General features: G+C 65.7%; 56 protein-coding genes (1 of these 56 running past the window's edge). 31 read left to right on the forward strand and 25 right to left on the reverse strand.

Annotation, left to right across the window (positions count from 1 at the left end):
- Nucleotides 1-296 (reverse strand): LLM class flavin-dependent oxidoreductase (locus tag CH268_RS11400; RefSeq protein WP_141215132.1); only part of this gene is annotated, 296 nt, incomplete at its 3' end.
- Nucleotides 297-574: 278 nt separating this feature from the next.
- Here CH268_RS11400 and CH268_RS11405 point away from each other — a divergent pair.
- Genes CH268_RS11405 through CH268_RS11420 form a run of 4 tightly spaced genes read left to right on the forward strand, consistent with a single transcriptional unit; the run spans nucleotide 575 to nucleotide 3,766 of the window.
- The gene (locus tag CH268_RS11405; protein WP_027494854.1) at nucleotides 575-925 is read left to right on the forward strand and encodes a rhodanese-like domain-containing protein; all 351 of its coding nucleotides are present in this window, start codon (nucleotides 575-577) and stop codon (nucleotides 923-925) included.
- Nucleotides 926-2,074 (forward strand): DUF4328 domain-containing protein, encoded by a 1,149-nt coding sequence (locus CH268_RS11410; RefSeq protein ID WP_094664126.1) that lies wholly within the window; start codon nucleotides 926-928, stop codon nucleotides 2,072-2,074.
- Nucleotides 2,071-2,844, forward strand: coding sequence for a glycerophosphodiester phosphodiesterase (locus tag CH268_RS11415; protein WP_094664128.1), 774 nt, complete (start codon nucleotides 2,071-2,073; stop codon nucleotides 2,842-2,844). Before CH268_RS11410 ends, CH268_RS11415 begins: the two co-directional genes overlap by 4 nt.
- A gap of 10 nt (nucleotides 2,845-2,854) precedes the next feature.
- The gene (locus CH268_RS11420) at nucleotides 2,855-3,766 is read left to right on the forward strand and encodes a DUF5926 family protein (protein ID WP_176457920.1); all 912 of its coding nucleotides are present in this window, start codon (nucleotides 2,855-2,857) and stop codon (nucleotides 3,764-3,766) included.
- A 157-nt stretch (nucleotides 3,767-3,923) separates the two neighbouring features.
- Here the strand turns inward: CH268_RS11420 and CH268_RS11425 are convergent, their stop codons facing one another.
- From CH268_RS11425 to CH268_RS28205, 6 genes are all read right to left on the reverse strand, one after another.
- A complete protein-coding gene (locus CH268_RS11425; RefSeq protein ID WP_027494851.1) occupies nucleotides 3,924-4,478 on the reverse strand; it encodes a ferritin in 555 nt (184 codons plus the stop codon).
- A gap of 112 nt (nucleotides 4,479-4,590) precedes the next feature.
- Entirely contained in the window at nucleotides 4,591-5,136 is a 546-nt protein-coding gene (locus CH268_RS11430; RefSeq protein ID WP_032371710.1) for a ferritin, read from the reverse strand.
- 30 nt (nucleotides 5,137-5,166) lie between these two features.
- Entirely contained in the window at nucleotides 5,167-6,417 is a 1,251-nt protein-coding gene (locus CH268_RS11435) for an LCP family protein (protein ID WP_255182371.1), read from the reverse strand.
- Nucleotides 6,418-6,706: 289 nt separating this feature from the next.
- On the reverse strand, nucleotides 6,707-7,516 hold the full coding sequence (locus tag CH268_RS11440; protein ID WP_063216283.1) for a CPBP family intramembrane glutamic endopeptidase: 810 nt from the start codon (nucleotides 7,514-7,516) through the stop codon (nucleotides 6,707-6,709).
- A 35-nt stretch (nucleotides 7,517-7,551) separates the two neighbouring features.
- Nucleotides 7,552-8,322 (reverse strand): DUF2470 domain-containing protein, encoded by a 771-nt coding sequence (locus CH268_RS11445; RefSeq protein WP_032383014.1) that lies wholly within the window; start codon nucleotides 8,320-8,322, stop codon nucleotides 7,552-7,554.
- A 67-nt stretch (nucleotides 8,323-8,389) separates the two neighbouring features.
- Nucleotides 8,390-8,839, reverse strand: a complete 450-nt coding sequence (locus tag CH268_RS28205) for a hypothetical protein (protein ID WP_255182361.1) — start codon at nucleotides 8,837-8,839, stop codon at nucleotides 8,390-8,392.
- On the opposite strand from CH268_RS28205, the gene CH268_RS28210 reads away from it, so the two are divergent.
- Genes CH268_RS28210 through CH268_RS11460 form a run of 3 tightly spaced genes read left to right on the forward strand, consistent with a single transcriptional unit; the run spans nucleotide 8,829 to nucleotide 10,666 of the window.
- Nucleotides 8,829-9,062 carry a hypothetical protein gene (locus CH268_RS28210; protein ID WP_255182362.1) on the forward strand — a complete coding sequence of 78 codons (234 nt, stop codon included), beginning with the start codon at nucleotides 8,829-8,831 and terminating at the stop codon, nucleotides 9,060-9,062. The two genes, CH268_RS28205 and CH268_RS28210, sit on opposite strands and share 11 nt — an antisense overlap.
- A 9-nt stretch (nucleotides 9,063-9,071) precedes the next feature.
- Nucleotides 9,072-10,004: a prephenate dehydratase gene (pheA, locus tag CH268_RS11455; protein ID WP_032385342.1), complete on the forward strand. Its 933-nt coding sequence runs from the start codon at nucleotides 9,072-9,074 to the stop codon at nucleotides 10,002-10,004.
- On the forward strand, nucleotides 10,001-10,666 hold the full coding sequence (locus CH268_RS11460; protein WP_094664130.1) for a histidine phosphatase family protein: 666 nt from the start codon (nucleotides 10,001-10,003) through the stop codon (nucleotides 10,664-10,666). The genes pheA and CH268_RS11460 overlap by 4 nt, the downstream gene beginning before the upstream one ends.
- On the opposite strand, the gene CH268_RS11465 is transcribed toward CH268_RS11460, so the two are convergent.
- The 4 genes from CH268_RS11465 to CH268_RS11480 all read right to left on the reverse strand — a co-directional run bounded on the left by CH268_RS11465 (nucleotide 10,659) and on the right by CH268_RS11480 (nucleotide 13,757).
- The gene (locus CH268_RS11465; RefSeq protein WP_094664132.1) at nucleotides 10,659-11,522 is read right to left on the reverse strand and encodes an ESX secretion-associated protein EspG; all 864 of its coding nucleotides are present in this window, start codon (nucleotides 11,520-11,522) and stop codon (nucleotides 10,659-10,661) included. The two genes, CH268_RS11460 and CH268_RS11465, sit on opposite strands and share 8 nt — an antisense overlap.
- A complete protein-coding gene (locus CH268_RS11470; RefSeq protein WP_094664134.1) occupies nucleotides 11,519-12,724 on the reverse strand; it encodes a PPE domain-containing protein in 1,206 nt (401 codons plus the stop codon). Before CH268_RS11470 ends, CH268_RS11465 begins: the two co-directional genes overlap by 4 nt.
- Before the next feature lie 66 nt (nucleotides 12,725-12,790).
- Nucleotides 12,791-13,102 carry a PE family protein gene (locus CH268_RS11475; RefSeq protein WP_027494842.1) on the reverse strand — a complete coding sequence of 104 codons (312 nt, stop codon included), beginning with the start codon at nucleotides 13,100-13,102 and terminating at the stop codon, nucleotides 12,791-12,793.
- A gap of 88 nt (nucleotides 13,103-13,190) precedes the next feature.
- On the reverse strand, nucleotides 13,191-13,757 hold the full coding sequence (locus CH268_RS11480; protein WP_255182363.1) for a histidine phosphatase family protein: 567 nt from the start codon (nucleotides 13,755-13,757) through the stop codon (nucleotides 13,191-13,193).
- 248 nt (nucleotides 13,758-14,005) lie between these two features.
- Between CH268_RS11480 and CH268_RS11485 the strand changes: the two genes are divergently transcribed.
- Both CH268_RS11485 and CH268_RS11490 read left to right on the forward strand, forming a co-directional pair.
- Entirely contained in the window at nucleotides 14,006-14,200 is a 195-nt protein-coding gene (locus tag CH268_RS11485) for a CbtB domain-containing protein (RefSeq protein ID WP_027494840.1), read from the forward strand.
- Nucleotides 14,191-14,961, forward strand: a complete 771-nt coding sequence (locus tag CH268_RS11490; protein WP_094664136.1) for a CbtA family protein — start codon at nucleotides 14,191-14,193, stop codon at nucleotides 14,959-14,961. The genes CH268_RS11485 and CH268_RS11490 overlap by 10 nt, the downstream gene beginning before the upstream one ends.
- 130 nt (nucleotides 14,962-15,091) lie before the next feature.
- On the opposite strand, the gene CH268_RS11495 is transcribed toward CH268_RS11490, so the two are convergent.
- Nucleotides 15,092-15,424: a metallopeptidase family protein gene (locus CH268_RS11495; RefSeq protein WP_027494838.1), complete on the reverse strand. Its 333-nt coding sequence runs from the start codon at nucleotides 15,422-15,424 to the stop codon at nucleotides 15,092-15,094.
- A gap of 13 nt (nucleotides 15,425-15,437) precedes the next feature.
- Nucleotides 15,438-16,520 carry a septum formation family protein gene (locus CH268_RS11500; protein ID WP_094664138.1) on the reverse strand — a complete coding sequence of 361 codons (1,083 nt, stop codon included), beginning with the start codon at nucleotides 16,518-16,520 and terminating at the stop codon, nucleotides 15,438-15,440.
- Nucleotides 16,521-16,554: 34 nt separating this feature from the next.
- On the opposite strand from CH268_RS11500, the gene CH268_RS11505 reads away from it, so the two are divergent.
- A complete protein-coding gene (locus CH268_RS11505) occupies nucleotides 16,555-16,947 on the forward strand; it encodes an ankyrin repeat domain-containing protein (protein ID WP_094664140.1) in 393 nt (130 codons plus the stop codon).
- Between the two features lie 11 nt (nucleotides 16,948-16,958).
- The gene (gene serS, locus CH268_RS11510) at nucleotides 16,959-18,212 is read left to right on the forward strand and encodes a serine--tRNA ligase (RefSeq protein ID WP_032371704.1); all 1,254 of its coding nucleotides are present in this window, start codon (nucleotides 16,959-16,961) and stop codon (nucleotides 18,210-18,212) included.
- A gap of 7 nt (nucleotides 18,213-18,219) precedes the next feature.
- Here the strand turns inward: serS and CH268_RS11515 are convergent, their stop codons facing one another.
- Nucleotides 18,220-19,107: a hypothetical protein gene (locus CH268_RS11515; protein WP_141215133.1), complete on the reverse strand. Its 888-nt coding sequence runs from the start codon at nucleotides 19,105-19,107 to the stop codon at nucleotides 18,220-18,222.
- Between the two features lie 100 nt (nucleotides 19,108-19,207).
- On the opposite strand from CH268_RS11515, the gene CH268_RS11520 reads away from it, so the two are divergent.
- Both CH268_RS11520 and CH268_RS11525 read left to right on the forward strand, forming a co-directional pair.
- Nucleotides 19,208-19,948, forward strand: coding sequence for a lysophospholipid acyltransferase family protein (locus CH268_RS11520; protein ID WP_032371702.1), 741 nt, complete (start codon nucleotides 19,208-19,210; stop codon nucleotides 19,946-19,948).
- Nucleotides 19,949-19,957: 9 nt separating this feature from the next.
- Nucleotides 19,958-20,443, forward strand: coding sequence for a GNAT family N-acetyltransferase (locus CH268_RS11525; RefSeq protein ID WP_032391171.1), 486 nt, complete (start codon nucleotides 19,958-19,960; stop codon nucleotides 20,441-20,443).
- A gap of 25 nt (nucleotides 20,444-20,468) precedes the next feature.
- Here CH268_RS11525 and CH268_RS11530 read toward each other — a convergent pair whose 3' ends face one another.
- Both CH268_RS11530 and CH268_RS11535 read right to left on the reverse strand, forming a co-directional pair.
- Nucleotides 20,469-21,884 (reverse strand): sensor histidine kinase, encoded by a 1,416-nt coding sequence (locus CH268_RS11530; RefSeq protein WP_255182364.1) that lies wholly within the window; start codon nucleotides 21,882-21,884, stop codon nucleotides 20,469-20,471.
- The gene (locus CH268_RS11535) at nucleotides 21,881-22,564 is read right to left on the reverse strand and encodes a response regulator transcription factor (protein ID WP_072691980.1); all 684 of its coding nucleotides are present in this window, start codon (nucleotides 22,562-22,564) and stop codon (nucleotides 21,881-21,883) included. Before CH268_RS11535 ends, CH268_RS11530 begins: the two co-directional genes overlap by 4 nt.
- A gap of 127 nt (nucleotides 22,565-22,691) precedes the next feature.
- Between CH268_RS11535 and CH268_RS11540 the strand changes: the two genes are divergently transcribed.
- On the forward strand, nucleotides 22,692-23,306 hold the full coding sequence (locus CH268_RS11540) for a hypothetical protein (protein WP_141215134.1): 615 nt from the start codon (nucleotides 22,692-22,694) through the stop codon (nucleotides 23,304-23,306).
- A gap of 79 nt (nucleotides 23,307-23,385) precedes the next feature.
- Here the strand turns inward: CH268_RS11540 and CH268_RS11545 are convergent, their stop codons facing one another.
- The 7 genes from CH268_RS11545 to CH268_RS11575 form a co-directional block, all read right to left on the reverse strand.
- Nucleotides 23,386-24,219, reverse strand: coding sequence for an LLM class F420-dependent oxidoreductase (locus CH268_RS11545; RefSeq protein ID WP_094664148.1), 834 nt, complete (start codon nucleotides 24,217-24,219; stop codon nucleotides 23,386-23,388).
- A 61-nt stretch (nucleotides 24,220-24,280) separates the two neighbouring features.
- A complete protein-coding gene (locus CH268_RS11550) occupies nucleotides 24,281-24,739 on the reverse strand; it encodes a nitroreductase family deazaflavin-dependent oxidoreductase (protein WP_048319308.1) in 459 nt (152 codons plus the stop codon).
- A gap of 391 nt (nucleotides 24,740-25,130) precedes the next feature.
- A complete protein-coding gene (locus CH268_RS11555; RefSeq protein ID WP_094664345.1) occupies nucleotides 25,131-25,724 on the reverse strand; it encodes a DinB family protein in 594 nt (197 codons plus the stop codon).
- A 5-nt stretch (nucleotides 25,725-25,729) separates the two neighbouring features.
- Nucleotides 25,730-26,473, reverse strand: coding sequence for a CPBP family intramembrane glutamic endopeptidase (locus CH268_RS11560; protein WP_032385351.1), 744 nt, complete (start codon nucleotides 26,471-26,473; stop codon nucleotides 25,730-25,732).
- 19 nt (nucleotides 26,474-26,492) lie between these two features.
- Nucleotides 26,493-27,791: a YhgE/Pip domain-containing protein gene (locus tag CH268_RS11565; RefSeq protein ID WP_441346973.1), complete on the reverse strand. Its 1,299-nt coding sequence runs from the start codon at nucleotides 27,789-27,791 to the stop codon at nucleotides 26,493-26,495.
- A 147-nt stretch (nucleotides 27,792-27,938) separates the two neighbouring features.
- Complete coding sequence (msrA, locus tag CH268_RS11570) at nucleotides 27,939-28,451, reverse strand: peptide-methionine (S)-S-oxide reductase MsrA (RefSeq protein WP_027494823.1); 513 nt, start codon at nucleotides 28,449-28,451, stop codon at nucleotides 27,939-27,941.
- Nucleotides 28,452-28,506: 55 nt separating this feature from the next.
- Nucleotides 28,507-29,538 (reverse strand): NADP-dependent oxidoreductase, encoded by a 1,032-nt coding sequence (locus CH268_RS11575; RefSeq protein ID WP_094664152.1) that lies wholly within the window; start codon nucleotides 29,536-29,538, stop codon nucleotides 28,507-28,509.
- Nucleotides 29,539-29,613: 75 nt separating this feature from the next.
- Here CH268_RS11575 and CH268_RS11580 point away from each other — a divergent pair, with 75 nt between their 5' ends.
- A complete protein-coding gene (locus CH268_RS11580; protein WP_027494821.1) occupies nucleotides 29,614-30,450 on the forward strand; it encodes a Cof-type HAD-IIB family hydrolase in 837 nt (278 codons plus the stop codon).
- Between the two features lie 78 nt (nucleotides 30,451-30,528).
- Here the strand turns inward: CH268_RS11580 and CH268_RS11585 are convergent, their stop codons facing one another.
- Nucleotides 30,529-32,715, reverse strand: a complete 2,187-nt coding sequence (locus CH268_RS11585; RefSeq protein WP_094664154.1) for a peptidoglycan recognition protein family protein — start codon at nucleotides 32,713-32,715, stop codon at nucleotides 30,529-30,531.
- Nucleotides 32,716-32,997: 282 nt separating this feature from the next.
- On the opposite strand from CH268_RS11585, the gene cobM reads away from it, so the two are divergent.
- From cobM to CH268_RS11670, 16 genes are all read left to right on the forward strand, one after another.
- Nucleotides 32,998-33,741, forward strand: coding sequence for a precorrin-4 C(11)-methyltransferase (gene cobM, locus CH268_RS11595; protein ID WP_057473083.1), 744 nt, complete (start codon nucleotides 32,998-33,000; stop codon nucleotides 33,739-33,741).
- Nucleotides 33,738-34,487, forward strand: a complete 750-nt coding sequence (gene cobF, locus CH268_RS11600; RefSeq protein ID WP_176457922.1) for a precorrin-6A synthase (deacetylating) — start codon at nucleotides 33,738-33,740, stop codon at nucleotides 34,485-34,487. The genes cobM and cobF overlap by 4 nt, the downstream gene beginning before the upstream one ends.
- Nucleotides 34,488-34,554: 67 nt before the next feature.
- Complete coding sequence (gene glf / locus CH268_RS11605) at nucleotides 34,555-35,784, forward strand: UDP-galactopyranose mutase (protein WP_032366753.1); 1,230 nt, start codon at nucleotides 34,555-34,557, stop codon at nucleotides 35,782-35,784.
- A complete protein-coding gene (locus CH268_RS11610) occupies nucleotides 35,781-37,688 on the forward strand; it encodes a glycosyltransferase (protein ID WP_094664156.1) in 1,908 nt (635 codons plus the stop codon). The genes glf and CH268_RS11610 overlap by 4 nt, the downstream gene beginning before the upstream one ends.
- Nucleotides 37,666-38,202: a phosphatase PAP2 family protein gene (locus CH268_RS11615; protein WP_174557191.1), complete on the forward strand. Its 537-nt coding sequence runs from the start codon at nucleotides 37,666-37,668 to the stop codon at nucleotides 38,200-38,202. The genes CH268_RS11610 and CH268_RS11615 overlap by 23 nt, the downstream gene beginning before the upstream one ends.
- On the forward strand, nucleotides 38,199-39,104 hold the full coding sequence (locus CH268_RS11620) for a decaprenyl-phosphate phosphoribosyltransferase (protein ID WP_027494814.1): 906 nt from the start codon (nucleotides 38,199-38,201) through the stop codon (nucleotides 39,102-39,104). Before CH268_RS11615 ends, CH268_RS11620 begins: the two co-directional genes overlap by 4 nt.
- A complete protein-coding gene (gene zomB / locus CH268_RS11625) occupies nucleotides 39,082-40,947 on the forward strand; it encodes a flagellar motor control protein ZomB (RefSeq protein WP_303396374.1) in 1,866 nt (621 codons plus the stop codon). Before CH268_RS11620 ends, zomB begins: the two co-directional genes overlap by 23 nt.
- Nucleotides 40,948-41,160: 213 nt before the next feature.
- Entirely contained in the window at nucleotides 41,161-42,171 is a 1,011-nt protein-coding gene (locus tag CH268_RS11630) for an alpha/beta hydrolase (RefSeq protein WP_174557192.1), read from the forward strand.
- A 331-nt stretch (nucleotides 42,172-42,502) separates the two neighbouring features.
- Nucleotides 42,503-43,516 (forward strand): alpha/beta hydrolase, encoded by a 1,014-nt coding sequence (locus CH268_RS11635; RefSeq protein WP_027494811.1) that lies wholly within the window; start codon nucleotides 42,503-42,505, stop codon nucleotides 43,514-43,516.
- 219 nt (nucleotides 43,517-43,735) lie between these two features.
- Nucleotides 43,736-45,637 carry an alpha/beta hydrolase-fold protein gene (locus CH268_RS11640; protein WP_094664158.1) on the forward strand — a complete coding sequence of 634 codons (1,902 nt, stop codon included), beginning with the start codon at nucleotides 43,736-43,738 and terminating at the stop codon, nucleotides 45,635-45,637.
- Nucleotides 45,638-45,720: 83 nt separating this feature from the next.
- Nucleotides 45,721-46,272: a DUF732 domain-containing protein gene (locus CH268_RS11645; protein WP_032366756.1), complete on the forward strand. Its 552-nt coding sequence runs from the start codon at nucleotides 45,721-45,723 to the stop codon at nucleotides 46,270-46,272.
- Nucleotides 46,273-46,281: 9 nt separating this feature from the next.
- Nucleotides 46,282-47,235 (forward strand): cutinase family protein, encoded by a 954-nt coding sequence (locus CH268_RS11650; protein WP_027494808.1) that lies wholly within the window; start codon nucleotides 46,282-46,284, stop codon nucleotides 47,233-47,235.
- Between the two features lie 289 nt (nucleotides 47,236-47,524).
- On the forward strand, nucleotides 47,525-48,523 hold the full coding sequence (locus CH268_RS11655) for an LLM class F420-dependent oxidoreductase (RefSeq protein ID WP_027494807.1): 999 nt from the start codon (nucleotides 47,525-47,527) through the stop codon (nucleotides 48,521-48,523).
- Between the two features lie 179 nt (nucleotides 48,524-48,702).
- Nucleotides 48,703-50,601, forward strand: a complete 1,899-nt coding sequence (gene fadD32, locus CH268_RS11660) for a long-chain-fatty-acid--AMP ligase FadD32 (RefSeq protein ID WP_027494806.1) — start codon at nucleotides 48,703-48,705, stop codon at nucleotides 50,599-50,601.
- A gap of 42 nt (nucleotides 50,602-50,643) precedes the next feature.
- Nucleotides 50,644-55,683 carry a polyketide synthase Pks13 gene (pks13, locus tag CH268_RS11665; protein ID WP_094664160.1) on the forward strand — a complete coding sequence of 1,680 codons (5,040 nt, stop codon included), beginning with the start codon at nucleotides 50,644-50,646 and terminating at the stop codon, nucleotides 55,681-55,683.
- 3 nt (nucleotides 55,684-55,686) lie between these two features.
- On the forward strand, nucleotides 55,687-57,231 hold the full coding sequence (locus CH268_RS11670) for an acyl-CoA carboxylase subunit beta (protein WP_027494804.1): 1,545 nt from the start codon (nucleotides 55,687-55,689) through the stop codon (nucleotides 57,229-57,231).
- Between the two features lie 163 nt (nucleotides 57,232-57,394).
- On the opposite strand, the gene CH268_RS11675 is transcribed toward CH268_RS11670, so the two are convergent.
- A protein-coding gene (locus CH268_RS11675; protein WP_094664162.1) for a hypothetical protein crosses the window boundary here: on the reverse strand, nucleotides 57,395-57,671 show its 3' end. 695 nt of this gene lie beyond the right edge of the window; the window shows 277 of its 972 coding nt (coding positions 696-972); its start codon lies off the right edge, out of view — the gene reads right to left on this strand; it ends in the stop codon at nucleotides 57,395-57,397.

The following is a 57,671-nucleotide window of genomic DNA, read 5'->3' on the forward strand; positions in this document are numbered from 1 at the left end:
GCGTCGACCTGCGCGACGCTGATGGCGAGAGGGCCGGGGTAGCGGAATGTGGCGGAGGTGACGAGCGTGCCGAGCCGGATGGTCGACGTCTCACGAGCCAGGCCGGCCAGGGTGATCCACGCGTCGGTGGGGCCGGGCAACCCGTCGCCGCTCATAGCGAGGTAATGGTCGGATCGGAAGAAGGCACCGTAGCCGAATTGCTCCGCGGCTGTGGCGACCCGGAGGAGGTCGTCGTAGGTGGCGCCCTGTTGCGGTTCGGTGAAGACGCGTAGCTCGACCGAGGAGTGAGAAGTCATGTTTGCCAGGGTAATCAGCTTGGATAAACGACCGCAGACAACTGCTGTGTCAAATCACGATCGATCCACAGCCTTCGTTGGTACTCGATACACCGGCATTCAGTTGTGAGGCCGTGACCTGTGGATAGAAACCGGCACGGGCCCCGATTCTGTGCATCAACCTGTGGATATTGTGGATAACTTTTGTGAGCCAAAGTGACGTAGGTCATAGCTGGGGCCGTCCATCGTCAGGCGGGCACGAGTGGCAGTCGCGATCGCACCCGTGACAAGATCGAGAGGTGTCTCACCCCGAGCAGTCGCCCGCCGTCACCGTAGACCGCCTTCCGGTGCCGTTCCCGGAAGCGGCAGTGCTGCTCGACGTCCGAGAAGACGACGAGTGGCAGGCCGGACATGCACCCGGTGCCGTGCACATCCCGATGGGCGACATTCCGTCCAGAGCAGGCGAAATCGACAACCAGTCCGAGATCTACGTCGTCTGCAAAGCCGGCGGGCGCTCGGCTCGGGTCGTCGAATACCTCAATCGCGTGGGCTACGAGGCCATCAACGTCGAGGGCGGGATGCTCGACTGGCATGCCGCCGGTAGGCCGATCCAGCGCGACGACGATTCGGACGAAGCGAGAATCATCTAGATGTCGGCACCGCAGGGGCGCGCACAGGCGTTCCAGGTCTGCGCCCGCTGCAGCACTCGCTGGGCGGTCGGCGCACGGCCGGGAACGTGGTGCCCCCGCTGCCACGGCGTGCTGCTCTCGCCGGTGTCCGCTCGGGCACCGGCACAGGGCCGCCGCAATTTTCGTTGGATTGCGCGGCCTACGTCGTCGAAGAACAAGGCCGTCGGTCCCGCCCGGGCCGCGGCACCGACCCCCACTCCGCGTTACGACTCGACGCCCACCTGGGGGCTGCGCGACACCCCACGCGACCCCGCAGCACACACGCCCGCCGGGCGCGTCGAGCAGTACGCAGCCAACGCGCAGACGTTCGTCTGGATCACGGCGCTGCTGCTCGGGCTGGCGGCGTTCGCCGAGTTGTTTCGCTACGGAATTCTGCTGTACAACCGCACCCGATTGCTGTCGCCGATCACGCTGGCAATTTCCGATGCGCTGGTCTATTTCGCACAGGTCGGCGCGCTCATCGTCGGTCTGCTCGCGCTGATCACGACGTCCTGCTGGCTGATTCGGCAACGCCGGCTGGCCTACGCATCGGTCGGTGCGACCGAGCCGCGGTCGGTGCGATGGATGCTGCTGCTCTCGATGCTGCCTCTGGTTCGGATCGTCATGCCCGGGGTGTACCTGACGGAGATCGTGCGCCTCCGAGCCGAATCCGACGGCGACGTGTACCGCGAGCTCACCTTGATCCGGATCTGGTGGGCCGTCTGGGCGACGAGCAACGCGCTGGTCGTCGTGCAGGTGCTGTGGAGTCTGCGCAACACACTGCAAGCCCGCGCCGACGGCGTTCTGCTCGCCGCCGTCGTGGCGCTCGTGGCCGCAGTTTCCGCGGTGCTGACGCTGGCCGTCATGCGCCGACTCGAGGGCCGCACCCTGCGCGGTTCGGCGCTGTCTCGTCCCACCCGCTGGGTCATCGCACCCAGCGTCGAGCGAAAGACCACGCAGTCCGAGGCCACGCAGTCCGAGACCAAGCAGGCCGAGGCCGAGACCAAGCAGGCCGAGGCCGAGACCGAGCAGAACGAGACCGATACCGAGCAGACCGGGACCGAGCCGGCCGACGCAGCTCGTGCGGACTCCGGGGCCGAGAAGGACGACCGGGCGGTGGCGGTCTCGTGAGCCCGGACCGACGCGGCCCTTTGGTCGTCGCGCACCGAGGAGCATCTGCGGCGAAGAAGGAACACACGCTCGCGGCCTACGATCTCGCGTTGCGGGAGGGAGCGGACGGCGTCGAATGCGATGTCCGGCTCACGAAGGACGGCCGCATCGTGTGCGTGCACGACCGCCGCGTCGACCGAACCTCGAACGGCACCGGAATCGTCAGCGAGATGACCTTCGACGAGCTCGCCCGGTTGAACTACGGCGATGCTGACGAACCCGCCGAACTTCTGACGCTGCACGACCTGATCGCGCTGATTCTGGATTGGACCAGCAAGCCGGTCAAGCTCTTCATCGAAACCAAGCATCCGGTGCGCTACGGCTCGCTGATCGAGGCCTCGGTGTTGGCCGAGCTGCACCACTACGGCATCGGCGCGCCTGCCTCGGCGGATCATTCGCGGGCGGTCATCATGTCTTTCGCGCCCTCGGCCGTGTGGCGAGTGCGCCGCTCGGCACCGATGCTTCCGACGGTCCTCCTCGGCGACAGCTCGCACTATCTGGGCGGCGGAGCAGCGACGACCGTCGGTGCCACCGCGGTCGGTCCGTCGATCCGGGCGTTGCGAGAGCACCCGACGCTCGTCGATCGAGCAGCCGCGTCGGGCCGTGCCAGTTACGTGTGGACGGTCGACGAGAAGGAGGACGTGGACCTGTGCCGCGAACTCGGTGTCGGGTGGATCGCGACCAACCATCCCGGACGAACGCGCGCCTGGCTGGAATCGAAGAACGTGTAGGTTTTCTGGCGTGGGTAAGAGCAAAAGAAACAGCGGACCGAAGCAGGACAGCAACCGGGCGGCCAAGCTCGCACAGCGTGAGGCCGAGCGCGCCAGCCTCGAGTCGGGGACGACGCGGCCGTTCGAGGGCCTGGCTGCAGAATGCGACCTGGTAGCGCTGCGCGAATTCGTGCCGTCGGCCACCGCCACCGCGCCGATCATCTCCGGCGGCCGCACCGTCACTCTGGCAACGGTATTGCCGGGAGCCGTCGCCGCTCTGGTACGTGAAGAGGCGGGCACTGTAGAAGGATTCGTCGGCCTGCAGGTTCAGACGCAGTCGAAAGACGTTGCAGCAGATATCAGTAGCGCGTTCGGCTGGGTCGCCGCCGCCCCCGCAGGTGAGTCGCTCGAAGCCTCGAAGGTGGACGAGAACACCCCCGCATTGACCGATGTCCTCGACCCGTCCGCACTCCTCGAGATCACCGTGCATCAGGATTTCAATTGGTGGATCCCGGAAAGTGCCACTCCCGCAGCCGATGTGGCCGCAACCGTGGAGCGCGCGAATCAGGCGATCATGCCCTCGGCGCGGATCGAGGCCGACGGTGTCGTCGCAGCATGGTGGGTCGATGCCGGCGACAAGGCGCACATCCGGTGGGTTCGCCCGGAGAGCGAGGACGACGTCATGCTCGCCCTCGCACGGTTGCACGCTGCCGGAGACCTGAATCTCGGTGAGGGCTCGCGTTATGCAGGCTCGTTCCGTACGCACGGGTTGCTGGTGCCGGTGTTCGATCTCGATCCGGAGATGCATCCCACCGAATGGGCTGCTCCGACAAAGGAATTCGGGGAGAAGCTGAACGAGGCTCTTGCCGTCGACGCCCCACTCACGGGAGCGCAGCTGCGTTCGCGCGACGGCCTTCGTGGCCGTCAGGTCACCCTGCGCTGAGCAGTCGAGCCCAACCGAGAGGTGCGGCGGCCCGAAAGTTGGTGCACCGAAACGCACGTCGGGTGGCCGTCGGACAAGGGGCTGCTTGTCCGACGACCACCCATATGAGCGCGAGATCTCTCGCGTTACTCGTCGATGCGTGTCGCGTGAAGCGAAATTACAGCGATCCGCCGGCAACGGTGGGTGCGCCTGCATCGGCGACGACGCTGGTGTTCATCTCGCGGGCAACGAACTGCTCGAGGTCGAACAGGTTGTGGCCGGCGCGGTCTGCGATGTTGAGCAAAGTCTTCATGCTGGCAACTTCCTCGACCTGCTCCTTGAGGAACCACTGCATGAACTGCTCGCCGAGGTAGTCGCCCTCTTCGCGGGCGGTGCTCGCCAGAGCGATGATCTGCTCGGTGACCGTCTCTTCCTGTGCCAGTGCGAGGGCGATGGCCTCACGCGGGTCCGTGAACACGGACTTCGACGCGTCGACACCGGTCAATTCGACGGTGATGTCGCGATCGAGGAAGTACTGGACGATCATCATCGCGTGGTTACGCTCTTCGACCGACTGCGCGTAGAAGTGCTTGGCCAGCTGCGGCAGGTCGACATTCGCGAAGTAGACGGCGGTGGCGATGTATTGCTGCGAGGCGTTGAACTCGTTGCGGATCTGGTCGCGAAGAAGTGCGTGGAACTTGGTGTGGTTCGTTTCTTTGATGTCTGCGCTCATGGTGAGGACAATATGCCTGGTCAGAGGGCATTGTCATCCAAGTCGAGCCTTATTGAGGCGAACGTAGCCTAATACAGTGAATCCTAAATGTCCCCTCTGAGCAGGGCGTTAGTTACGCGCTTCCGGCCTCTTTGGGTGCATTGGTGGCGCGGGTCACCGAGCCGAGCTCGCGTGCCACGTACTGCTCGATGTCGAACAGATCCGAACCTGCTCGCCGCACGATGTTGAGGAGGCTCTGCATCGCGGCTACTTCCTCGACCTGTTCGGTGAGGAACCAGTGCATGAATTGCTCCCCGATGTAATCGCCCTCGGCTCTGGCCGCCTGTGCGAGCGCGGTGACCCGATCGGTGACCGCCACCTCCTGCGCCAGCGCCAACTCCACCGGTTCGGCGACCGAATCGAACGCGGTCACCACGTCGTCGATGCCCGACGCGTCCACCTCGAGTCGGTTGTCGATGAGGAACCGAATCATCATCATGGCGTGCCGACGCTCTTCGGCCGACTGGGCGTAGAAGCGGTGCGCCAACTGCGGAAGATCGTTGCGGTCGAACCAGATCGCGATGGCGACGTACTGCTGCGAGGCGGTGAACTCGTACCGAACCTGGGCGCGCAGTAAATCGTGAAACGAGGTGGTGGGCTCATGCGACGGCAATGTCATGATCCACAACGTACCGGCCGCACGCCCCCGTCAGGGGCCGCCGGTCAGCAGATCTGCCGGAATTTCCCGATCCTGAGCGATGGCGTCGAAGAATGCCGGTGCCCTGGTGTCGTCCCACACGAGGACGTTGCCGACATCGGAGTCCTGGAAGCCGCCGACCGGCACGGTCGTCGTCACCGGCCCACCGCGCATTGCCCAGGCCAACCCGGCCAGGTTCCAGATGTGGTCGCCGTCGTCGACACTCAACGACGACGCGGTATCGGACACCAACGGCCACAGTTTCAAAGGATTGAGGAAAGTGGAAGCGCTGGTTGCCTTGTCGAGCAGAGCGGACATGAAGGCCCGCTGGTTGTTCATCCGGTCGAGGTCGGCCAATGCGGTCGCGCGGGATCGCACGAAGCCGAGTGCCTCGGAACCGTCGAGATCCTGACAGCCCGCGGGAATGTTGATGCCCGCCAACGGATCGTCGATCGCGTTCTGCACACACACGTTGACTCCGCCGACGGCGTCGACGATTCCGGCGAAACCACCGAAGCCGATCTCGGCGTAGTGATCGATGTGTACTCCCGTCGCACCCTCGACCGTCTGCACCAGAAGGGACGGCCCGCCGAATGCGAACGCCGCGTTGAGCTTGTCCTCGCCGTTGCCGGGAATCGGCACGTACGAATCGCGGGGCAGGCTGACCATCGTCGTCGCCCCGCCACCCTCGGGGATGTGGATCATGATGATGGTGTCGGTGCGGCTGGGGCCTACTTCTCCGCCGGTTGCGAGAGATGCTTCCTGCTCCGGCGTCAGGCCGGCTCGTGAATCCGATCCCACGAGAAGCCAATTGGTGCCCGGGGTGTCGCCGATCCTGCCGGGGTACGAGGTCAGGGCGTCGACTCGCGTGAGCGAACTGTCGACGTAGTAGACGATGCCGCCGATGCCCAGAACGAGGACGAGCAGGACGATCAGGAAGCGACGGCCCCAGCGCCGACGCTTGCGCGGCTTCGCAACCTTGGGGGGACGTGAATCACGTTGTGGCCGAGCTGGTTCCGGTCGGCGTAAGGCGCGCTGCGGAGAAGCCGGTGGCTGCCTGCGCTCGTCGACGTACGGTTCCGGCTGTTGGCGCGGTGCGTACCCAGTGCGCCCGGCCTCGTCCTCGGCAGCGCGGGAGTACTGGCGCGTCGAGTTCGGGGGAACGGAACCGGTAGGGCCGGGTTCGGGTGCCTGCGACCACGCCTGTTGCGGTGGGACAGGGGCACCGTGGCGGGGAGCGGCCGGGCGGCCGTCGCGCCTGATGAATTCGGTGCCCTCGGGTGCAGGCCCCGGACGGCGAGGGGTCCCTCGCTCCGCGGGAGGTTCCGGGTTGTACCGACGGGGGTTCGGAACCGGCGGCGGACCGGGTCGGTACTGACGTGGTGGCGGCGGTGGCTGTCCAGGGGCCCCACCGGCGCGCCGAGGCGGGGGAGGGGGCTGCTGGCCGGGTGGTCGACGCGGTGGCGGCGGCTGGCTCGGCGGCGGGGTACGCCGATTGGGCGCGCCGTGCCGTCCGTAGCGATCGTCGTCGTTCACGAATCGACTGTACCCATCAGGGCAACCACGCCAGGTGTTCGCGCAGCAGGGCGTAACCGACGAACGCGACGATGTCGATGAGTGCGTGCGCGATCAGCAGTGGCCACAGCCTCCCGGTGCGCTGCCAGTATCGGCCGAACACCAGGCCCATCAGGAAGTTGCCGACGCCGCCGCCCACCCCCTGATAGAAGTGGTAGCTCCCGCGCAGCAGCGAGGAGCACAGCAAGGACTTGTTCTCGCTCAAGCCGAGTCGGCGCAGTCGAGAGATCAGGTAGGCGACGACGATGATCTCCTCGGCACCGGAGTTGGCCAGCGCATACAGAATCAGGGCGGGCACTCGCCACCAGTGGTCGTCGAGCGCGCTGGGTACGACGTTCAGATTGAATCCCAGGGCGTTGCCGACCAGGTAGAGCGCGAGACCCGGCAGCCCGATGAGTGCCGCCAGCCCGACGCCGTGGCCGAGATCGATCTTCAGGCGCGGTTTCGCAAGTCCGATTGCACGCGGTGCCAGATCTGCTCGCCACAGCAGGTACAGCCCCAATGCTCCCCATGCGCACAGGCGCAGGATGCTCAGCAGCTGGAACAGCAGGTCGATGACGCTGAAACTCGATCGCGAGGAGTTCAGTGCGACCGTCTGATCGGACAGCGCTGCGGTCTGCAGGGCATCCTCGATCAGCGAGAGAATGCTGCTCATGCCACTGAGGCCGAACGTCACCAGCAGCACGATCGCGATCTCGACCTTGATGGTCGTGCGTTCGCGCGCATCGGGCGGTGGAGCGGTGCTCTCCGGCGGCGGTGGCGTCAACCAGTTCCTGAAGTCGATCACGGCACGAGTGTGCCCTGTTGTGCCTCGCGGCGGCGTCAGCCCCGGGCGCGCAGACCGTTGAGGAACGGGCAACCGGCGAGAACCCGGAGGGCCCGGCTCAGGGAGATCGTGTCGTCGACGGGCGCGGCGAAGCCCAACCGGACGTCGTTGTCGCCGCACTCGCCCTCGATACGCAGACGAATGCCGTAGCGGTCGATGCCCAGCGGACGGACGCGTCCCTGCCGCAGCGACGGTGGGAGGCGTCGGGACAGTTGCGCGAGGAGGTCGGGATGATCGGAGTCGAGGTGTTCGAGCCAGCTCGTTTCCATCTCCCAGAACGGATCGGGTTCGGCTGCCAGCAGCGAGTCGACGTCGACCGGCTCGGCTCCGGTGCTGTCCGCCACCACCGCGGAGCCGACGATCAGACGCACCAGGGAGGTGGTGTGGCCGACGTCGAGCAGTGCCGCGTGGGGATGCTCGGCGGCCACCGCGCCGGCCATCGGGCGCATCAGCGATTCCGGCACCGGGCGCAATTCTCCGCGCAGCCACACCAGTGACCGCACCGGTTCGCGCAATGCGAGAGGTGCGTGATCGGTGAGCTCGACGACGGCAGGAACGCCGGCGCGGGAGGACTGCCACCTGATCGCGTCGTCGATGGAATCGGTGGGGACGGCCAGAATCATCTCGCCGTTGGGTCGCAGGTGGTGCAGGGACGTCACGACGGGGTCGCTGCCGTCGATCACGAGAGCTGCGCCCTCGGCGCGCATGCAGGCGCTGCGTACGCGCTCGGCGGTGGACGGTCCGGTGGTGGTGGTTGCGCCGAGCATGGGCTCCTCCGATGCGATCGGTACAGTTGAATGGCCAGTAGGTGAGGCATACCTAAGTAATGTGCCCCTAAGTTAGCCGGATGTGGCGGGTATCGCAAGGGCAAGCTGGGACTACCGTGAAGACGTGCCGATTCCGTTGACCCTCGGTGTGCCGCACCGACCAGATCCGAACGCGCTCGTCGGCGGACTGCTGCAGCCGTTCTGCGCCGATGCGCCGGCCGTGCAGGCCGCTCCACGCGCCGCCGAGTACGGCCCGCCCGTCGTGCTGGCCTCGACCCTGCTGACGCTGCCGCCCACCGAGAACCTCGGGCGCATCGTCGTGCGACTCGACATCGACCCGGACGAGCTCCGGGGCTCGAGCGCAGGCAACTACGAAGCCGTTCGATTCGAGGTCGACGCGGTCCCCGAGCATCTCGCCGACGCGCTCGGGTTGCGACTGCCCTCGCCCCTCGTCGTCTTCCCGGTGTTCGACGCGATCGACGTGGCCGAGACCGCGGAGACCATCGTTGCCGCTCATCGGACCCCCGGCATCGGTGTCGGCGACACGGCGAGGCGTATCGCCGACGTGCTCGCCGTCGGCTCTGGCCGCGCCGAATGTCGACGCTCTGCGCAAGCTCATACCCGAGGCCGCCGAGGCCGTGCGGGAGGTACTGCTGGGGGTCGAGATCGCCGACGCTGTCGCCGCCCACGCCCGGCTGGTCGATGTCGGTTTGATCGCTTCGGGGACGTCGACAACGTAACCTCGAGACGTGCCTCGCATCGCTTACTTCGGCCCATCGGGAACGTTCACGGAGATGGCGCTGGCGCAGTTCGAAACGCTCGGCGCATTCGGCGGGGTCGGCCTGAGCGGGGACGTCCAGAGGGTGTCGGCCGCTAGCCCGCCCGCGGCGCTCGAAGCCGTTCGATCCGGTGCCGCCGACGCCGCAGTGGTTCCCATCGAAAGTTCCATCGAGGGGGCCGTGCCGCCGACGCTCGACGCATTGTCCGAAGGACGGCGATTGCAGATCGTCGCCGAGACCGAGATCGAGGTCGCGTTCACCATCGTCGGCGGGCCCGGTGTCACGCTCGACTCGGCCCGCACGATCAGCGCGTACCCCATCGCCCTCAGCCAGGTCCGGCAGTGGTTGCAGGCCACGATGCCCGACGCCGTCGTGCAGTCTGCGACCTCGAATGCCGGTGCAGCAGAAGATGTTGCCGCCGGCGTGGTCGACGCCGCCGTCTCGACACGGTTGGCCGGGGAGCGATTGTCTCTGCCGACGCTGGCCGACGGCATCATCGACGTCGAGGGTGCGCGCACCCGCTTCGTGCTGGTGACTCCGCCGCAGCCGGTGCCCGCCCGTACCGGTGCCGACCGCACCTCGGTGGTGCTGAAGCCGCCGAACGACCCGGGTACGCTGCCGGCAGCGTTGGCGGAGTTCGGAATTCGCAACATCGATCTGACGTTCATCGAATCACGCCCTACCCGTTCGCAATTGGGCACCTACATGTTCTTCGTCGATTGCGCCGGGCATGTGGACGATCCCCTCGTCGCCGAGGCGCTGACCGCGTTCCATCGGAAGATGCCGCTACGTTTCCTCGGATCATGGCCCACAGCAACGACATCGGGAGGTTCGGTGCCGCAACCGATCGACGAGCACGTGCAGTGGTTGTCCGAAATTCGTTCCGGTCGGGGTGATCTGTGATGGGCAAGCTCATTCTCGTTCGGCACGGGCAGACCGTCTCCAACGTCGCGAAGAAGCTGGACACAGCACCGCCGGGAGCCGAACTCACCGAGCTCGGGCACCGACAAGCCGAGGCGTACGCGCAGACGCGGCTGGGTAATCCCCCCGCCGTGTTGGTCTCGTCGATTGCGTTGCGCGCCAAGCAGACTGCGGGCTACGTCGAGCGCGGCACCGGAGTGCCCCTCGTCGTGACCGACGGTATCCAGGAGACGTTCGCCGGAGAGCTGGAAGATCGAGACGATCCCGAGGCGCACCGACTGTTCACCGAAATCTTCTACCGGTGGCATACCGGAGATCTGGATGCGGCCGCGCCGGGGGGCGAGAGCGGGCGCGCAGTGTTGGCGCGCTACGTCCCGGTGCTCGACGGACTGCGTGGACAGTACCTGGGTGACGACACCGCCGGAGACGTCGTCGTCGTGAGCCACGGAGCCGCAATTCGACTGGTCGCGGCGGCCCTCACCGGTGTCGACGGCACCTTCGCCGCCGACAACCATCTCGACAACACCCAGACAATCGAGCTGTTGCCGCTACCCGACGGTGGCTGGGCATGCGCCAAGTGGGGCACATTCCTGCCGCCGTTCGAGGGCAAGGGCAGCGACAAGGCAGACAACCCGATCAGCTGATCGCTGGATTGCCGATCGCTGGGTTCGTGGTCGCTGGGTTGGTGGTCGCTGGGTCCTTGGCCGACGAGATCAGCTCTGTCAGAGCCGCGGTCACCCGGTGATCCGACGCGCCGGTCAACGAGCTCCACGAACGACCGTCCGCGGCGACAGTGGAGGTGGCGACGATCCGTCCGACGCGGGTGTCGAACAGGGCCACCGGACGCCCGGCCCCGCGTCGAGTCCCGTGCCTGCGGGTCACGGCCGTGATCTCGGTCCTGCCCGCGCACGTGGCCATCGCCGCGGCCAGAGTGAGGGCCCGGTCGTCGGCGATTCCGATGCTGCGCAGACGGGAAGCGGTGCCGCCCACGTCGGACGGTGCCGCGTCCAGTGCCTCGGCCAGCAGGTCGGTGGGCGCGTTGATGCTGCCGGGATCGAACGGCGGTGCCGATCCCAGCGACGAGACGAGATCGCGAGCCGGATCCCCGGCGATGACGCGCAGGGTGACGATGTTCTCTCGCCGTATTGCCGACACCGCGATGGTGTCGTCGGATGCGATGCAGATCCGAGTCACGGGAACGGTGTCGCCCTCGAACTGTCGCGCCGAGACGTACCAGCGGGGTTGTTCCAGGACCCGCATCCACTGGCGAACGTCCTCGTGGACCGCGGTGCCATCCCACAGTCCTGCCGCCGCGAGGGCCTGACGGCCGCGGTCGACAGCACGGTCGCGGGCTTTCGCGTCGTCGAAGCGCGGGAAGACGTCGAGCACAACGGGTAGTTCGGCAATCGACAGCTCGTCGACCAGGAAATCCATCTCGTCGACACCGAGTGCGGCACTCGGCAGTGTGTGGCCCACCGGCACGGTTCCCAAGTCGATCACCGGCCGTTCTCACTGGTGTTGTCGAGGGCTGGGTTGTCGAGGGCTGGGTCGGGCAAGGCTGGGTCTGCTCCGATGACCGACGGTGCCACCGTGCGGCCGTCGGCGAAGTGCTCGAACTGTTTCAGGTATTCCGGGGTGTCGTGTTCGTCGTCGTCCTGCGCCCGTGTGCCCGATGCGGGCGCAGCACCGGCACTGGTTCCGCGCTGAGCGAGGCCACCCTCGGCTGCGGTCGGCGCGCCGACCGTGGCGGCAGGACTGCTCTGTACTGCACCCGTGAGTGCCGATCCACCGCCGAGGGGACTCGACGCCGAAGCGGGCATTCCCGGTCCGCCGCCGATGCTGCCGATGCTTCCGCCCAGTCCGCCGTATGCCACCGGACGGGTGGATGCCGGCCCGACGGCGTGAGGTCCCGAACCACCGGGTGCGAAGGAGTGGCCGATGCCGGATCCGGGTCCACTCGGCGGCGGCGTCGAGACCAGGTTCGATGCCGCGGTGGCCACCGTGGACACGCCTGTTCCGGCGATCGAGGTGGCGGCACTGCCGAGCTGCCCGGCTGCGGCTGCGACGCCTGGGTTCTGCGTCGCGGCCATCAGACCGCCGACCGCAGCCTGAACGGGGGACGTCATCAGCGCACCGTTGGCGAATTTGCCGAGACCACTGCCGGACTCGGACACGATGGCGGGCGCATGATCGAACGTCGTCTTCGCGATCAGGTGCGAGGAGACCAGCTCGAATCCCTCCATGACCATGGCTGCGCGGATGTCGAGCAATCGATCTGCGACCTCGGCTGCCTCGTAACTTCCGTTCAGTGCACCGCCGGTCGACGCAGCCGTCACCTTGGCAGCTTGCACGGCACCGATCTCGACGAGCGACGGCATGGTGGCCAGTGCGACGCCGTACGAGGTTCCCGCGGCGGGGGCTTCGATCGACAGTGCCGCCGCCTTCAGTGCGGTGGCTCCGGTCCACGTGGTGAACCGGGCGAGGGCGGCCTGCGCGAGGAGGGCCGACTCACCCTCCCAGCCCGCGGTCAGGGCTGTCGTGATCGCGGCGATGCTCACCGAGGCCTCGGTGAAGGCCGCGGCCACCGAACCCCAGGCCCCGCCTGCAACATGTAGAGGCACCGGTCCGGGCCCCAACAGTCGCGTCGAATTTCCTGTCGCAGTTCGTGGTAGCCACACCACACCTGTCACACCGAGCGTCATTGTCCAGCCCCCATGATGTTCGAGCCCCCGTGTCGTTTTCGAAACCGCTGCCGGTCGATGAGTGCGTCAGATGCCGGCGAGCCCCGGCAGGCCCCCGGCGGTGTCGTCGTCGGTCGCCAGGTAGTCCGCGGCCTGCTTGCGGAGTTCCTCGGCGGCCCGGTGTAGCTCCGAAATACCCTGTGCTGCGGCCGGTCCGAAGGTATCGGCCGCGGTGGCGAAGAAGCGATCGGTCAAGAGCGACACCTCGTCGGTGCCCGGCGGTAACGGCCGAACAGGAAGAGCCGTGGCAGTGACGGCGGCCTGCAATCGGGCAGCGACCGCATCGAGTTCCGAGGCAGCGAGCTGCAGAGCCACCGGATCGACTTTGATGACGGTCATGAGCACGCTCCCTGCGATCGACGAACTGGGCTGTCGGTAGGTAGGACGCCGCCGTGCCCGGATCGGTTCCATCGATGCCGGAAAGAATTCAGAGAGACTTCTGTGCCACCGAATCCATCGTCCACAGCGAGCCTCGGCGATGGATCGAGGTGCGCGTCAACGGTGCGACGTCGACCCGCCAGAACGAGCTGACCGGTGCTGCCAGCACCAGCACGACCGCGGCCCTGATCACCGCGGGTGCGGTCACGGCCAGCGTGCGGCCCGGCGTCGAACCGACCTCGTCGAGCCACGTCCGGACGCGAGCGAACAACGCCTCCAGAGATTCACCGCCCGGCGGTGTGAATGCCGGGTCGCCGAGCCAGGCCATCGCGTCGGCGTCGGGCAGATCGGTCATCTCGAGACCGGACCACCCGCCGTACGCGACGTCGGCCAACGCGGGTTCGACGGCGACGTCGCTGCCGAAGATGTCGGCAGTGGATCGGGACCGCAGCTCCGGGCCGGACACCACTCGGTCCGCACGCGGAAAGTCGGTCACCTCGGCCAGTGCGCGCACACCGGCCTCGTCGAGTGGCTCGTCGGCAGGAAAGCGGCCCGAGCGCATCGCATCGGTCCTGGCGTGGCTCACCAACGTCAGGCGGGTCGCAGGCGCAGTCACCGCGTCATTGTGGCATCGGACGGTGTTCTTCGAGGACAGTGATTGACACAGAGTCGAACGCGGTGCCACAGTGCGCAGGTAAGACGCGATGTACGCAGGTAATCCGGTGAAAATCCGGAACGGTTGCGCCACTGTGATCGACGTCGGGCAGATGTCCGAATTCGAGAGCCAGAAAACTCGTACATCGCATGGCCGTCCCTTCATCTCCGAAGGGACTACGGGACGCACAATCCCAGGAGGACACCCCCATGGCAATACTTCATGCACCCAGCAACACGACGGAATCGGCGGCCCTCGCCGTCATCGTCGCCGCGACGATACTGCTTGCATTCGTTGTGCTCTACCTCGTCGGATTCGACCAGGGCGCGATCTCGCGCAGTGGCATGTACATGCACGAACTCATGCACGACGGCCGCCACCTGCTGGGCCTGCCATGCCACTGACCGGGACATTCGTTCAGTTGCTGGTGCGAGGTCTGCTCGCCGGTCTCGTCGCGGGACTGCTCGCCGGCGGAGTTGCCTTCGTCATCGGTGAGCCGCACGTCGATTCGGCCATCTCCATCGAAGAAGCAGCAGGCGAGGCACACCACGCCGACTCCGATGCGACTGCTGCGCACTCGCACGGCGACGAGGACGCCCTCGTCAGTCGCGACGGGCAACGCGTCGGACTCTTCCTCGCCACTGGACTCGCCGGACTCGCACTCGGCGCGATCTTCGCGTCGGTACTGCACTATGCCCGACGGTTCAGCTCGCTCCCGGGCTCGATCCTCGCGCTCCTCGGAGCCGGGGTCGGATGGCTGGCAATCGAAGCTGTGCCGTTCTTCAAGTATCCGGCCAACCCACCGGCCGTCGGGGACCCGGAGACGATCACCCAGCGCACCTGGCTGTGGTTGGCGTCGGTAATTCTCGGTCTGCTGGCCGTGGGAGTCGCGATCTACGTGGCGAAGGCGGTGGCGTCGCAGTCGTCGGTGGCGGTTCGCGTCGGTGCTCCGACGGTGGCGTTCCTCGTGACCGTCGGTGTGGCCTACGCACTTCTACCGGGTGTGAACGAAGTGGGTTCGGACTTCCCGGCGACCCTGCTGTGGGAATTCCGACTCTCGTCACTGGCCACGCAGGCAACCCTGTGGCTGGCCCTGGGACTGGGATTCGCGTTCCTCACCGACCGCGCGGTGCGACCTGTTCGCCGAGAGGCAGTTGCGGCTTAACCCTGTTTTGCCCGCCCCCCCAGGTTGGGATCAATGCGCCTTTGTTGCAGTCTGACCGACTGAAACCCACATTGATCCCAACCGGGGGTGGCATTACGGGGGTGGGGGTGGCGATCGGGGGCGAGCGCGATCAGCCGAATCCCAGTTGATGCAGGCGTTCGTCGTCGATGCCGAAGTGATGGCCGATTTCGTGCGCGACGGTGATGGCGATTTCGCGTCGGGCCTCGTGTTCGTCGTCGACCATGTCGAGGATCGGTTTGCGGTAGATCGTGATGACGTCGGGCAAGTGGCCGCTGTATTCGTAGCGTTCGGTCAACGCGATTCCCTCGTACAACCCGAGGATGTCCTCGGTGGGGTGCTCCTCCTCGACGAGGACGACCACGTTGTTCATGAAGTCGGTGAGTTCTCGCGGCAGTGTGTCGAGAGCGTCGGACACCGCTTCTTCGAAATCGACGCGGGTCATGTGCGTGGGGATGTCAGCCTCCGGTGGTGATCGGAGCGGCACCGGGCAGTGGGGTCGGGAGGGCGCGGCCGTCGGGGGCTGCGGGCGGCGGCACGGGCGCGGCACCGTTGATGAGGATGTCGCCCTTCGCGCTGCCGACGATGGTCGCGAATCCGCCGGAGTCGAGTTCCTTGCCCACCGAGCAGGTCACCTGACGGCTGCCGGCGAGCCAGCTCGAGACGTCGATGGTGTCCCAGAACAACGTCAGAGTTTTGTCCCGCAGCGCGTTCTCCGAGCCGAGGTATCCGTTGACGGCGTCGGTGCAGGTCTTCTCCAGATATGCGTCCTGGTCGCCTTCCGACGGATGGCCGCCGGGGAATTGCTGCGTGAGGTTGATCACCGAGGCCACCTCGAACGCGTGGGGAGTCGAGCAGTCCACCGGGTCGGCAGGCACGTTCTGGTTGATTCCGATGCACGTGCCCGTCGGCCACACCTTGGACTGGTCCTGGTCGAGGATCGAGCCGGTCATCTCGAGCAGCGCACCGGTGTTCGACGGCATCTGCACACCGCACCGCAGCGTGCGCTCGCCCTTGGCCCATCCGGCCTGGCTGGGGAACATCAGGCCGACGCCGTAGCGGCCGTTCGGGTCGAACTTGGCACCGACGTAGCCGTCGACGGCGGCGTTGCAGTGCTCGTCGCGCAGTTCACCGAAACGAATTGCTCCCGGATACGGCGCGCCGGGGCCGAATTCCATGCCGGGGTAGACACTCATGTCGATGTCGCGGGCCACCTCGAAGCGGTGGGCGTCGGCACACGGCACTTCGGTGAGGTCCTGACGATCGGTCTCGGGATCGTCGGTGGGCGTCCACTGCAGGCACACGCCCGGGTCGGCGGCACCGAAGGACTTCGCGGACACCGGGCCTGCGGTGGCGGGGCCACTGGCCGTCGAATGCGTGGTGATCTTCTCGGGAGTCGAGAATCCGCCGGACAGGAACACCGTTGCCCCCGCAGCCAGGACTGCACCGACGGCCACCATGGCGAGGCCGCGTCGAGCAGTGGTGGCCGAGAGAGTTCTCCGACTCTCGCTCGTCGTGGGGTCTGGTTCTGTAGCGGACATCGCCCTCCATCATGCCCGAGTATGTTCGGTCGACATGAGCGACCCAACGGGTGACGACGACCTCAGTGAGCTGGCCGGTCGACTGTTCGCAATGGCACGTACCGGTGACGCCGTCGGTCTGGCGAGTTACGTCGACGCCGGAGTTCCGGTGAATCTACACAACGAGTCGGGGGACACCCTGCTGATGTTGGCCGCGTATCACGGCCACGCCGATGCGGTACGGGTGCTGGTCGAACGCGGTGCCGATGTGAACAAGGCCAACGACAAGGGCCAGAGCCCACTCGCGGGCGCTGTGTTCAAAGGCGAGGACGACGTGGTGCGGCTGCTCGTCGACGGCGGAGCCGACCCACACGGCGGCCACCCGTCGGCGATCGACGCAGCCACGATGTTCGGACGCGAGGACTACCTGGGCTTGCTCGGCAAGTAAGGTTTGCTCTCGTGATCGACCTGAAATTGCTTCGCGAGAACCCCGACGCAGTGCGCGCCTCGCAGCGCACCCGAGGCGAGGACCCCGCTCTCGTCGACGCTCTTCTGGACGCCGACGCCTCCCGCCGCGCCGCTGTGTTGGCCGGGGATCAGCTGCGCGCCGAGCAGAAGGCGCTGGGCAAGAAGGTCGGCAAGGCTTCGGCCGAGGACCGTCCCGCGCTGCTGGCCGGGGCATCGGAACTGGCCGCGAAGGTCAAGGCGGCCCAGGCAGCCGAGGCCGAGGCCGACGCAGCTCTCGACACTGCTCACCGGGCGATCTCCAACATCGTCGAGGAGGGAACGCCCGCGGGCGGCGAGGACGACTTCGTGCTGCTCGAGACCGTCGGCGACGTCCCTGAGTTCGACTTCGAGCCCAAGGATCACCTGGAACTCGGCGAGTCGCTGAACCTGATCGACATGGAACGCGGAGCCAAGGTGTCGGGCTCACGCTTCTACTTCATGACCGGCTACGGCGCGTTGCTGCAGCAGGGGCTGCTTCAGCTCGCCGCGCAGAAGGCCGTCAAGAACGGGTTCACCATGATGATCCCGCCGGTTCTCGTGCGGCCGGAGATCATGTCGGGAACCGGCTTCCTCGGCGCACACGCAGACGAGATCTACCGCCTCGAAGCCGACGACCTCTACCTCGTCGGAACCTCCGAAGTTGCTCTCGCGGGCTACCACTCGGGCGAGATCATCGACCTGGCCGACGGCCCCAAGCGCTACGCCGGTTGGTCGTCGTGCTTCCGTCGTGAAGCGGGCAGCTACGGCAAGGACACCCGCGGCATCATCCGCGTCCATCAGTTCGACAAGATCGAGATGTTCTCGTACATCAAGCCCGAGGACGCGGCGGCCGAGCATCGGAAGCTGCTGCAGTACGAGAAGGAAATGCTCGCCGCAGTCGAATTGCCCTACCGCGTCATCGACACCGCAGGCGGAGACCTCGGGTCCTCGGCCGCTCGCAAGTTCGACTGCGAAGCTTGGGTCCCCACGCAGAAGGCATACCGCGAGCTCACCTCGACCTCGAACTGCACGACCTTCCAGGCCCGACGCCTCGGCGTGCGATACCGCGACGAGAACGGCAAGCCTCAGACCGCCGCCACCCTGAACGGCACCCTCGCCACCACGCGGTGGATCGTGGCGATCCTCGAAAACCACCAGCAGGCCGACGGCACCGTCCGAGTTCCCGAGGCCCTCGTGCCTTTCGTCGGGACCGATGTCCTGAAGTAATTCAGGATCAGGCGATGTCGCCGATGCAGTAGCCCTCGCCGCCGATCGCCAGCAGGAACGTGCGATTCTGGTACACCCCCGAGGCGTCGATGATGTCCGCATTGACCTGCGTGTAGACGCCGTTCTGAGCCGTCACGAACACACTGTCGGGATCGAACGAGGTGATGCTCGGCAGAATTGCCGGGTTCTCGGCCAGAGGTGGGGAAGTAGGAGACCCGGTGCCGTTCGGATCCCACGTGCCGCGGCTGTCGCACACCAGCGGGTAGCTCTCTTCGACGTCGCCCCGATTGACGGGGATACCGGCGATGCGTCCCAGATAGCGATCGACGGTGTAGACCGCGTCCGTCGCGTCGAACACCGGCGTCGTGCCGGCGGGATAGACGGTAGGGCAGGCGTAGCCCGACGCGATCTCGCTGCGCTTGATGGCGACCGTTGCCGCGGGTCCGGTCCACGTCACCGCGTACTGACCGTCGACCGCGGGAGCCGCCACCGCTGCGAGGATGGCGCCGGTGTCGAAGTACATCGTCGGAATGTCGGTCGGCGGCACAGTCCAGCACCTCGCGGTGACGACACCTATTCCGCCGCCGGTGAGATCGTTGACGAACGGCCGTAGCGCCGCGGCGGCCGCAGGATTTCCGGGGGCTTCGCCGACGGGCGGACCCGGTGGGATGGGCGGCGGTGCCGGGGTGGTGGCCGAGGGCTCTGGGGTGCTCGGCTCGGCGGCATTCGCGGACTCGGCGGTGGACTCGGCACTGCTGCTGGACGGGGCTGCGTCCTGATCGGATGGGATCCCGACCGCGGAATCGCAGGCACCGACCAGCGCAATCATCGCTATCAGCGGCAGCGCGGTTCGGCAGACTCGGCTGCGCCGCGGTGAAGCCGCTCTGTTCTTCACGTGAATTCTCTCCCCCGTAGCTTCTCGAACTGCGCACGACCCGACCGCGCTCCTGGCCGGACCTTTCTCCGACCCCGTCCACCGACTACGCTAACCGACTGTGGAACCCGTCTACCGATCAGTCATCGGCATCGCTCGCACAGTGTTCGCGTTCGAGGGCCTGAAGTTCGAGGTCGAGGGCGAGGACCACATCCCTGCTACCGGTGGAGCGGTCATCGCCGTCAACCACACCGGATACATGGATTTCACCTACGCCGGGTTGCCGCCGCGGCGAGTGAAGCGCTACATCCGGTTCATGGCCAAGAAGGAAGTCTTCGACAACAAGATCTCCGGCCCCATCATGCGCGCACTCAAGCACATCCCCGTCGACCGCGGTGCCGGTGCGCAGTCGTACAAGGCGGCCGTCGACAGTCTGCGTAAGGGCGAACTCGTCGGCGTGTATCCCGAAGCCACCATCAGCCGGAGCTTCGAGATCAAGGAATTCAAGTCCGGTGCAGCGCGGATGGCCATCGAGGCCGGCGTCCCCATCATCCCGACGGTCATCTGGGGTGCGCAGCGAGTGTGGACCAAGGGCTACCCGAAGCGACTGGGCCGCACCAACACTCCGATCTCCATTGCCGTCGGTGAACCGATTGCGCCGGTCGGGCCGCCGAACGAACTGACCGACAAGCTGCGGTCGGTCATGCAGAAGATGCTGCTCGAGCTTCAGGAGGGCTACCACCACGAGCCCGGCGCGTACTGGGTTCCGGCCCGACTCGGTGGCAGTGCCCCCACCCTGGAGGAAGCCGACAAGCTCGACGCCCAGGATCTGGCGGCACGCGCGGCCAAGCGCGTCGAGTAGTCGGCGGGCATGAACCTCCGCGGTGAACGGGTCGTGTTGCGGCCGATCACCGCTGAGGACCTGCCGGAGCTACGCCGAATACTGCACACCCCCGAGGTGCATGCGCGGTGGGGTGACGAGGACGCCGACGAGAACTGGCCGTTCGACAACCCTGAAGAGAACCGCCTCGTTGTCGAATTGGGGTCCGCTACAGTAGGTTTGATCCAGTACGGTGAAGAGACCGACCCGATGTATCGGCATGCGTCGATTGATATCTTTCTCGATCCGGCGGTGCACGGTCGCGGTATCGGAAAGGACGCGGTAGGCACACTGGTGCGTTACCTGACAGTCGATCTCGGTCATCACCGCCTGGTGATCGATCCCGCCGCCGACAACGCAGTAGCGATAGCCTGTTACAGCGCAGTCGGTTTCGAGCCGGTCGGGATCATGCGCAAGTACGAGAAGGGACCGGACGGCTGGCACGACAGTCTGCTGATGGACTTTATTGTCGAGTAGCTGACATGTTCGGGATTTCAGGTGTTCACGCGTTCAGGGGGAGAGTCAGCCGGAATCGCGCGCCCGAAGGCCCTGCGAGGCAGACGAGTTCGCCGCCGTGGGCGCGTGCCAGTGTTCGAGCGATCGACAGCCCCAGCCCGACGCCGCCGGACGCTCGGTCACGGGCGGAGTTCAGCCTGACGAGCCGTTCGAAGATGCGCTCACGGTCTGCCTCCGCGACACCCGGTCCTTCGTCGTCCACGGTGATGAATGCGTGGGTGTCCCTGCCGACGGCTACCCGAATCGTGCCGCCGGACGGGGTGAAACGACCGGCATTGTCGAGCACGTTCGACAGGATCTGTTCGATGCGTCCGACGTCGATGTGAACCGGAATCGGTTGCGCGGCATCGACATCGAACCGAATATTCGGCATGAGTAGAGCTGCTCGCTCCACTGTGCGGCGGGTGATGTCGGCGAGGTCGGTATCGGTGGCGTCGAGATCCGACGTGTTCTCCGCACGGACGGAATCGAGCATGTCGCCCACCAAGCGTGACGCCCTGCTCGATTCCCCGACCAGCAGCTCGCTCCAGCGCGCGACTCGATCGGGGCGATGTTCGGCATCGCGCTGCAGCGACTGCGCCAACGCCGAGATCCCGGCGACGGGAGTGCGCAGCTCGTGTGCGGCGTCGGCCAGAAAGCGCCGCATGTCCTCCTCGGCGAGGCGGGCTGTGCGCGCCGCTGCTGCCTCGCGGCGCTCGGCGTCCTCGAGGGCGTCGAGCATCTCGTCCACGGCCGAGGCAGTACGGCCGAGGTCGGTGTTCGGTTTGGTGGGAAGCAGACGTCTACCCCTGTCGCCATTGGTGATTCGGCGCGCGACCGATGTCATCGAGTCCAGCGGGGACAGTGCTCGCCGCACGGCAAAGGTCAGCGCAGCGGCGGCCAGTAGCAGCGTCACAGCACCCGCTCCCAGCATGAGGATGCGCAGTTGTCGCCGAACGTCGGCGATGGTGGTGGTATCGCCGAGGAGAGACAGCGTCGAACCGTCGGGCAACGGTTCGGTGATCTCGAACGAATCGGACCGGGGCGCAGGAGGATCGGGCGGACCAGGGAGACTGGGAGTTCGCGACTGGCCCGCAGGCGGAGCCGGGGTGGCAGGCCGGATGTCCGGGCCAGGCGGTCCGTTGCCGGGAGCGCCGTACACCGTGCCGTCCGCAGCCGTGACCCGAACTCGGATGGCGTCGCCCTGCAGGGCCTGCACCAGATCCCCGGGCCCGACGCCGCTCTCCACGAGCTCGACAGCCCGAGTGGCCCGGTCCGACAACCGCGCCTCCAGATCACGCCGAAGCTGTTGACCCAGAACGACATCCACCGACGATCCGACAATCACCAGCAGTGCCGCGAACAACACGACGACGGTGGCGACCACCCGCATCCGAAGCGACGGGGTCGGCGTCCGCTTCACTGCGGAGCCCGCAATGCATAACCCAAGCCGCGGACGGTATGGATCAACCGCGGCCCATGCGCTTCCATCTTGCGACGCAACGCACTGATGTGAACTTCCACCAGGTTACCGTCGTACGCGCCGTAGCCCCAGACCGATTCCAGGATAGAGGTTTTGGAGACGGTACGTCCGCGTTGTGCGACGAGGAACGTGGCCAAGCGGAGCTCCGTCGCCGTCAGATCGAGAACCTGACCTGCCCGAGTGACCACTCCGGCGGGCTCGTCGACCAGTAGATCACCGACCTGGACCGCGTCGGACGAACGACCGCGACGCCGCAGCACGGATTTTGCGCGGGCGACCACCTCGTCGAGTTGGAAGGGCTTGACCACGTAGTCGTCAGCGCCGTCGCCCAGGCCCCGCAACCGGTCGGCCAGCTGATCTTTCGCGGTGACCATGATGATGCCTGCGTCGCTGCTCTGCCGGACGACGTCGATGAGATCGAACCCGTCCCGTGCACCGGGCAGCATGACGTCGAGGATCACGACATCGGGACGGAAGCCTGCCATCGTGGTCTCGAAGTCGTCGCCGTCGGGTAGGGACACGGCGGTGAAACCCGCGTCCTCGAACGCCGCTACGAGCGCTTCCCTGATGGGTAGCGAATCCTCCACCACCATCACCCGGGGAGCGGAACTGTATGTCATGCCTCGATTGTCACCCACCAGCTGAAGTGATCCTGAAGATCCGCTCGGCTTCAGGGTGACTTCAGCTAGCGGCGGCAGTGTCGGTGACAGACCGAAACGAACGACGCAGTCCGAACAAGGAGTGAACGTGAACGATCAGACCCAACCGATTCCCGCCGCATCGAACCCCGAGCCCACCCCGAGCGCCCAGGCAACTCGGGAGAGCAAGCCCAAGCGGTGGACGGGACGGGTACCGCTGGCCGCGACCGCAGCAGCGGGACTTGCCATCGGAGCCCTGGTGACCGCGGCTGTGTTCGCAGCCACCGGACCCGACGCCTCGCCTGGCGTGTCGACCGTGGCGTCGTCGTCTGCCCTCGGACAGCGAACCGATGGCGGCGGCGGGTCGGACGTGCCTGCTGTACCGGCAAGCCCCGAGGCGACGGATTCCGGCGACGGATCTACGGTCCCCGCGGTTCCGACGCCACCGGGACCCGCGGACGGAACAACTCCGGCCGTGCCGGATAACGGCGCAACGCCGCCTGCCCCGCCCGCGGGTGGTCCGGGCAAGGGCGGACCGGCCGATGGTGGTCCGGGTAAGGGTGGGCCGGGCGCAGGTGGCCCGGGAGCGGTGTGCGCACCAGAAGACGGAGCGACGCCGCCCGCGCCGCCGGCACCGGCCGATGGCACAACTCCGCCCGCGCTGCCGGCACCCGCTGACGGTGCGACGCCTCCCGCACCGCCGGCAGCGCCGTCCGGTTCCTGAACGCAAGCTCGGTCGGTCCCCGCACCGGATCGGTGCGGGGACCGGTGCGGGTGGAGGCGCGACTTCCGAACGGAGGGTTTTATCTCCCGCGGTACGCGGACGCCAGCGCGGCGCACTCGTCGAGGATTTTCAACGATTCGTCGTGCGGCGCGGTGGGCAGCATGAGCGCAAGCTGCCCGAATCCCAACTCTTCGCAGGCTTGCCAGTACTCGGGATCCGCGGGGGTGCCGAACTGTAGCAACGGAACGTCGTGCCCGAGTCCTTCGCGCATCGCATCGATGCGCGCGGACATGACATCGACGGGCTGTGGGTTGGCTATCCACCCGGCGTCGTGCCGGATGACGCGCTTCACCGTCGCATCGGAGGCGCCGCCGATGAATATCGGGGGGTGCGGTGTCTGCACCGGCTTGGGACGGAGGTAGGAGGGTTCGATATCGACGTGTTTGCCGTGATACTCGGCCGGCTCGTTCGTCCACAGGGCTTTGATTGCTTCGATCTGCTCGTCCAACAGTGCACCCCGTGTCTTCGGGTCGGTGCCGTGGTTGCGGATCTCCTCGAGGATCCAACCCGCTCCCACGCCGAATACGAACCGGCCCCGTGAGATCAGGTCGATACTGGCGGATTCTTTTGCAGTGGTGATGGGATCACGCTGAATGAGCAAGGTGATACCGGTGACCAGCTCGATCTTCGATGTCACCGCTGCGGCCGCTGCCAGAGTGACGAAGGGGTCGAGCGTCCGATAGTAGAAGTCGGGCATCTCTTCGCCGGTGGGAAACGCCGTCTCCCTACTGGCTGGGATGTGAGTGTGCTCGGCAACAACCAGCGAGTCGAATCCACGCTCCTCGATGGCGCGAGCCAGCGACACCGGGTCGATCCCGTCGTCGGTGACAAAGGTGGAGATTCCGATCTTCAAGGCTGTTCCTAACGTCGGGTGTCGCCCGTGCACGGGGCGTGAAGTGGGATCACAGCCGGGGTCACTCCAGGATGAAGACGGGGAGTTGCCGGTCTGTCTGGGACTGGAATTCGGCGTACTGAGCGAAGGACTCGACGGCTAGCGTCCACCATTTCTCGCGCTCGGCCCCGTCGAGCTCGCGGGCCTGGAGGGTGAGAACCTTCGTCCCGTCTTGCACCGTGACGGTGGGGTTTGCCTTGATGTTGTAGTACCACGACGGGTTCGTGGCACCGGCACCGTTCGAACCGACCATGGCGTACTTGCCCTCGGCTTCGACGCGCATCAAGGGCACGTACCGCTTCTTGCCGGACTTCGCCCCGGTGATCGTGAACAGCACGACAGGCAGACCCTGATACTCGGCCCCCTCGGTGGTGCCCTGCTCGAGAATCTGCTCGGTCAGCTCGCGGACCCAGGACTTGGGGCTCAGCTCGGTTTCGGTGGCGGTCTCGTTATTAAGCACGTGGGCGCCAACAATCGCCATGGCCGGAAATTCCCGATACGTCTCGCTCAACGAAACTTTGCCCCTCTCCTGGTAATTCCACCCCTTCCACACCGGGGATCGTGGCATCGATGCGTGGGCAACGCGTGGTGGCCGCGGGCGCAGATTATTGCCGAAGACATTTTGGGGTACATCCGTGTCGGACGTGCATCCGATGCGCGATCGGGCAGGCTGGGGTCTTCGCTTCGATAGCAGGGGCGACACCGGTATCGAAGCTGCGCTCCGGGAAGGCCGTGAGAATCGAGAAAAAGAACGGTAGACGGACAGTGATCACTGCCCGGGATTTCCGCGCAGGCTGTCGTCGCGCTGAATCGGGTCATCGATCGCGGTTGGACAGGTACACCGCGAAAATAGCCGTCGAGCCGAAAAAGGCTCAGTCGGCGGGACGGGCTTGATCAGCCTCTAGAGCAACGGTTTCCAGCTCGGATCGGTACTGATCCCACCAGGCTGCGTCGCCGTCGGCCATGTTCTCGTTGCCGAGGCGCAGTCCGACGGAGTTGTCGATCAATTCGCGCAGTATGTCTGCGTGTCCGGCATGTCGATTCGTTTCGATGCACAGATGCACCAGTACGCGATGCAACGTCACTTCTTGTTTGTCCGCAGGCCAGTGCAGGACGCGTCCCGCTGCATCCAGGTCGAGTGAATCGATGGTCTTGTCGGCATACGTCCACGCCTCGCGGTACAGGGCGACAATGGATTCCGACGATTCTTCGGCGGTGGCCCACATGTCGGAATTCAGCCGGGCCATGCCCTCTGCTTCCAATTCCGCGAAAGGAGATGGAAATTCGCGACCGAACGTGAGGCCGAAGTAGCCGTATTCGACGATGGCGAGGTGTTTGACCAACCCCAACAGGTTGGTTCCCGTCGGCGTCATCGGTCGGCGCTTCTGGTATTCGGTGAGGCCGTCGAGCTTCCACAGCATGTTCTGGCGAGCGATCCGAAGGTACTGGTGCAGCTCGTCCTTCATGTCGTTCAGCTCGTCGATGCGTGCCACACGAGGGCTGCGGCCAGTGCGCCGAGTCCGTTCAACGACCAGTGCAGGGCGATGGGTGCGATGAGACTTCCGCTTCGACTGCGCAGCCAGGTGAAGACGACCCCGGCTGCGGCGGTCGCGACGACTGCGAGCGCGATCCCGACGATTTGCCCGAACAGCCCGCCGCCGAGAAATCCGCTGAGTCCCACGTTCCCGGCGGTCAGGCCGAGCGAGGACGCGATGTGCCACAGACCGAAGAGCAGGGACCCTGCCGCGAAGACTCCGCGGGCGCCGTAGATGCGGCCCAACGTGCCGTGCAGCACTCCACGGAACGCGAGTTCTTCCGGGATGACCGTTTGCAGTGGGATGACGATCATCGAGGCGACCAGCGCCGCGGAGATGGTGGCATAGCGATCGGCCATGAAGAAGGGCCGCGTCATCGGCAGTAATGCACCGACGGCGATGACGGTCAGGACGATGCCGACGGCACCGAGTGCGTAGAGCGAACCCGTCTTCCATTGCTTGGGTGACAGTCCCAGCTCGGCCCATCCGAGTCCGCGACGGTTCGACAGGATCACCAGGAGAACGGCGGCGATCGGAACCGTCGCGATACTCGCCCACACCGTGGTGAAGTGCGCGATGAGGTTGGTGCCCACGAGCACGAGAACGACGATGGCGACGTCGAGGTAAGCGCGGACGGCCCGTCGAGGTGCGACGCTCCCGGCTGGGTTGACAGCAAGCATTGGATCGAGTGTACCGGCGTCAGCTGATGACACCCGGAGAATCGAGGCTTCTGTCGAGGCCCTTACGGTCGTAGAGAAGGGTGAACACCAGGCCGAACACGAGGCCGATGAGCAGCCCGAGGGACGTCATACCCACCGAATGCAGCAGGCCGGCGTCGGGCGAGGCGTTGAAGTACAGGATCGATCGGCTGCCGAGGAAAATCTGATGCATCGGCTCGAACTGGGCAAGCCACGTGAAAATCGGCGGGCTCGCCTCGAGAGGAATCGTGCCACCCGAGGACGGCAGGGCCAGGATGATGAAGACGACCAAGTTGACCAACAGTCCGGCGGTCCCGAATGCGGACATCACCGCCAGCGCAGTGAATCCGACGGCGGTGATCGCGAACGCGCCGTACATCCACAGGGTCCACGCATGGGTGATGGGCATACCCAGTAGATGGCTGATCAGTAGGTACAGGGCGGATACGAGCATGGCCAGAACGAACATCACCAGCCACTTGACCAACAGCGTCTGGAACCGGCTGATCCGGGTGGGTCCGCGGTGGATGTACTTCGGGCCGATTTCGGTTGGGGTGAACCCCAACAAGCCGTCGACGAGGGTGCTGACGATGGTCGCACCGGTGAATCCCGCCAAGACGAGCAGTAGCGCGTAGTAGAACGCAGACAGGCCACCGCCGGTACCGTCGGGCAGTGGATCGTGCTGGGCAACAATCACATCGATCGGCTGCGCCAACGTCAGAGCGCTCGCGCCCGCCAGGGGAGTGTCGCCGAGCTGCTGGCGAACCTGATCGGTGATCTGTTGGCCCACGGTCTGATTCACCGATTCGAATGCCGGAGTGGCCACTCTGGTGACGAGCGACATTCCGAAGCTCCCCGCCCGTGGATTGGTGTAGACGGTGATGATCGGCTTCTCGATATCACCGGGAATGATGCTGCCCTCGGCCAGGATTCCCATTCTCTTGGTGAAATCACTGGGGATGACGATGGAGCCGTAGACCTCGGCCGTGGACAGCAACGATTCGGCCTGCGCCGGGCCGACCTCGCGGAAAGCGACCTTCTCGGAGTCGACGTTCTGAATCAATCCGTCGACGATGTCGTTGCCGATATTGCGTTGCTCACCCGCAAGGGTGTCGCCCTCGTCCTGGTTGACGATCGCAATGGGCAGATCGTGCAAGTTACCCCGTGGATCGAGAACGCCGCCCAGATACAGTGCCGCGAGAAACGACATAAGGGTCGAGACGACAAGGATCGGAGCGAGCCAGAAACGCGGCGAACGAAGGACGTCGGCCATCGACCGAGGGGTTCTGTCGGGTGTCACCGGATCAGTGTCGCAAGTTCGGCTGCTACGTGCGCGGTAGTTCTACCTGTGGACCGTCGACCGTCCGGAATGGGCGTTACGCCCACCCATGTGAGTGGAACTTCGTAGCAGGCTACGAAGTTCCATGCACATGCGGCGCAGCCGCTCCTAGGCGGTTGCGCGACGCGGCAGCTTCCAGTCCGGGCGAACCCAGTGGCAGGTGTAGCCCTCGGGGTACTTCTGCAGGTAGTCCTGGTGCTCGGGCTCGGCTTCCCAGAAATCTCCTGCCGGGGTCACCTCGGTGACGACCTTGCCCGGCCACAGGCCCGACGCGTCGACATCGGCGATCGTGTCCTCGGCCACGCGCTTCTGCTCGTCGTTCAGGTAGAAGATGGCCGAGCGGTAGCTGGCTCCGATGTCGTTGCCCTGACGATTCTTCGTGGTGGGATCGTGGATCTGGAAGAAGAACTCCAGCAGATCCCGGTACGACGTCTGGGTGGGGTCATAGATCACTTCGAGGCCCTCGGCGTGGTTGCCGTGGTTGCGGTACGTCGCGTTGGGGACTTCGCCGCCGGTGTAGCCGACGCGAGTGGAGACCACCCCGGGCAGCTTGCGGACGAGCTCCTCGGCTCCCCAGAAGCATCCTCCGGCGAGAATGGCGGTTTCGGTGGCTGCAGACATGTGCTCTCCTAGTTCTCTATCGAGCGATACGTGGGGTTCAACGAACGAGTCGTCCTCATAATTCCGAATCGTGGGTGCGTTCGCCGACCTCCAGGACGAGTTTGCCGGTATTGGCACCGTCGAACAACAGGTTCAGCGTCGATCCGAACGCCGTGATTCCGCCGATCTCGATATGCTCGCGCGCGGTCATCTTGCCGCTGGTGAGCAACTCCGACAGAGCGTCGACGCCTTCCTGATAGCGATCGAGATAGTCGAAGATGATGAACCCGGTCATCGACGCACGGTTGATCAGCAGAGACAGGTAGTGCGCGGGTCCGGGCTGCGGTTCGGTGGCGTTGTAGCCGGAGATGGCCCCGCACAACACCACTCGCGCACCCTTACGCAGGCGCGAGAGCGCCGCATCGAGAATCTCGCCGCCGACGTTGTCGAAGTAGACGTCGATGCCCTTCGGTGCAGCGGCCTTCAGGGCCTTGTACACCGACTCGTTCTTGTAGTCGATCGCCGCGTCGAAGCCCAGCTCCTCGGTGAGCCAGGCGCACTTCTCGGGCCCGCCGGCAATCCCGATCACGGTGGCTCCCTTGGCTTTCGCGATCTGGCCCGCGATGCTGCCGACGGCCCCGGCCGCCCCGGAGATGACGACGGTATCGCCCTCGGCCAGCTTGCCGACGTCCATCAACCCGAAGTAGGCCGTCAAACCTGGGAAGCCGAGGGCACCGAGCCAGGTGGGTGCCGGTGCGATCGATTCGTCGACCTTCTGCACTCCCGACCCGTCCGAGATCGCATGCTCGGTGACGCCGAACGAGCCCGAAACGACCTCGCCGACAGCGTAATCCGGATGCCGGGACTCGAGGACGCGGCCGACGGCATGAGCACGCATCACCTCACCGATGCCGACGGGAGGCACGTACGAGCGCGCATCGTTGAGCCAACCGCGCATGGCGGGATCGAGGGAGACGTAGTCGACGGTGACGACGAATTCGCCGTCGCCCGGGGTGGGGATGGGTTCCTCGGTGAGATCCCACGTCGACTCGTCGGGACGCCCCACGGGCCGCTGAGCCAAGCGGATCTGACGGTTCACGGATGTCATCTACCGTTCCTTCCACATCGAAGACGTGCATGTCGAAAACAGGGTCCTTCGACACTAGGGCAGAATGACGTCACGATGACCAACGCGCCGAACACCACCCGCCTCGCCCCTCGCCTCGTCGCCAGCGATGTCGATGGGACCCTGCTCGACCAGCACGAACGTGTCAGTGAACGCACCAAGCGAGCTGTCGCAGCCGTCGTAGCGGACGGAGTGCCTTTCGTGCTGTCCACCGGCAGGCCGCCGCGGTGGATCCACCCCGTCGTCGACGGTCTCGGATACGCGCCGATGTCGGTGTGCGCCAACGGTGCGGTCATCTACGACGCGGCCACCGATCGCGTGCTCAGTGCGGAGACCCTCGATGTCGAGACGTTGCAGTGGCTGGCCGACGTCGCGTACCGCGCGCTACCCGGTTGCGGTCTCGCCGCCGAGCGCGTAGGCCGATCGGCGCACGACGCGGCCACGCCGCAGTTCGTCAGCTCGCCCGGCTACGAGCACGCGTGGCTCAATCCCGACAACGTCGAGATGTCCGAGGACGACGTCGTCGACGTCCCCGCGGTGAAGCTGCTGATACGTCTGTCGGGATCGACCAGCGGCCACATGGCAAACATTCTCTCGCCGCTGATCTCCGGCCGCGCCGACCTGACCTTCTCCACCGACAACGGGCTCATCGAACTGTCGGCGCCGGGCGTCACGAAGGCGTCGGGCCTGGCCAAGGTCGCCGAGACGCTGTCCGTGGACGTCGCCGACATCGTCGCCTTCGGGGACATGCCCAACGACGTCCCGATGCTGTCGATGGTCGGCCTGGGCGTAGCCATGGGCAACGCGCATCCGGCCGCCGTCGCCGCCGCGGACGAAGTGACCGTCACCAACGCAGACGACGGAGTGGCGCAGGTACTCGAACGCTGGTGGTGATACGCCGGTACAGGGGCGCATCGAACACGACAAGGGCCGAGTCACCGTGGTGACTCGGCCCTTGTCGACTGTCTGAACTCAGCCCGCGGGTGCAGGCTCCGGTGCCGGAGCGGGCTCGGCAACAGGTGCCGGCTCCACCGGCGCGGCGACCGGCTTCTGCATTTCTGCGTTGTACGTGTCGTTGTACGTCTTGATCACCGTGGTCACGATGCCGGTGAGCTCGTTGAAGATGAGCGAACCGTTCTCGAAGTCCGTTCGGAAGCCCTCCGGCACCTTGAACTCGTCGGTGAGCGGCAGACCGAGGACGCCGTCGACACCGCCCTGCTGCAGGTACTGCTGGAAGATCTTGCCGATGACGGCCACGGCCTGGCCGGCCATGTTGGTGATGATCTCGCCGTTCTGGAACTGCGCCTTCTCGCGGCCGCCGCTGACCTGAACCAGGCCGCTCACCGGCACACCGAGAGCGCCGGTTTCGCCGCCCGAGGACAACCACTTCTGCGCGACGGGGCTCGTCGACGCCAGGCGCTGCAATTCTGCGACCAGGGCCGGGATGTTCTCGCCCAGAGTCGAACTGACGTCCGTGCCCGGGCGTGACGGTGCCGGGTCGGTCACCGCGGTATCCGGTGCGGTGGCATCGGGCGCGGTCTCGGGTGCTGCCGGTGTGACATCGCCGCCACCGCCGAGGTTCGCGGCCGCGATGTCGCGGATCTCCCCGAGCCTGGCGTATCCGGCATCACCGGGGCATTCGGTATTGCCGACGTCGCGGTGACCGAAGATCACCGGCAGGTCGACGGTCTTGCCTTTACCGATGAACGTGAAATCCGTTCCCTCGGAGGTCATCGTCGTGGTCCCCTTGGGATCCAGACCTGCCTTGCCGAGTCGCCAACCGAGGAACTTGCCGACCGAATCGACGGTCTCCTGCGACGGATCCTGAGTGGAGTAGTCGCCCATCATGGCCACTCCGACGGTGTTCTCGTTGAATCCACCGGCGTGCGCACCCTGGACCGGCTTGTCCAAGCCGCCGGCGCGACCCTCGAAGATCTGGCCGTACTTGTCGACGAGTGCGTTGTAGCCGATGTCGCACCAGCCCAGAGTCTGTGCGTGGTACGCGTAGATGGCGCGGACGATCTCGGCCGATTCGGACTTCGAGTAGTCGTTGCTGCCTGCGGTGTGGTGCACGGTGGCACCGCCGATGAAATCGTCGATTGTCGGGTTGGCGCAACGGATCGACTCGTCGGCACCCCACTGGGCGCGGGTGATGACGTTGGGACCTGCATCGCCTGCCACCGGAGTAGCGAGGTCGCTCAACGCCGAATCGGCGGGGGACGTGCCGGGGGTGATGAGCACGGCGCTGATGTCGCTCACTGCCGACGCCAACTGCTCGGCCGACACCTCAGGAGCGGCTTCGGGCGCAGCAGGCTCTGTCGGTGCCGGATCCTGTTGGCGCAGCGGCTTGCTCGACGACGCGGGTGTGTAGCCCAAAGGCTGCTCCGCAACGGCGGGAGCAGGCGCAGGTGCGGAGGCATCGGAAGGCAGCGGAACAACCGGGACCTCCGGAACCGGCGGCGTTGCAAAGCTTTCGGGAGCAGCGCTGCTCGTCAGCGGAGTCAACAGCACCTGCACGGCCTTGGTGAGTCCCACGAAGATCGGTTCGGTGCCCTGCTTTTCCGCAGCGGGAACGGCGTCGCTCGCGGTGGTATCCACCGGTGCGGTCTGCAGCCACGGGCCCCAGGATCCGTCCTCGAGCTGACGTCGAACCTGCGCGCTCGCGCCGTTCAGCTGCTCGGAGGTCAACGCCACCATGCTGAACGGGGTGTCCTGCGAGATTTCCTTGACTGCGGCTCCGAGCGGCGGCCCGGTGGGGTCGGCCGCTTCAGGATTGACCGGTGCCGAGGCGTCAACCCTGGGGATCGGGGCCTGCGCGGTTGCGCCACCCGGAGCCGGCGTCGTGAGACCCGGGATGTCGGGAATCTCGATCGGCGGGATCACGATGGAGTCCGGCAGCGGCAGGTATTTCAGATCGGAGAGCCGCAGATCGGGCAGCGGCAGGCCGGTGAGCTCCTGCAGCGGAATGACGATGTCCGGCGCAGCGCTCAGCGCGGTCTCGACGATCTTCGTCGGCACGGTGACCGGGGTTGTCTCGTTGGCCGGTCGAACTCCGGTGGTCGTGCTGTCTGTCAGCCCTGCGACCGCAAACGGGGTCGCGACGGCGAGTAGTGCGACAGCACCGAGAACGATCGACGGCTTCGTTCGACGGTTCGGCAAGGCGGTACTCCCTGGTTGGTGGTAGGTACGCGTCGTAGAATCTCCCACTGCTGAACAACATGAATCACATCAGCAACATGAGTCCCATCAGACACAAGGCTAAACCTTAGCTTGACAGTTAGCCACAGCCGGGAAGTTCCAGTGGCGCGGCGCGTCGGGGCTTGCACTCCTGGGTCATTCCGCAGGCTCCACTCCCGCCTTCATGGGTCGTTCCGCAGGCTCCACTCCCGCCTTCATGGGTCATTCCGCAGGCTCCACTCCCGCCCCCTACGCTTTCCACCTGTGACTGTGCACTTCATCGGAGCCGGACCCGGAGCGGCAGACCTGCTCACGTTGCGGGCCGTCGAGTTCCTGCGATCCAGTCCGGTGTGTGTCTACGCCGGTACCTACATCGACGACGCGATCCTCGAACATTGCTCGGCCGGTACTCGCCTGGTCGACACCGCGAAGCTCGATCTCGATGCCATCACCGCCGAACTCGTTGCGGCCGACCAGCGCGGGGACGACGTCGCACGCCTGTGCTCGGGTGATCCGTCCCTCTACTCCGCGATCGCAGAACAGTCGGCTCGACTCGACGCCGCGGGTGTGCCGTGGGACATCACGCCGGGAGTGCCCGCCTACGCGGCCGCTGCGGCCACGTTGGGCGTCGAGCTGACCGTTCCCGAGGTGACGCAATCGGTGGTCCTCACCCGTGCGCAGGCCCGCTCGACGGCGATGCCGGACACCGAGGCGCTGGCCAATTTCGCCGCCACTCGCGCGACGTTGGCTTTGCATCTGGCCATCACTCGCACCCGCATCATCGCCGACGAGTTGGCGCAGTTCTACGGCTCGGACTGCCCCGCCGCGGTCGTCTTCCATGCCAGCAAGCCCGACGAGATGGTTCTGCGCGGCACTCTGGCCGACATCGCCGACCAGGTCGAGGCCGCCGGCCTGCGTCAGGCCGCAGTGATCCTCGTCGGTCCTGCTCTCGCTCGTCGCGTCGTTGCCGAATCCCACCTGTACGACGCCTGCCGGGACCGCTCGTGAAAATCCATCTGATCGGCATCGGCGGTGGACATCCGGACCAGGTGACGGTGCAGGCCGTCGAGAAGCTGCGGGCCGTGGACGTGTTCATCGTGGCCGACAAGGGCGCGTCCGTCGGGGATCTGGCAGCAGCCAGGCAGGAGATCCTCGAGCGCCACCACGGTGGCAGCTACCAGGTCATCGAGGTGCCCGACCCCCCACGCGACCGGTCACCTCGGCAGTACGAGACCGCCGTCCTCGATTGGCACGACGCCCGCGCCCGGGCGTACGCCGACGTGCTCGACGGTCTCGCCGACGGCACCGTCGTCGGGTTTCTCGTCTGGGGAGACCCCGCGCTCTACGACAGCACCATCCGCGTCGTCGAGCGGATCGCCCAACTGCGCGGCGACATCGAGTTCGATGTCACACCCGGCATCTCCAGCGTGTCCATGCTGGCGGCGAGTCATCGACTCGTGCTCAATCGCATCGGGGGCCCGATCGTCATCACCACCGGCAGGAACCTGGCCGGCGACGTCGCAGCCGGGCTGGACAACCTCGTCGTCATGCTCGACGGCAACCTGGCCTGCAGTGCGCTGACCGGCGCAGGGTGGGGCATCCACTGGGGAGCCAACCTGGGTACGACCGACGAGAAGCTCGCGGCCGGGCCGCTCGACGACGTGCTCGACGACATTCGCCGCGCCCGCGCCGAGGTCAAAGAGGCGCACGGCTGGGTGATGGATACCTACCTGCTCCGACGCCTGCCAGGTTGACACCGGACCGGCCGGGCGGTGCCTGGCGGGGTGGAGCCGTCACGATCGTCGGATACCCTGGTTGCCCGTGACTGCTGTAAGCCCCGAGACCACCTCTTCCGACGCCACCGCGACCGGCCGCTACGACCTCATCGTCGTCGGATCCGGGTTCTTCGGTCTGACCGTGGCAGAACGGGCGGCGTCCCAGCTGGGCAAGCGTGTTCTCGTTCTCGATCGGCGGCACCACCTGGGCGGCAACGCGTACTCGGAGGCCGAGCCCGAGACGGGTATCGAGATTCACAAGTACGGTGCGCACCTGTTCCACACGTCCAACAAGCGCGTGTGGGACTACGTCAACCAGTTCACCGACTTCACCGGCTACCAGCACCGCGTCTTCGCGCTGCACAACGGTCAGTCGTACCAGTTCCCGATGGGCCTGGGGCTGATCTCGCAGTTCTTCGGAAAGTTCTTCTCCCCGGCCGAGGCGCGGGCCCTGATCGAGGATCAGTCCAGTGAGTTCGACTCCAAGGACGCGCAGAACTTCGAGGAGAAGGCGATCTCGCTGATCGGACGTCCGCTGTACGAGGCATTCATCCGGGACTACACGGCCAAGCAGTGGCAGACCGATCCGAAGGAACTCCCCGCGGGCAACATCACCCGGTTGCCGGTGCGCTACACCTTCGACAACCGCTACTTCAACGACACCTACGAGGGTCTGCCGGTCGACGGCTACACCGCGTGGCTCGAGAACATGACACGCGACGAGAAGATCGACGTTCGCCTGAACACCGACTGGTTCGACGTTCGCGACGAGTTGGTCGCCGAGAGCCCAAACGCCCCGATCGTCTACACCGGGCCGCTGGACCGCTACTTCGACTACTCCGAGGGCGAACTGGGCTGGCGCACCATCGATTTCGAGACCGAGGTGCTCCCGGTCGGCGATTTCCAGGGAACGCCGGTGATGAATTACAACGACGGCGACGTGCCGTTCATTCGGATCCACGAGTTCCGCCATTTCCATCCCGAGCGTGAGTACCCGACCGACAAGACGGTCATCATGCGCGAGTTCTCACGTTTCGCCGAGAGCGGCGACGAGCCGTACTACCCGATCAACACCCCCGACGACCGGCAGAAGCTCGAGGCGTACCGCAACCGCGCGAAGGCCGAGACGGCCTCCAACGGAGTGCTGTTCGGTGGCCGACTCGGCACGTACCAGTACCTCGACATGCACATGGCCATCGCGAGCGCACTGAACATGTACGACAACACCCTGGCCCCGCACTTCGAGACCGGCACCGCCCTGGCGGGGGACAAATGACCGCCAAGCACCTGCTCGAGGACGGGGTGGCAGACGTCGCGCCGGTCCTCGGAAAATCGCTGTTGCAGCGTGTACTGCTGCCCCGTTCGGGTGAGCCGCTCGACGTGCGCACGCTGTACCTCGAAGAAGCGACCACCAATGCCAAACGCGCGCACTCGCTCTCGCGTACCTCGCTCACCATCGGCGGCGAGTCCGAGGTGTCGTTCTGCACCTACTTCAACGCATTCCCGGCGAGCTACTGGCGTCGCTACAGCGTCCTGAAGTCCGTGGTGCTGCGCGTCGAGGTGTCCGGCCACTGCCGAATCGACGTCTACCGGTCCAAGGCCGATGCGTCGCGCATCCACGTCGAGGGCCGCGAGGCCGTGGACGGCGATGCGGCGCAAGAGTTTCTGATCGACCTCGGCCCGTTCGAGGACGGCGGGTGGATCTGGTTCGACATCACCTCCGATTCCGAGGTGGTCCTCGAAAGCGCCGGTTGGTACGCGCCGATCGACGCTCCCGGTGAGGCGACCGTCGCCGTCGGCATCCCCACGTTCAATCGACCCACCGACGCCGTCAAAGCGCTTGTCGCCCTTGGCTCGGACCCGTTGGTGCTCGACGTGATCCAGGCCGTCATCATGCCGGATCAGGGCACCCGCAAGGCGAAGGACGAACCCGGCTTCGACGAGGCCGCAGCTGCGCTCGGTGGCCGTCTCGCGATCCACGATCAGGCGAACCTCGGTGGGTCCGGCGGCTACAGCCGGATCATGTACGAGGCACTGAACAACACTGCCTGCCAACACATTCTGTTCATGGACGACGACATCGAGATCGAGCCCGACTCGATTCTGCGGGCGTTGGCGATGTCGCGATTCGCCAAGGTGCCCACGCTCGTCGGCGGCCAGATGCTGAATCTGCAGGCGCGTAGTCACCTGCACGTCATGGGTGAAGTGATCGACCGCGGGAACTTCATGTGGACCGGCGCGCAGAACGTCGAATACGACCACGACTTCTCCGAGGATCCGCTGCGCACCAGCAAGCTGCTGCACCGCCGCATCGACGTCGATTACAACGGCTGGTGGATGTGCATGATCCCGCGCGTCGTCGCCGAGGAACTCGGGCAGCCGTTGCCCCTGTTCATCAAGTGGGACGACGCCGAATACGGCTTGCGCGCACGCGAAGCCGGCTACCCGACGGTGACGCTGCCGGGTGCCGCGATCTGGCACATGGCGTGGAGCGACAAGGACGACGCCATCGACTGGCAGGCGTACTTCCACCTGCGTAACCGTCTCGTTGTTGCGTCGCTGCACATGCCGGGCGACGGCAAGGGCCTGGTGCTGGACACCATCAAGGCCACCGTCAAGCACTTGCTGTGCCTCGAGTACTCGACGGTCGCCATCCAGAACCTCGCGATTCGTGACTTCCTGGCCGGTCCCGAGCACATCCTCGAGATCCTGCCCACGGCATTGCCGACGGTGCACGCACTGCGCAAGGAATTCCCCGACGCCGTCGTTGTCGGCAGTTCCACGGAATTGCCGCTCGCATCGGGTGAGGAAGTCGGAGCCGTCGGCCTGCCGACCAACCCGATTTCCAAGGTCCGTCGTCTGGCCAAGGGCTTGCTGCACAACGTCAAGCCTGCGCACGAGCAGCACCACGAGCGTCCGCAGCTCAACGTGCCGACTCTCGACGCACGCTGGTTCCTGCTGTCCCAGGTGGACGGGGTCACCGTCACCACCGCCGACGGCCGAGGCGTCGTCTACCGCAAGCGCGACCGCACGCAGGCCGCGGCGTTGCTGAAGGAAGCGCTGTCGTTGCGCAAGCAGTTGGCAGCCGAATTCCCTGCGCTCAAGGCTCGATACCGTGATGCCGTGCCGCACCTGACCAGTAAGGAAACGTGGGAACGTGTCTTTCGTTACCAGGCGTAAAGGCCAGACCGAGGTGCCGACCGAAGTGCGCATTCTCGAAAAGGTGCAGGCCACGGTCGGTAGCGCCCCCGGTGCGATCACCGTCGCGCGCGGGATGTCGCACTTCGGCGAACATGCCCTCGGCTGGGTGGCGATCGCAGGTATCGGCGCTGCTCTGGACGCGCCGCGGCGACGCCAGTGGGCGTCGGTGGCCGTCGGTGCCGTCGGATCACATGCCGCGTCCATCGTCATCAAGCGCATCGTGCGCAGGCCGCGTCCCCACGATCCGGCCGTCCGGATCAATGTCTCGACGCCGAGCAAGCTGAGTTTCCCGTCGTCGCATGCGACATCCACCACAGCGGCTGCGGTTCTCCTCGGCCGCGTGACCGGGCTACCGTTACCGGCGGTCCTCGTCCCACCCATGTTGCTCTCGCGCTTGGTGCTCGGAGTCCATTACCCCACCGACGTGCTGGCCGGATCTGCACTCGGCGCGTTGACGGCTGCTGCCGTCGTGAAGTTCGAAGGAGACAAATGAGCGAGGATGCCGCACCCGTAGGCGCACCGCCGAAGAATCTGGCGGACGGCATCGTCAAGGCGCTTCGCCCGCGTCAGTGGGTCAAGAACGTGCTGGTCCTGGCCGCGCCGTTGGCGGCAGGCTCGGTCACCGATCGCGACGTGCTGCTGTCCGTCGCGCTCGCGTTCATCGTGTTCTGCTTCGCCGCCTCCGGTGTCTATCTGGTCAACGACGCCATGGACGTCGAGGCCGACCGCGCGCACCCCACCAAGCGGTTCCGGCCGATCGCTGCAGGAGTCCTGCCCGTCACGATCGCCTACGCGATGGCCGTGGTGTCGCTCGGACTCGCCGTCGGTCTGTCGTTCTTCGCGAACTGGAAGCTCGCGCTGGTCATCGGCGTCTACATCGTCATCCAGCTGGCGTACTGCTTCGGCCTCAAGCACCAGGCCGTGCTCGACATCTGCATCGTCTCCTCGGGCTTCCTGCTCCGCGCGATCGCCGGTGGCGTCGCTGCCTCGATCCCGCTCTCGCAGTGGTTCCTGCTGATCATGGCGTTCGGCTCGCTGTTCATGGCGGCGGGCAAGCGCTACGCCGAGCTGCAACTGGCCGAACGCACCGGGGCGAAGATCCGTAAGTCGCTCGAGAACTACACCACGACATATCTGCGCTTCGTGTGGACGCTGTCCGCGACGGCCGTCGTCATCTGCTACGGCCTGTGGGCTTTTCAGCAGGACGCCGAAACGGACTCCAACTGGTTCGCCATCTCGATGATTCCGTTTACTATCGCAATCCTGCGATACGCAGTGGATGTAGACGGCGGCGAGGCAGGCGAACCCGAAGAGATCGCGTTGGGAGACAGGGTTCTCCAGCTACTCGCCATAGCGTGGATCGGAGTGGTTGGTGTCGCTGTCTACCTCGCCTGACCAGCGAGACACGCGAGAAGACACCCCGGCACCGGCGGTCTCGACCAGGGCGGTCTTCTGGGTCGGGACCGTCGTCACCGGTGCCCTGTTTCTGTGGGGTGCCTGGGAACGTCGCTGGATCGCCGACGACGGCCTGATCGTCCTGCGCACCGTCCGCAACCTGTTGGCCGGCAACGGCCCGGTGTTCAATGCGGGCGAGCGGGTCGAGACCAACACCAGCACCATCTGGACCTACCTCGTCTACGCGGGTAGCTGGCTCAGCGACGGCCGGCTCGAGTACGTGGTCCTGACGATCGCGCTCGTGCTGTCCACAGCGGCCGTCGTCATCGCGATGATCGGCACGTTCTCCCTGCGTGGGCGCACTGCGTCACGCACTCTCTTCCTCCCCGCGGGCGTCCTGGTGTACATCGCGGTACCGCCGGCCCGTGACTTCGCGACGTCCGGGCTGGAGACCTGCCTGGTCATCTTCTGGCTGGCGGTTTTGTGGCTGCTGATGGTGCGCTGGGGGCAGCGCCGCGGAGGTGGCGTCGAGCTGCTGCTGCTGGCCTTCTTCGCGGGCCTGGGCCCGCTGGTGCGCCCCGAGCTGTCCATCGTGTCGGTTCTGGCACTGGCGATGATCTTCCTCGCCCCGCAGACGTGGTTGTCGAGGCTGCGCGTGTTCGCATTCGCGGGCGCGGTTCCCGTGCTGTACCAAATTTGGCGCATGGGCTACTACGGCCTTCCGTACCCCAACACCGCAGTGTCCAAGGACGCCGGCGGTGCCAAGTGGTCGCAAGGGTGGGCGTATCTGACCAACCTGATGGGACCGTACCTACTGTGGCTCCCGCTGGTGCTGCTCCTGCTCGGTGCCGCCCTGTCGGTGACACGAGTGCGCCCGACGCTGCCCAGAACAGTGGGCGGCCTGCTCGCCGCGTTGCGCACGCCGACTGCTGTCGTCGTATTCGTGCTCGTCAGTGGATTGTTGCTCGCGGTCTACGCAATTCGAGTCGGTGGCGATTTCATGCACGGGCGAACATTGTTGCCCGCCCTGTTCACGCTGCTGTTGCCCATTTCGATATTGCCCGTCGCGCTCCCGCAACGATGGTCCGGTAATCGTGCGACTGCTGTTTTCGTCGCAGATGTATTCGTCTGGGGTGGGATCGTCGTCTGGGCTCTGCTTGCGGCGAACACGACGGGAATGCCCCAGGGCTCGATCGTCGGACGAAGCGGAATCGTCGACGAACGAGCGTTCTATTCGCTCAACACCGGGCACGCTCATCCGATCCTGGCGTCGGACTATCTCGACTATCCGCGGATGCGGGCAATGGTTCAGGCGGTCGACGACACCCCGGACGGCGGATTGCTGCTGCCGTCCGCGCAATTCACCTACTGGGATGTCGTCCCGCCGCCCCTCCCGATCCCCGAGGGTGGATTCGGTCACACCGTCTACTTCCTCAACCTGGGGATGACGAGCATGAACGTCGGCCTCGACGTGCGGGTCATCGACCAGATGGGGCTGGCGTACCCGTTGGCATCGCACACCGAACGCCTCGAGAACGGCCGTATCGGTCACGACAAGAACCTCTACCCGGACTGGGTCGTCGCAGATCTGGGACTGGTCGGCATCCATCCGTACCTGCCCTGGTACATGGACGAGGACTGGGTGACCGAAGCCCAGGTGGCGTTGACCTGCCCGGACACCCAGGAAATGCTGACGTCCTACCGAGCACCGTTGACGAAGGATCTGTTCGTCCGGAATGTGAAACGTTCGTTGTTCTATGCCGGTTATCGATTCGACCGGGTGCCGAAATACGAAATACAGCGATGTGATCTTCCGGCACCTGTATTGAAGGCCGATAATTAGCCGACAGAACACGAGAAGATCACCGGGTTGCGCCGATTCGGTCTCGACGCGAAGATGAGCTGTCTCGATCCTGTAACGGGCGACGTACTTCGTGCGATAAGTGCGGAGGATATGTATGCGCCAGACCCTGGGTCGGGCGCATACATGATGAACTTGCGAGATCAATCGTTGATTGCGTAACCGATGTGACGAAGCTGCTGAGAGGTCGAGTGCATGCTGGGTAGATGGAAGAGCCGGTCCGGGGACAAGCGAGCGGGCTCCTGGGGACGCCGCGCCGCAACATCCATGCTGATGGCAGTGGTGCTACCACTGGGCTTGGCCGTGGCGGGCGGTGGCGCAACTGCCAACGCAGCGTTCGACGGCAACGCCATCGACGTCTGGACGGACTCGAGCATGGGCCCGATCAAGAGCCGGGTGTGGCGGGCAGCGGACGGTAACACCAACCGCGTCGTCTACCTGCTCGACGGCCTGCGCGCCACGACGGACATCTCGGGCTGGGAGCACGAGACCGACGCCGGAGCAGTTCTCGCCTCGTGGAACATCAACGTCGTCGAGCCGGTCGGTGGACAGTCGAGTTTCTACTCCGACTGGTACGCACCGTCCAACTTCAACGGTCAGAAGACCACCTACAAGTGGGAAACCTTCCTGACGCAGAACCTCCGCGAGAACCTGCGCGCGAACTACGGCTTCAACCCGAACCGCAACGGTGTCATCGGCATCTCGATGGGCGGCTCCGCAGCCCTCACGCTGGCCGCGTACCACCCGGACCAGTTCAGCTACGCCGGTTCGCTGTCGGGCTACCTGAACATCTCCGCACCCGGCATGCGCGAGGCGATGCGCCTGGCACTGCTGGACTCCGGCCGCTACAACATCGACGCGATGTGGGGCCCGCCGTGGGATCCGGCATGGCTGCGCAACGACCCGTTCGTCTTCGCGCCTCGCTTGCGTGACAACGGCACGCGCGTGTGGGTCTTCGCAGGCAGCGGTCTGCCCGGCGGTCTCGATCGCCCACAGAGCTTCATCGATTACTACAACACCGCGAACGGTATGGGCCTCGAGGCCATCGCCCTGGCGAACAGCCGTGCCTTCCAGATCCGCATGGCGAGCATCGGTGCCAACAACGTCACGTATGCGTTCCCGGCCGTCGGTACCCACCAGTGGGGCTACTGGGGCGAGCAGATCCGCGTCATGGCACCGGACCTGAGCGCCAACATCGGTAACTGATCCACCCGGCAGCGTTTGCTGTCGCAGTCCCCGCTTTCGGCCCTGTAGTGATATTTCACGACTTTTCAGGGCTGTTCAGCGGGGACCGCGCAGGATAGTCTCCTGTTTCAGAAACTCGCAGAGGCGAGACTGGGACGCTGATCACAGTTTTGCCTTGGAACCGCTCGATGGAATAACCTCCATCGAGCGGTTCGCCTGTTATGCAGCAGAACCTCGACATTTCGACACACCACAGCTTCACCCCGGCCTCATGGGCCGTCAGTCAGCCCTGTTCGATTGCCGGGGGCCGCTACGACAGCGGAGACCGCGTAGATGAGAGAGAGCACGATTCATGCGATTTGCCGGCCTCAGCAGTAACCCGAAGGCGTCATCACGCTGGCGTCAGCGCCTGCTCGGCGTGGGTGCTGCCGCACTCGTTCTGCCGATCGCAGCCGGTGTCGTCGGCGGCGCAGTCGCAGTCGCTGCCCCCACTGCCGTCGTCCATCAGACCCCGGCCGGTGGCCGCGAGGACCTGATCGTCCCGTCCGAGATGGGTCCGATCAAGGTCCAGGTCCAGTGGGCGGCGCGCGGCGGAAACGCTGCTCTCTACCTGCTCGACGGCCTGCGTGCCCGCGACGATCGCAACGCCTGGACCTTCGAGACCAACGCGCAGGATCAGTTCGCCAACGACGACGTGACTCTGGTCATGCCCGTCGGTGGACAGTCGAGCTTCTACAGCGACTGGTACACCTCGTCGAACTTCAACGGCCAGGAAGTCACCTACAAGTGGGAGACGTTCCTGACGCAGGAGCTCCCGGCGTTCCTGGAGAACTACGGCGTCTCGCGCAACAACAACGGTGTTCTCGGACTGTCGATGGGTGGTTCGGCTGCCCTGACGCTCGCCGCGTACCACCGCGACCAGTTCAAGTTCGCCGGCTCGCTCTCGGGTTACCTGAACATCTCGGCCCCGGGCATGCGTGAGGCGATTCGTATCGCGATGCTCGATGCCGGCCGCTTCAACGTCGACTCCATGTGGGGACCGCCCTGGAACCCGGCGTGGCTGCGCAACGACCCGTTCGTCTTCGCACCCAGGTTGCAGGGTCTGTCGCTGTACATCTCCGCAGCCAGTGGCCTGCCCGGCCAGTTCGACCGCCCGGCCGCGCCGATCGATTTCTACAACACCGCCAACGGCATGGCGCTCGAGGCACTCTCGCTGGCCAACACCCGTGCATTCCAGATCCGCATGGGCACCCTCGGCATCCCGGCGACCTACAGCTTCCCGGCCAACGGAATCCACGCCTGGCCGTACTGGGGTGCCGAGCTGTGGAAGGCACGCACCCAGATCCTGGACGCGTTGAACGCCTGATTCGGTTCCGTAACGTGCTCTCCGACAATGCCGCCCCACGCTCTCGCGTCGGGCGGCATTGTCGGTTCGAGCGCCGGCTCTCCGAGCCTCCCCAATTCACATTCGCACCACCAGTCACAGCGAGTCTGCTGTTCGTGGCCATCGGGCACGTGTAGAAAGACATACGAAGCATGTCTCGAGACGAGACCTTCGGTCGTCACAGGAAAGAGAGTCACCATCATGCGCACTGGGCTTGTTCGGTTCGGTCGTACCCCATCGGCCGGCACACGGGCTCGGCGAGCGGCAGCAGCAGTGACTGTCGCCTCCGCGCTGATGATTCCCTTCGCGACGACGACGTTGGCCACTGCAACCCCGGTTGCTCATGCCGCCCCGATGGCGCAGACCGGCCCCGCCTACACCCAGACCGGTGGAGCAACCGTCACCTCGGTGGACTGGCTCTCCGATCGCCGCGTCGCGCTGTGGATCCAGTCGCCCTCGATGGGAACGCCCATCCAGGTGCAGCTGCTGCTCGCGCGTGACTGGAACATCAACCCGCAGGCCACGTTCCCGCAGGTGTACATGTTGGACGGCCTCCGGGCGACCGACCAGGAGAACGGCTGGACGGCCGAGACCGACGCCGAGGCCTACTTCGCCGACAAGAACGTCAACGTCGTGCTGCCGATCGGCGGACAGTCCAGCTTCTACTCCGACTGGGTCGATCAGGACAACGGCAAGAACTACCAGTGGGAGACGTTCCTGACCAAGGAGCTGCCGCCCATCCTGGCCAAGGACTGGCGCAGCACCGACAACCGTGGCGTCGTCGGGTTGTCGATGGGTGGCACGTCGGCGATGTTCCTCGCGGCCCGCAACCCCGGCTTCTTCAAGTTCGCCGGTTCGCTGTCGGGCATCCTGACCACCACCTCGCTCGGCATGCCGCAGGCCATCCAGTACGCGATGACCGACGCCGGCGGCTACAACTCCAAGGCCATGTGGGGCGCACCGTCCAACTCGCTGTGGGCTCAGCACGATCCGTACCTGCTGGCCGACAAGCTGAAGGGCGTCAGCCTCTACATCTCGAGCGGCAACGGCTCGACCGGCCCGTACGATCAGCCGTCGCCGATTCCGGGCGTCAGCACCAACTACGCGGGCATGGGCCTCGAGATCCTCTCGCGACTCACTTCCCAGACCTTCGCCACCAAGCTCAACCAGCTCGGAATCCCCGCGCAGGTCAACTACCGCCCCTCGGGAACGCACTCGTGGCCGTACTGGCAGTTCGAGTTGCACCAGCTGTGGCCGCAGCTCGCTACGGCACTCGGCGTCGAGGTCGATAAGCCCGCCTGCAGTGTCGCGGGCATGATCGGCAATGCGAGCGGCGCGAATTCGTGGCTGGGTCCCTGCCTCACCGCGGAGTACAACGTCGCAGGCGGACGAGCTCAGGACTTCACGTTCGGTCGGGTCTTCTTCACGCCTGACACCGGGGCGCAGGTGGTTGCCGGCGCTATCGGCGGTATCTACCAAGGCAACAAGGGCCCCGAGGGTGCGCTCGGCTTCCCGAAGACCGGTGAGATCGCCACTCCCGACGGCCGCGGCCGCTTCAACGCCTTCCAGAACGGCATGGTCTACTTCACGCCGCAGACCGGAGCCCATGTGGTCAAGGGTGCCGTGCTCGACGAGTGGGCAGCCCAGGGGTACGAGGGCGGTCCTCTGGGATACCCGGTGCTCGACGAGGTGGCAACACCCAACAAGCCCGGCTCGGTGCAGGGCTTCGAGATCGGCGCGATCTACACCTCTCCCGACGCGGGCGTGCATTCTGTACAGGGCATGATTCTCGGTAAGTACGGTGAATTGGGTTGGGAGAGTGGACCTCTCGGGTTCCCCAAGTCCAATGAGATCGGCCCCATCCGGGACGGCGGACGGTTCAATCAGTTCGAGACCGGCAACATCTACTGGAGCCCGGTCAGCGGAGCCTGGTCCATGCCGTACGGCCCGATCTTCGACGCCTGGGGATCGGTGGGCTACGAAGGTGGCCGCCTCGGCTACCCCACCAGCGATCAGTTCGACATCGACGGTGGCGGCAAGCAACAGAACTTCCAGTTCGGCATCATCACCGTCAAGGACGGCAAGGCCACGATCGCTCCGTGACCGGAGGCAGTCACGGCTTCAGAGTTCTCTCAGAGCGTGGCTGTACTCTCGCCTGCGACCCGACGACCGAAGGATTTCGATCGATGACGCGTAACTCTCTGGCCAGAACTCTGTCACTCGGCGTGCTCGCCGTGGCGGCGAGCTCGATGCTGGCGGCGTGTGGAAGTGACGACTCGACGGCCACCGGCGCGCCGACCAGCACCACCACGGCAGCTGCGACGACGACCGAGGCGAGTTCGTCGACGTCGGCGGCCGAGAGCACCACCACTACTGTCGCTCCGACCACCAGCCCGGGCGAGGCGGCGACGGCACCGCCGGAGCAACCCCAGGCCGTGCCGGACGACTTCCCGGGGCCGACGGAGAGCCAGATCGACAACCGTGGCCAGCGTTTCCTCGACGAGCTGAAGAGCAAGGGCGTCACTCCGGCGGGCAACGGCGACATCGCGGTGTCGACGGCCAACTACATCTGTGCCGCGCAGGCGCAGGGCGTCGCAGCCGACGAAATCACGACCTACGTCACCGCGAACGTCGGCGTCGAGGCGAGTGCAGCCGGAACGCAGATGAACGAGACGCAGGCCCAGCAGGCTGCCCAGACCTACATCGCCGCCGCGCAGGCGACGTACTGCACGCCGTAGTTCGCGCTGATGGCCAAACGTAAACGCAGAGTTCTGCCGGTGATCGCCTTCGCGGTGATCATCGGGCTCGTCATCGTGGCCCTGTGGTACCTCCTCGCCGGGCGTCTCGGACCCGGACCGGGACCGGTACCGCCGCCGGGGCCCGAGCAGCCGACCTCGCAACCGGCGGACTGCCCGGACGTCCAGGTCATTGCCATCCCCGGTACGTGGGAGTCGTCGTCGACCGACGACCCGTACAACCCGACCGCCAATCCGGTGTCGCTGATGCTCAACGTCACCCGGCCGCTGCAGGAGCAGTTCCCCGGATCTCGCGCGGACGTCTACACGGTTCCCTACGTCGCACAGTTCTCGAACCCCATCGCGCTGCCGCCGGACGGCCAACAGTCGTACAACAACAGCCGTACCGAGGGTAAAAACGTTGCGGTGCAGAAGATGTCGGACGTCGCAGCGCGATGCCCACTGACCAACTTCGTCATGGCCGGCTTCTCTCAGGGAGCAGTCATCTCCGGCGACATCGCGGCCGACATCGGCGCGGGTAACGGACCCATCTCCGCCGATCGTGTCCTCGGCGTCACCCTCATCGCCGACGGCCGCCGCGACGGAGTGTCGGGTACCGACGTGCCGGGACCGCTCGACGGTGTCGGAGCCGAGGTCGCCCTCGGGGGACTCGACCTCCCCGGCATCACCATGACGGGGCGTCGGGACGGCGGATTCGGCGCGCTCGACGACCGGACCAATCAGATCTGTGCACCCGGCGACCTGATCTGTGCGTCCCCGTCGGATGGACTGTCGCTGCGCAACATTCCGCAGAGCATCCAAATTCTGATCGGGGCGGCGGGCAATCCGGTGCACGCGTCGTACAACAGTTTCGTCGTCGACGGTTCCGGCACGACGGCCACCCAGTGGACGGCGGCGTGGGCGGCCGATCTGATCGAGAATGCGCCGACGCCTCCGCACTCGTGATCGGGCCGTGTGGACGACGGCGTGATCGGGGTCGTGGGTAGCGCAGTGACCGGTGTCATCGATAACGGACAGGTCACAACGCGGCGTGTCGCCAACTGGTGCAGGGCACAAACCTGTGGTCTGCGACCCCCAGTCGGTGGGATCCGCTCCCGCGAGCGGCTAGAGTGACGCCTTGGACCTGCGCGGATCGGCCCCGGCCGACTCCCTCGCACGGTGTGCCCAGACCCCCGGTACCGACCACCTCAGACCCCAGGTGCCGGCCGCTCCAGACCCCAGAGGAGAGCAATAGATGAGTTCCGCCGAGGCCGCGACCCCCGGGCCGCGCAAATTCCGCTTCGCTGCAGGCGGAGAGGGAAACGCGGAGGAGGGCGGGGCTCGGAAGTTCATCAAGCTGGCTCAGCAGGCCGAGGAACTGGGTTACGACAGCTTCATGATTCCCGATCATCTCGGTAATCAGGTCGGGCCGATCGCGGCGCTCGGAGCTCTCGCGGTTGCCACCGACAAGATTCGGCTCGGCACGGCGGTGCTCGCCAACGGCTTCCGCCATCCCGCGGTGCTCGCCAAGGACGCGGCGACCATCGATGTGCTCTCCGGCGGACGGCTGGAACTCGGACTCGGCGCGGGCTGGATGCGCGAGGAATACGACAAGGCCGGCATCACCTACGACCGTCCCGGCGTCCGCATCGAAAAGCTCGCGGAGACCCTCGACATTCTCGACGTGTTGCTGCGCGGCCAGGAATGCAACTACGAGGGCAAGCACTACACGATCACCGGTCTCAAGGGCAGCCCTCGTCCGCGTCAGGGACCGCGTCCGCCGATCTGCATCGGCGGCGGCGGCCCCAAGATGCTCGCGCTGGCGGCCAAGCACGCCGACATCATCTCCGTGGTGCCGAGCACCTCGAAGGAAGGCAAGTTGCTGCTGTCGGGCATGACCATCGAGAAGACTCTCGAGCGCGTCGAGCTCATCCGGGCTGCCGCAGGGGATCGGTTCGACGACATCGAGCTGAACTGGGCGATCACCACCATCGTGGTCACCGACGATCGCGAGCAGATGGCCGAGATGGCGTTGGCCGCGCTGGACAACGGTTATCCGCCCAACGTGGACGTCGACGTCAAGCTCACGGTCGAGGACATTCTGTCGTCGCCGTACCTCGCCTTCGGAACGTACGAGGAAATCGCCGATCAGATCCGTAACGTTCGCGCGCGGACGACGATGTCCTATGTCGGGGTTTTCCCCACACAAATGGAAGCATTCGCTCCGGTTGTCGACTTGCTGAAAGGCGAGTGACGCAGGCGCGTGTCGGTAGCATGGAGTCGGCCTCGAGGTCGACCGAAACCGCCACCGCTGGAGTTACCACTTAGTAACATAAAACGCTGTTCGGGGTCTGCATCGATGAACGTCGTCAATGCAAGGCCAGGTCACGCACGATGTGTGGCAGCGATTCGTGTCGGAGGAGATTGAAGCAAATGAGCCACACGTTCGATGATTTCATCGATGAGAACGGCCACATCACCATCGGTGAAGGGCAGACACTCGTCCGCCACGTCGAGGCGAATGTCGAAGAGAACGCCGACACGCTCGCGTACCGGTTCATGGACTACTCCCGGGAACGGGACGGTGAAGCGCACGAGTTGACCTGGTCACAGTTCGGCAAGCGGCTGCGCGCTGTCGCCGCCCGTCTGCAGCAGGTCACCGAGCCCGGTGACCGCGTGGCGATCCTCGCTCCCCAGGGCCTCGAGTACGTCATCGCGTTCTTCGGTGCGATCTACGCGGGCACCATCGCGGTTCCGCTGTTCGATCCCGACGAGCCCGGCCACACCGACCGCCTGCATGCCGTCCTCGGCGACTGCAAGCCCAGCGCGATCCTCACCGCCAGCAACTCCGCGGCGGGCGTTCGCGCGTTCTTCCGCGCGCTCCCCGCTGCCGAGCGGCCCCGCATCATCGCCGTCGACGCCGTTCCCGACAGCGTCGGCGAGACGTGGGTCGAGCCCAAGGCAGGGTTGGACGACATCGCCTACCTGCAGTACACGTCCGGTTCGACGCGGACCCCGGCCGGCGTCGAGATCACGCACCGCGCGGTCGGCGTCAACGCGCTGCAGATGGTCGACAGCATGGAGATCAACTACGACTCGCGCGGCGTCACCTGGCTGCCGATGTTCCACGACATGGGTCTGCTCACCGTCATCCTCCCGGCCCTCGGTGGCAAATACATCACGATCATGAGCCCGCGCGCGTTCGTGCAGCGACCGTGGCGCTGGATCAAGGAACTCGCCGCTGTCTCCGACGGAGCAGGCACGTTCGCCGCGGCACCGAACTTCGCGTTCGAGCACGCCGCCCAGCGCGGACTGCCCAAGAACGGTGAAAGTCTCGACCTGTCGAACGTCATCGGCCTGATCAACGGCAGCGAGCCCGTCACCACGTCGTCGATGAAGAAGTTCAACGAGGCCTTCGGTCCGTACGGTCTGCCGAAGTCCGCGATCAAGCCGTCGTACGGCATGGCCGAGGCGACGCTGTTCGTCTCGACGAGCAAGCACGCCGACGAGGCCAAGGTCGTCTACGTCGACCGTGTCGAGCTGAACGCAGGCAACTTCGTCGTCGTCGCGCCCGACGCTCCCGGAGCCATCCCGCAGGTATCGACCGGAACCGTCGCCCGGAGTCAGTGGGCCGCGATCGTCGACTCCGAAACCGCCACCGAGGTGCCCGACGAGCACGTCGGCGAGATCTGGCTGCACGGCGAGAACATCGGCAAGGGCTACTGGGGTCGCGAGACCGAGACCAGCGAAACCTTCCACAACAAGCTCGTCCACCGCGTGGCCGACGGTTCGCACGCCACGGGTGCCCCCGAGGGCGCCAACTGGATGCGCACCGGAGACTTCGGCGTCTATCACGACGGCGAGCTCTACATCACCGGCCGCGTGAAGGACCTCGTCATCGTCGACGGCCGCAATCACTACCCCCAGGACATCGAGTTCTCGGCGCAGGAAGCAAGCAAGGCTCTGCGGCCGGGCTTCGTGGCGGCGTTCGCGGTACCGCTCAACCAGCTTCCCGACGTCGTGTTCGAGTTCAGTGGTGCCGCGTTGACCAAGGATTCGGACGACAGCTCCGAACAGCTGGTCATCGTTGCCGAGCGCGCTCCCGGCTCGGGCAAGGCGGACCCGGCTCCGATCGCCGACGAGGTGCGCACCGCAGTCTCGGCGCGGCACGGCGTCACGGTCCGCGACGTCCTGCTCGTCCCGGCCGGTTCCATCCCGCGTACGTCGAGCGGCAAGATCGCCCGACGCGCGTGCAAGGCCGCCTACATCGAGGGCACCCTGCGCGGCGGTTACCAGCAGACGGCATTCCCGGACGCCGAACTACCCGACTGATCTCTGGGCCTCCCGTTCCTTCGATACATAGCTTGGTGAGTAATGGCTGAACAAGAGACAGACAAGATTCAGAGTGCCGACGGGACGGACCTCACGGTCGCCCAACTGCGGGATTGGCTACGCAACTGGGTTGCGGACGCGACGGGTCAACCCGCGTCGGCCATCTCCGACGACCGTCCGATGGAGGAATTCGGTCTGTCCTCTCGCGATGCCGTCGCACTGAGCGGTGAGATCGAGGAGCTGGTGGGGGTCACGCTGACCGCGACCGTCGTCTACCAGCACCCCACCATCGCGTCTCTGGCCAAGATCATCATCGAGGGCGAACCCGACGAGCCGGTGGGTACCGTCGACGACGCGTTCTACACCAGCGGAGTGCAGTCGGGCGACGCCCACGACATCGCGATCGTCGGACTGTCGTCCCGTTTCCCCGGCACCGGTCACACCCCCGAGGAGATGTGGTCGCTGCTCATCGAGGGCCGCGACGGCATCACCGACCTGCCCGAGGGCCGGTGGAAGGAATTCACCTCCGACCCCGTCATCGCCGCAGCCGTCGACGCGACGGTCACCAAGGGTGGCTACCTCGACGACGTCAAGACCTTCGACGCCGAGTTCTTCGCGATGTCGCCCAACGAGGTCGTCAACGTCGACCCGCAGCAGCGCCTCGCGCTGGAACTGACCTGGGAAGCGCTCGAGCACGCGCACATCCCGGCGAGCTCGGTCAAGGGCAGCCAGGTCGGCGTCTTCATCGGCAGCTCGTCCAACGACTACCAGCTCATCGCCGTCAGCGACCCGGCCGTGCATCCCTACGCGCTCACCGGCACCTCCACAGCCATCGTCGCCAACCGCGTGTCGTACTTCTACGACTTCCGCGGGCCGTCGATCGCCGTCGACACTGCCTGCTCGTCGTCCCTCGTGGCCGTCCACCAGGCAGTGCGCAGCCTGCGCACTGGCGAATCCGATCTCGCCGTCGCAGGCGGGGTCAACATGCTGCTCGCCCCGCCGATCACCGTTGGCTTCGGTCAGACCGGCGTCCTCGCTCCCGACGGCCGGATCAAGGCCTTCTCCTCCGACGCGAACGGCATGATTCGCTCCGAGGGCGGCGGACTCGTCGTGCTCAAGCGACTCGAGGACGCCGAGCGAGACGGCGATCAGGTGCTCGCTGTCATCGCCGGATCCGCCATCAACCAGGACGGCCGCTCCAACGGACTCCTCGCGCCGAACCCCGACGCACAGGCCGACGCACTCCGATTCGCATACCGCGACGCCGGCATCAACCCGTCGGGCGTGGACTACATCGAAGCGCACGGCACCGGAACCATCCTGGGCGATCCCATCGAGGCCGACGCGCTCGGCCGCGTGGTCGGCCGTGGCCGCGACGCGGACAAGCCGGCACTGCTCGGCTCGGCGAAGACCAACTTCGGACACCTCGAATCTGCAGCAGGCGCAGCAGGTTTGATCAAAGTCGTGCTGGCGATGCAGGAGAACAAGCTCCCAGCGTCACTGAACTACGTGGGCCCCAACCCGTACATCGACTTCGACAAAGCACACCTGAAGGTCATCCCGGAGGCCACCGACTGGCCGCGGTACACCGGCAAGGCCGTCGCCGGCATCTCCGGTTTCGGCTTCGGCGGCACCAACGCCCACGTCGTCGTGCGCGAATACGTACCGGGTGAGACCTCGGCCGAATTCGACCCCGCTGCCGTGGATCCCGAGGCCGCGGTGGTGGAGGGCGTCTACGAGGAGCAGCTCGACGCCGAGACGACCAGCCCGGTGGCCGAGGCCGAGACCATCCTGGCGGAGTCCGACAGTGCTCCGGAGACAGTGATTCTCGCGGTGTCGGCCGCGTTGCCGTCGCGTCGTAAGCGCGCGGCGTCGGAACTGGCCGACTGGCTCGAGACCGAGGAGGGCAGCACGACGCCTCTCGTCGATGTCGGCCGGACATTGGCCCGGCGTAACCACGGGCGTTCGCGCGCAGTGGTTCTCGCGTCCACCACGGCCGAGGCCATCGCCGGATTGCGCGCAATCGCAGCAGGCAAGCCCGGACCGGGCGTGTTCTCCGCGGACTCACCCGCGTCCAACGGCGCAGTGTGGGTGTTCTCCGGATTCGGCTCGCAGCACCGCAAGATGGCATCGCGGCTGTACCGAACCAACGCCGTGTTCGCCGCCGAGGTGGACAAGGTGGACGAGCTGCTCGTCGACGAAGCCGGCTACTCCATCCGCGAGATCATCCTCGACGACTCGCAGACCTACGAGTTCGAGAACTCTCAGGTCGCCATCTTCGTCATCCAGATCGCTTTGGCCGCAACGCTTCGCGCACACGGTGCGGAGCCGTCGGCCGTCATCGGCCACTCGATGGGTGAGGTCGCGGCAGCGTACGTCGCCGGTGGCCTGAACCTCGAAGACGCCGTCCGCATCATCTACGCCCGCTCGCGGCTGCTGGCCGAGGGCCAGGACGGCCTCGGTGCCGCCTCGCAGGGTGCCATGGCACTCGTCGAGTACACCCCCGACGAGGTCAAGACCCTCACCGATCAGTTCCCGAACGTGGAGCCCTGCGTGTACGCCGCGCCGACGCACACCACGGTCGGTGGACCCCGCGCCGAGGTCGAAGCCCTCGTCGAAAAGGCCGAGGCCGCAGGCAAAATGGCCCGTCTGCTCGACGTCAAGGGAGCAGGACACACCGCGGCAGTCGACGTACTGCTCGGTGAGCTCGCAGCCGAGCTCGCCGGAATCGAACCGAGCAAGCTCACCGCCGGGGTCTACTCCTCGGTCGATCGTGAGGCGCACTACCGCGTCGGACATGCGGCGATTCACGGCGTCGACTACTGGACCAAGGGAATGCGTCACCCGGTCTGGTTCACCCAGGCCGTCAATGTTGCTGTGGGAGACGGGCACACGACGTTCGTGGAGCTCGCCCCGAACCCCGTCGCGCTGATGTCGGTTGCCGCTACCGCGTGGGCTGCCGGCCTGGCCGACGCCACGTTGATCCCGACGCTCAAGCGCAAGGAAGACGAGGCCGACACGTTCCTCGCCGCGCTGGCGCAGCTGTACGTGCACGGTCATGCGCTGGAACTGGCGACGCTGTTCGAGTCGGGTCCGTACGCCGCAATCCCGCGAACTGCGTACTTGCGCAAGGAGTTCTGGCTCAACTCGCAGGTCAGCTCCAGCGGTAACTCTCGCGTTCCCGGTGCCCGGGTGGCACTGCCCGACGGCCGCCACGTCTGGGAAGTCCAGGCCTCGGCCGTCTCGGGATTCGATGCGTTGGTCACCGCCGCTGCCTCGCAGGTGTTCTCCGATGTGGCTCTGGGTGCTTCGGTCTCGCATGCATCGGTGCCCGCGGGCGGCACGGTCGTCACCACCTTGACCTCGCACCTCGGTGGGGCGTCGGTCCAGGTCCATGCACACGAGGGCTCCGCGTTCACCCTGCTGCACGAGGCTGTCGTCACCTCGGGTGACGCTCGGCCGGAACCCGTTGTGGCGGTAGAAGAGCGATCCTCGTCTCCGATGGAAGAGCTGCCCGAGGTCGTCGAGACGTTCGGTGACCGCTGGGATCCCAACGGCAATCAGAAGCTCGAAGATCGGTTGGCGATCATCGTCGCCGAGTCGATGGGCTACTCACCCGAGGACCTACCTCCCGAGGTGCCGCTGATCGAACTGGGGCTGGATTCGCTGAGCGCCGTTCGGATCAAGAACCGCGTCGAGTACGAATTCGACATCCCCACAGTGCAATTGCAGGCCGTGCGTGATGCGAACCTGCGTGAGGTGGAGAAGTACCTGCGCTACGCGATCGAGAACCGCGACGAGGTGCAGGCGCTGGCAGACAAGCAGGCCGCCGAAAAAGCTGCCGAGCAGGCTGCCGAGAGTGGCGCGACTGCACGCGACGAAGCGTTGGAGACGGCCGTCGCCGCACCGGAGACCGCGGTGCCGAGTGCGGAATACCAACCCGCACCGGTGGTCGCAGCGCAGACCGACCTGGGCGGCAAGGAAGCGTTCGCCGAGGCCGCCGGATCCGATGTGCCCCCACGTGACAACGCCGAGCGGATGACGTTCGCAACGTGGGCGGTGGTGACCAAGGAATCGGCCAAGGGCATCTTCAACACCCTGCCGATCCTCGACGACGAGACGGCCGAGAAGTTGGCCGCTCGCCTGACCGAGCGGGCCGGCGGCGAGATCACCTTCGACGACGTACTGGACTCGGAGACCATCGAGCAGCTCGCCGACAAGGTACGCCCGCATCTCGAGGACGGCGAGATCGACGGTGTCGTGCGCAATCTTCGGGCCCGTCCCGAGGGCTCCACGGCCACACCGGTATTCGCGTTCCACTCGGCCGGTAGCTCCACCGTCGCCTACGAGCCGTTGCTGCGGAAGTTGCCGGCAGGCACGCCCATGTACGGCCTCGAGCGCGTCGAAGGACCCATCGCCAAGCGCGCCGCGGAGTACGTGCCGTTGATCAAGGCGATCCAGCCCGAGGGACCGTACGTGTTCGTCGGATGGTCGCTCGGCGGCATCCTCGCCTACGAGGTGGCGCGTCAGATGGAAGAGGAAGGCATCGAGGTCGCCTACGTGGGGCTGCTCGATACCGTCATGCCCGGCACCAAGATCCCCGACACCAAGGACGAAGTCCGCAAGCGGTGGGAGCGGTACGCCGCGTTCGCCAAGAAGACGTACAACGTCGACTACCCGATCCCGTACGACAAGTTGGTCGACGCCGACGACGAGGGTCAGATTCGGATCATCACCGATCTGGTCAAGCTCAGCGGGGCAAAGATTCCCGGCGGCATCATCGAGCATCAGCGGACGTCGTGGCTCGACAATCGGGCTATCCAGACGGCCGAGCTCAAGGAGTACGGCGGGCACGTCACGCTGTACCTCGCCGACAAGTACCACGACGACGCGATCGCCCTCGAGCCCGCATACGCCACCCGCGAAGAGCACGGTGGTTGGGGACCGGTGGTGAAGGACCTCGAGATCGTCTACGTCGGAGGCGACCACCTCGCGGTCGTCGACGAGCCGTACATTGGAAAAATTGCGGCCCATCTGTCGAAGACGCTCGAGAACATCGAGTCTGCAAGAACCGGAGCGTAGATTTTGAGTGGCACCACTGCGGAGAAGCTGGCCGAGCTACGGGCGAGGCTGGAACTGGCCAAGGAACCGGCCGGCGAGATCGGCATCGCCAAGCGCGCCAAGAAGGGCATTCCCAGCGCCCGAGATCGCGTGAACTCGCTGCTCGACCCCGGCAGTTTCGTCGAGATCGGCGCGCTGGTGAAGGCCCCGAACGATCCGGGTGCCCTCTACAGCGACGGCGTCGTCACCGGGCACGGAACCGTCGACGGCCGTCCGATCGCAGTGTTCTCGCACGATCAGACAGTGTTCGGCGGAACCGTCGGCGAGATGTTCGGCCGCAAGGTCGCCGGCATCATGGACTTCGCGATCAAGATGGGCTGCCCGGTCGTCGGCATCAACGACTCCGGTGGAGCTCGCGTGCAGGACGCCGTCACCTCCCTCGCGTGGTACGCCGAACTGGGTCGACGCCATGAGGCGCTCTCCGGCCTGTGCCCGCAGATCTCGCTGATACTCGGCAAATGCGCCGGTGGTGCGGTGTACGCACCGATCAACACCGACATCGTCGTCGCCACCGAAGAGGCGTACATGTTCGTCACCGGGCCGGACGTCATCAAGTCCGTCACCGGCGAGGACGTCAGCCTCGACGAACTCGGCAGTGCCCGCGTCCAGGCCATCAACGGCAACGTGCACCACGTCGCTGCCGACGAGAAGGCCGCATTCGACTGGATTCGGAACTACCTGAGCTACCTGCCGTCGAGCTGCCAGGAAGAGGCACCGGTGATCAACCCGGGGCTCGAGCCGGAGATCACCGAATCCGATCGCACGCTCGACTCGTTCATGCCCGACGCCGACAACGCCGGTTACGACATGCACGACATCATCCTGCGCATCTTCGACGACGGCGAGTTCCACGAGATCGCCGCCCAGACTGCACAGAACGTCATCACCGGCTTCGCCCGCGTCGACGGTCGACCGGTGGGAATCGTCGCCAATCAGCCGATGCACCTGTCCGGGGCACTCGACGCGAAGGCAGCGGACAAATGTGCGCGGTTCATCCGCCTCAGCGACGCCTACAACATTCCGATCATCTTCCTCGTCGACACACCCGGCTTCCTGCCCGGCGTCGACCAGGAAACCCTCGGCGTCATCCATCGCGGTGGCCGCTTCATCTTCTCGTTCGTCGAAGCGACGGTGCCGAAACTGACTGTCGTGATCCGTAAGTCGTACGGCGGCGGATACGCGGTGATGGGCTCGAAGCAACTGGGATCCGACATCAACCTCGCCTGGCCGACAGCCCGAATCGCCGTCATGGGTGCCGAAGGTGCCATCAACATCATGAGTCGCAAGCAACTCGCCGAGGCAGGCGAGAACGCTCCGGCGTTGCGCAAGCAACTGATCAACTTCTACAACGAGCATGTCGCAACCCCGTGGATCGCCGCCGAGCGTGGCTACATCGACGCCGTCATCGAGCCCTCGCAAACGCGCCTCGAAATTCGCAAGGCCTTGCACATCCTGAAAGACAAGGAAGTGCACAAGAGTCCGCGTAAGCACTCTTTGCTCCCGATCTAGCCAAGCGCGCCCGTCCTGCGTCGGGGTCGCTTCGCTCCCTTTTGGGATCAATGTGGGTTTCAGTCGCTCTGACTGCAACAAAGCCGCATTCATTCGTCGGTCTCCCCGAGCCAGTAGCGAATGAATGCCGCTTTGTTGCAGTTGAAGTGCTTGCAAGAGACATTCATCCGGTCGACGTCGCGCTCCGTCGAAGAACGAGGTTCGGACGGGGCCGCGCCAGAGCCTGTTGATAGCCGGCCCGAAGATCCGCGAGCACGCGCTGGGGGTCGTCCCGGATGTCCTGCGGCAGATGTGACACCACGATCGCGCCGTGGCGTTGCAGGAGAGCTCGGCGAGCCATCGTGTTCGCATGATCGATCGGCGAGAGGTGATGAGCGAGGGAGTCGATCTCCCACCCGAAGCAGACTGTGTCGAGGAAGCCGTCGGGGCTACCGAGGAAT

It is taken from the genome of Rhodococcus sp. 06-1460-1B (assembly GCF_002258475.1).
GTDB lineage: Bacteria > Actinomycetota > Actinomycetes > Mycobacteriales > Mycobacteriaceae > Rhodococcoides > Rhodococcoides fascians.

Excerpts from the sequence above, each read along its gene's own strand:
- CH268_RS11410 (WP_094664126.1), top strand. The coding sequence starts at position 926 with ATGTCGGCACCGCAGGGGCGCGCACAGGCGTTCCAGGTCTGCGCCCGC.
- CH268_RS11425 (WP_027494851.1), bottom strand. The coding sequence starts at position 4,478 with ATGAGCGCAGACATCAAAGAAACGAACCACACCAAGTTCCACGCACTT.
- CH268_RS11430 (WP_032371710.1), bottom strand. The coding sequence starts at position 5,136 with ATGACATTGCCGTCGCATGAGCCCACCACCTCGTTTCACGATTTACTG.
- CH268_RS11445 (WP_032383014.1), bottom strand. The coding sequence starts at position 8,322 with ATGCTCGGCGCAACCACCACCACCGGACCGTCCACCGCCGAGCGCGTA.
- CH268_RS28205 (WP_255182361.1), bottom strand. The coding sequence starts at position 8,839 with ATGAGCGGCAACGATGGTCTCCGCGGTCTCGGCCACGTCGATCGCGTC.
- CH268_RS11470 (WP_094664134.1), bottom strand. The coding sequence starts at position 12,724 with ATGACGCTCGGTGTGACAGGTGTGGTGTGGCTACCACGAACTGCGACA.
- CH268_RS11475 (WP_027494842.1), bottom strand. The coding sequence starts at position 13,102 with ATGACCGTCATCAAAGTCGATCCGGTGGCTCTGCAGCTCGCTGCCTCG.
- CH268_RS11485 (WP_027494840.1), top strand. The coding sequence starts at position 14,006 with ATGGCAATACTTCATGCACCCAGCAACACGACGGAATCGGCGGCCCTC.
- CH268_RS11490 (WP_094664136.1), top strand. The coding sequence starts at position 14,191 with ATGCCACTGACCGGGACATTCGTTCAGTTGCTGGTGCGAGGTCTGCTC.
- CH268_RS11495 (WP_027494838.1), bottom strand. The coding sequence starts at position 15,424 with ATGACCCGCGTCGATTTCGAAGAAGCGGTGTCCGACGCTCTCGACACA.
- CH268_RS11500 (WP_094664138.1), bottom strand. The coding sequence starts at position 16,520 with ATGTCCGCTACAGAACCAGACCCCACGACGAGCGAGAGTCGGAGAACT.
- CH268_RS11505 (WP_094664140.1), top strand. The coding sequence starts at position 16,555 with ATGAGCGACCCAACGGGTGACGACGACCTCAGTGAGCTGGCCGGTCGA.
- CH268_RS11525 (WP_032391171.1), top strand. The coding sequence starts at position 19,958 with ATGAACCTCCGCGGTGAACGGGTCGTGTTGCGGCCGATCACCGCTGAG.
- CH268_RS11535 (WP_072691980.1), bottom strand. The coding sequence starts at position 22,564 with ATGACATACAGTTCCGCTCCCCGGGTGATGGTGGTGGAGGATTCGCTA.
- CH268_RS11550 (WP_048319308.1), bottom strand. The coding sequence starts at position 24,739 with ATGGCGATTGTTGGCGCCCACGTGCTTAATAACGAGACCGCCACCGAA.
- CH268_RS11555 (WP_094664345.1), bottom strand. The coding sequence starts at position 25,724 with ATGAAGGACGAGCTGCACCAGTACCTTCGGATCGCTCGCCAGAACATG.
- CH268_RS11560 (WP_032385351.1), bottom strand. The coding sequence starts at position 26,473 with ATGCTTGCTGTCAACCCAGCCGGGAGCGTCGCACCTCGACGGGCCGTC.
- msrA (WP_027494823.1), bottom strand. The coding sequence starts at position 28,451 with ATGTCTGCAGCCACCGAAACCGCCATTCTCGCCGGAGGATGCTTCTGG.
- CH268_RS11575 (WP_094664152.1), bottom strand. The coding sequence starts at position 29,538 with ATGACATCCGTGAACCGTCAGATCCGCTTGGCTCAGCGGCCCGTGGGG.
- CH268_RS11580 (WP_027494821.1), top strand. The coding sequence starts at position 29,614 with ATGACCAACGCGCCGAACACCACCCGCCTCGCCCCTCGCCTCGTCGCC.
- CH268_RS11610 (WP_094664156.1), top strand. The coding sequence starts at position 35,781 with ATGACCGCCAAGCACCTGCTCGAGGACGGGGTGGCAGACGTCGCGCCG.
- CH268_RS11620 (WP_027494814.1), top strand. The coding sequence starts at position 38,199 with ATGAGCGAGGATGCCGCACCCGTAGGCGCACCGCCGAAGAATCTGGCG.
- CH268_RS11630 (WP_174557192.1), top strand. The coding sequence starts at position 41,161 with ATGCTGGGTAGATGGAAGAGCCGGTCCGGGGACAAGCGAGCGGGCTCC.
- CH268_RS11635 (WP_027494811.1), top strand. The coding sequence starts at position 42,503 with ATGCGATTTGCCGGCCTCAGCAGTAACCCGAAGGCGTCATCACGCTGG.
- CH268_RS11640 (WP_094664158.1), top strand. The coding sequence starts at position 43,736 with ATGCGCACTGGGCTTGTTCGGTTCGGTCGTACCCCATCGGCCGGCACA.
- CH268_RS11645 (WP_032366756.1), top strand. The coding sequence starts at position 45,721 with ATGACGCGTAACTCTCTGGCCAGAACTCTGTCACTCGGCGTGCTCGCC.
- CH268_RS11650 (WP_027494808.1), top strand. The coding sequence starts at position 46,282 with ATGGCCAAACGTAAACGCAGAGTTCTGCCGGTGATCGCCTTCGCGGTG.
- CH268_RS11655 (WP_027494807.1), top strand. The coding sequence starts at position 47,525 with ATGAGTTCCGCCGAGGCCGCGACCCCCGGGCCGCGCAAATTCCGCTTC.
- fadD32 (WP_027494806.1), top strand. The coding sequence starts at position 48,703 with ATGAGCCACACGTTCGATGATTTCATCGATGAGAACGGCCACATCACC.
- pks13 (WP_094664160.1), top strand. The coding sequence starts at position 50,644 with ATGGCTGAACAAGAGACAGACAAGATTCAGAGTGCCGACGGGACGGAC.